General features: G+C 66.4%; 60 protein-coding genes (1 of these 60 running past the window's edge). 27 read left to right on the top strand and 33 right to left on the bottom strand.

Annotated features, from left to right (window positions below; all coding sequences use genetic code 11):
• The 7 genes from FDA38_RS35525 to FDA38_RS43730 all read right to left on the bottom strand — a co-directional run.
• Positions 1-268: the 5' portion of an LLM class flavin-dependent oxidoreductase gene (locus FDA38_RS35525; RefSeq protein ID WP_137258594.1), read on the bottom strand. It extends 707 nt beyond the left edge of the window; the window shows 268 of its 975 coding nt (coding positions 1-268); the start codon lies at positions 266-268; its stop codon lies off the left edge, out of view.
• Positions 265-1,320 (bottom strand): NADPH-dependent FMN reductase, encoded by a 1,056-nt coding sequence (gene ssuE / locus FDA38_RS43580; protein ID WP_137258593.1) that lies wholly within the window; start codon positions 1,318-1,320, stop codon positions 265-267. The genes FDA38_RS35525 and ssuE overlap by 4 nt, the downstream gene beginning before the upstream one ends.
• A gap of 9 nt (positions 1,321-1,329) precedes the next feature.
• A complete protein-coding gene (locus FDA38_RS35515; RefSeq protein WP_137258592.1) occupies positions 1,330-2,364 on the bottom strand; it encodes an ABC transporter substrate-binding protein in 1,035 nt (344 codons plus the stop codon).
• Positions 2,365-2,373: 9 nt separating this feature from the next.
• Positions 2,374-3,327: an ABC transporter substrate-binding protein gene (locus FDA38_RS35510; protein WP_137258591.1), complete on the bottom strand. Its 954-nt coding sequence runs from the start codon at positions 3,325-3,327 to the stop codon at positions 2,374-2,376.
• Positions 3,327-4,079 (bottom strand): amino acid ABC transporter ATP-binding protein, encoded by a 753-nt coding sequence (locus FDA38_RS35505; RefSeq protein ID WP_137258590.1) that lies wholly within the window; start codon positions 4,077-4,079, stop codon positions 3,327-3,329. Before FDA38_RS35505 ends, FDA38_RS35510 begins: the two co-directional genes overlap by 1 nt.
• Positions 4,076-4,969 (bottom strand): amino acid ABC transporter permease, encoded by an 894-nt coding sequence (locus tag FDA38_RS35500; RefSeq protein WP_137258589.1) that lies wholly within the window; start codon positions 4,967-4,969, stop codon positions 4,076-4,078. The genes FDA38_RS35505 and FDA38_RS35500 overlap by 4 nt, the downstream gene beginning before the upstream one ends.
• A gap of 78 nt (positions 4,970-5,047) precedes the next feature.
• Positions 5,048-5,122 (bottom strand): putative leader peptide, encoded by a 75-nt coding sequence (locus tag FDA38_RS43730; protein ID WP_355483003.1) that lies wholly within the window; start codon positions 5,120-5,122, stop codon positions 5,048-5,050.
• Positions 5,123-5,463: 341 nt separating this feature from the next.
• Here FDA38_RS43730 and FDA38_RS35495 point away from each other — a divergent pair, with 341 nt between their 5' ends.
• Complete coding sequence (locus tag FDA38_RS35495) at positions 5,464-6,381, top strand: M23 family metallopeptidase (RefSeq protein WP_233715121.1); 918 nt, start codon at positions 5,464-5,466, stop codon at positions 6,379-6,381.
• 46 nt (positions 6,382-6,427) lie between these two features.
• Complete coding sequence (locus FDA38_RS35490; protein ID WP_137258588.1) at positions 6,428-6,703, top strand: hypothetical protein; 276 nt, start codon at positions 6,428-6,430, stop codon at positions 6,701-6,703.
• 169 nt (positions 6,704-6,872) lie between these two features.
• Here FDA38_RS35490 and FDA38_RS35485 read toward each other — a convergent pair whose 3' ends face one another.
• From FDA38_RS35485 to FDA38_RS35475, 3 genes are read right to left on the bottom strand one after another with little or no spacing between them, the layout of a single operon-like run.
• Entirely contained in the window at positions 6,873-7,382 is a 510-nt protein-coding gene (locus FDA38_RS35485; protein WP_137258587.1) for a GNAT family N-acetyltransferase, read from the bottom strand.
• Between the two features lie 42 nt (positions 7,383-7,424).
• Complete coding sequence (locus FDA38_RS35480) at positions 7,425-8,501, bottom strand: sensor histidine kinase (protein ID WP_202878002.1); 1,077 nt, start codon at positions 8,499-8,501, stop codon at positions 7,425-7,427.
• Complete coding sequence (locus tag FDA38_RS35475) at positions 8,498-9,160, bottom strand: response regulator transcription factor (RefSeq protein ID WP_137258586.1); 663 nt, start codon at positions 9,158-9,160, stop codon at positions 8,498-8,500. The genes FDA38_RS35480 and FDA38_RS35475 overlap by 4 nt, the downstream gene beginning before the upstream one ends.
• Positions 9,161-9,245: 85 nt before the next feature.
• Here FDA38_RS35475 and FDA38_RS35470 point away from each other — a divergent pair, with 85 nt between their 5' ends.
• Positions 9,246-9,794, top strand: a complete 549-nt coding sequence (locus FDA38_RS35470; RefSeq protein ID WP_137258585.1) for a M15 family metallopeptidase — start codon at positions 9,246-9,248, stop codon at positions 9,792-9,794.
• Positions 9,795-9,805: 11 nt separating this feature from the next.
• On the opposite strand, the gene FDA38_RS35465 is transcribed toward FDA38_RS35470, so the two are convergent.
• Complete coding sequence (locus FDA38_RS35465) at positions 9,806-10,327, bottom strand: GNAT family N-acetyltransferase (RefSeq protein WP_137258584.1); 522 nt, start codon at positions 10,325-10,327, stop codon at positions 9,806-9,808.
• Positions 10,328-10,365: 38 nt separating this feature from the next.
• On the opposite strand from FDA38_RS35465, the gene FDA38_RS35460 reads away from it, so the two are divergent.
• The gene (locus tag FDA38_RS35460; protein ID WP_137258583.1) at positions 10,366-10,929 is read left to right on the top strand and encodes a helix-turn-helix domain-containing protein; all 564 of its coding nucleotides are present in this window, start codon (positions 10,366-10,368) and stop codon (positions 10,927-10,929) included.
• Here the strand turns inward: FDA38_RS35460 and FDA38_RS35455 are convergent.
• Together FDA38_RS35455 and FDA38_RS35450 are read right to left on the bottom strand one after the other, a co-directional pair.
• Positions 10,896-12,452 (bottom strand): FAD-dependent monooxygenase, encoded by a 1,557-nt coding sequence (locus FDA38_RS35455; RefSeq protein ID WP_137258582.1) that lies wholly within the window; start codon positions 12,450-12,452, stop codon positions 10,896-10,898. The genes FDA38_RS35460 and FDA38_RS35455 overlap by 34 nt on opposite strands.
• Before the next feature lie 65 nt (positions 12,453-12,517).
• Positions 12,518-13,126: an acyl-CoA-like ligand-binding transcription factor gene (locus FDA38_RS35450; protein WP_137258581.1), complete on the bottom strand. Its 609-nt coding sequence runs from the start codon at positions 13,124-13,126 to the stop codon at positions 12,518-12,520.
• A 101-nt stretch (positions 13,127-13,227) separates the two neighbouring features.
• On the opposite strand from FDA38_RS35450, the gene FDA38_RS35445 reads away from it, so the two are divergent.
• Positions 13,228-14,436, top strand: a complete 1,209-nt coding sequence (locus FDA38_RS35445; RefSeq protein ID WP_137258580.1) for a TerC family protein — start codon at positions 13,228-13,230, stop codon at positions 14,434-14,436.
• Here FDA38_RS35445 and FDA38_RS35440 read toward each other — a convergent pair.
• From FDA38_RS35440 to FDA38_RS35425, 4 genes are all read right to left on the bottom strand, one after another.
• Complete coding sequence (locus FDA38_RS35440) at positions 14,426-15,256, bottom strand: carbohydrate ABC transporter permease (RefSeq protein WP_137258579.1); 831 nt, start codon at positions 15,254-15,256, stop codon at positions 14,426-14,428. The genes FDA38_RS35445 and FDA38_RS35440 overlap by 11 nt on opposite strands.
• Positions 15,256-16,137: a carbohydrate ABC transporter permease gene (locus FDA38_RS35435; RefSeq protein ID WP_137258578.1), complete on the bottom strand. Its 882-nt coding sequence runs from the start codon at positions 16,135-16,137 to the stop codon at positions 15,256-15,258. Before FDA38_RS35435 ends, FDA38_RS35440 begins: the two co-directional genes overlap by 1 nt.
• 76 nt (positions 16,138-16,213) lie before the next feature.
• Positions 16,214-17,524, bottom strand: a complete 1,311-nt coding sequence (locus tag FDA38_RS35430) for an extracellular solute-binding protein (protein ID WP_202878001.1) — start codon at positions 17,522-17,524, stop codon at positions 16,214-16,216.
• Positions 17,525-17,526: 2 nt separating this feature from the next.
• Positions 17,527-19,353: a glycoside hydrolase family 127 protein gene (locus FDA38_RS35425; RefSeq protein WP_137258577.1), complete on the bottom strand. Its 1,827-nt coding sequence runs from the start codon at positions 19,351-19,353 to the stop codon at positions 17,527-17,529.
• Between the two features lie 124 nt (positions 19,354-19,477).
• Between FDA38_RS35425 and FDA38_RS35420 the strand changes: the two genes are divergently transcribed.
• The 3 genes from FDA38_RS35420 (at position 19,478) to FDA38_RS35410 (ending at position 22,537) form a co-directional block, all read left to right on the top strand.
• Positions 19,478-20,476, top strand: a complete 999-nt coding sequence (locus FDA38_RS35420; RefSeq protein ID WP_137258576.1) for a LacI family DNA-binding transcriptional regulator — start codon at positions 19,478-19,480, stop codon at positions 20,474-20,476.
• A gap of 66 nt (positions 20,477-20,542) precedes the next feature.
• On the top strand, positions 20,543-21,721 hold the full coding sequence (locus FDA38_RS35415; RefSeq protein ID WP_137258575.1) for a hypothetical protein: 1,179 nt from the start codon (positions 20,543-20,545) through the stop codon (positions 21,719-21,721).
• A 9-nt stretch (positions 21,722-21,730) separates the two neighbouring features.
• Positions 21,731-22,537, top strand: a complete 807-nt coding sequence (locus tag FDA38_RS35410; protein WP_137258574.1) for a TrmH family RNA methyltransferase — start codon at positions 21,731-21,733, stop codon at positions 22,535-22,537.
• On the opposite strand, the gene FDA38_RS35405 is transcribed toward FDA38_RS35410, so the two are convergent.
• Positions 22,520-23,314 (bottom strand): class I SAM-dependent methyltransferase, encoded by a 795-nt coding sequence (locus FDA38_RS35405; protein ID WP_137258573.1) that lies wholly within the window; start codon positions 23,312-23,314, stop codon positions 22,520-22,522. The genes FDA38_RS35410 and FDA38_RS35405 overlap by 18 nt on opposite strands.
• Positions 23,315-23,473: 159 nt before the next feature.
• Between FDA38_RS35405 and FDA38_RS35400 the strand changes: the two genes are divergently transcribed.
• Together FDA38_RS35400 and FDA38_RS35395 are read left to right on the top strand one after the other, a co-directional pair.
• Positions 23,474-23,776, top strand: coding sequence for a putative quinol monooxygenase (locus tag FDA38_RS35400; RefSeq protein WP_170989984.1), 303 nt, complete (start codon positions 23,474-23,476; stop codon positions 23,774-23,776).
• The gene (locus FDA38_RS35395; RefSeq protein WP_137258571.1) at positions 23,773-24,522 is read left to right on the top strand and encodes an isocitrate lyase/PEP mutase family protein; all 750 of its coding nucleotides are present in this window, start codon (positions 23,773-23,775) and stop codon (positions 24,520-24,522) included. Before FDA38_RS35400 ends, FDA38_RS35395 begins: the two co-directional genes overlap by 4 nt.
• Here the strand turns inward: FDA38_RS35395 and FDA38_RS35390 are convergent.
• Positions 24,501-25,757: an AlkA N-terminal domain-containing protein gene (locus tag FDA38_RS35390; protein ID WP_137258570.1), complete on the bottom strand. Its 1,257-nt coding sequence runs from the start codon at positions 25,755-25,757 to the stop codon at positions 24,501-24,503. The genes FDA38_RS35395 and FDA38_RS35390 overlap by 22 nt on opposite strands.
• A gap of 111 nt (positions 25,758-25,868) precedes the next feature.
• Here FDA38_RS35390 and FDA38_RS35385 point away from each other — a divergent pair, with 111 nt between their 5' ends.
• From FDA38_RS35385 to FDA38_RS35375, 3 genes are read left to right on the top strand one after another with little or no spacing between them, the layout of a single operon-like run.
• Positions 25,869-26,378, top strand: coding sequence for an AAA family ATPase (locus FDA38_RS35385; RefSeq protein ID WP_233715120.1), 510 nt, complete (start codon positions 25,869-25,871; stop codon positions 26,376-26,378).
• Positions 26,379-26,411: 33 nt separating this feature from the next.
• Positions 26,412-27,095 (top strand): RraA family protein, encoded by a 684-nt coding sequence (locus FDA38_RS35380; protein WP_137258569.1) that lies wholly within the window; start codon positions 26,412-26,414, stop codon positions 27,093-27,095.
• Positions 27,092-27,964, top strand: coding sequence for an aldo/keto reductase (locus FDA38_RS35375; protein WP_137258568.1), 873 nt, complete (start codon positions 27,092-27,094; stop codon positions 27,962-27,964). Before FDA38_RS35380 ends, FDA38_RS35375 begins: the two co-directional genes overlap by 4 nt.
• Here FDA38_RS35375 and FDA38_RS35370 read toward each other — a convergent pair whose 3' ends face one another.
• A complete protein-coding gene (locus FDA38_RS35370; RefSeq protein WP_137258567.1) occupies positions 27,965-28,852 on the bottom strand; it encodes an LLM class flavin-dependent oxidoreductase in 888 nt (295 codons plus the stop codon). It lies immediately after the preceding gene.
• Positions 28,853-28,945: 93 nt separating this feature from the next.
• Between FDA38_RS35370 and FDA38_RS35365 the strand changes: the two genes are divergently transcribed.
• Together FDA38_RS35365 and FDA38_RS35360 are read left to right on the top strand one after the other, a co-directional pair.
• Positions 28,946-29,368, top strand: a complete 423-nt coding sequence (locus FDA38_RS35365; protein WP_137258566.1) for a MarR family winged helix-turn-helix transcriptional regulator — start codon at positions 28,946-28,948, stop codon at positions 29,366-29,368.
• The gene (locus tag FDA38_RS35360) at positions 29,365-30,060 is read left to right on the top strand and encodes an alpha/beta fold hydrolase (protein WP_137258565.1); all 696 of its coding nucleotides are present in this window, start codon (positions 29,365-29,367) and stop codon (positions 30,058-30,060) included. Before FDA38_RS35365 ends, FDA38_RS35360 begins: the two co-directional genes overlap by 4 nt.
• Here FDA38_RS35360 and FDA38_RS35355 read toward each other — a convergent pair.
• From FDA38_RS35355 to FDA38_RS35340, 4 genes are all read right to left on the bottom strand, one after another.
• Positions 30,032-31,624 carry a purple acid phosphatase family protein gene (locus FDA38_RS35355; protein WP_137258564.1) on the bottom strand — a complete coding sequence of 531 codons (1,593 nt, stop codon included), beginning with the start codon at positions 31,622-31,624 and terminating at the stop codon, positions 30,032-30,034. The genes FDA38_RS35360 and FDA38_RS35355 overlap by 29 nt on opposite strands.
• A 42-nt stretch (positions 31,625-31,666) precedes the next feature.
• Positions 31,667-32,185: a YciI family protein gene (locus FDA38_RS35350; protein ID WP_137258563.1), complete on the bottom strand. Its 519-nt coding sequence runs from the start codon at positions 32,183-32,185 to the stop codon at positions 31,667-31,669.
• Positions 32,182-33,270, bottom strand: a complete 1,089-nt coding sequence (locus tag FDA38_RS35345; RefSeq protein ID WP_137258562.1) for a hypothetical protein — start codon at positions 33,268-33,270, stop codon at positions 32,182-32,184. The genes FDA38_RS35350 and FDA38_RS35345 overlap by 4 nt, the downstream gene beginning before the upstream one ends.
• Before the next feature lie 133 nt (positions 33,271-33,403).
• On the bottom strand, positions 33,404-36,814 hold the full coding sequence (locus FDA38_RS35340) for a phosphodiester glycosidase family protein (protein WP_170989983.1): 3,411 nt from the start codon (positions 36,812-36,814) through the stop codon (positions 33,404-33,406).
• A gap of 206 nt (positions 36,815-37,020) precedes the next feature.
• Between FDA38_RS35340 and FDA38_RS35335 the strand changes: the two genes are divergently transcribed.
• Positions 37,021-37,509: an SRPBCC family protein gene (locus FDA38_RS35335; protein ID WP_202878000.1), complete on the top strand. Its 489-nt coding sequence runs from the start codon at positions 37,021-37,023 to the stop codon at positions 37,507-37,509.
• 6 nt (positions 37,510-37,515) lie between these two features.
• Here the strand turns inward: FDA38_RS35335 and FDA38_RS35330 are convergent, their stop codons facing one another.
• The 3 genes from FDA38_RS35330 to FDA38_RS35320 all read right to left on the bottom strand — a co-directional run bounded on the left by FDA38_RS35330 (position 37,516) and on the right by FDA38_RS35320 (position 39,292).
• Positions 37,516-37,857 carry a YciI family protein gene (locus tag FDA38_RS35330; protein ID WP_137258559.1) on the bottom strand — a complete coding sequence of 114 codons (342 nt, stop codon included), beginning with the start codon at positions 37,855-37,857 and terminating at the stop codon, positions 37,516-37,518.
• A gap of 104 nt (positions 37,858-37,961) precedes the next feature.
• Positions 37,962-38,237 carry a YggT family protein gene (locus FDA38_RS35325; protein ID WP_137258558.1) on the bottom strand — a complete coding sequence of 92 codons (276 nt, stop codon included), beginning with the start codon at positions 38,235-38,237 and terminating at the stop codon, positions 37,962-37,964.
• 113 nt (positions 38,238-38,350) lie between these two features.
• Positions 38,351-39,292 (bottom strand): aminoglycoside phosphotransferase family protein, encoded by a 942-nt coding sequence (locus FDA38_RS35320; RefSeq protein WP_137258557.1) that lies wholly within the window; start codon positions 39,290-39,292, stop codon positions 38,351-38,353.
• Between the two features lie 628 nt (positions 39,293-39,920).
• On the opposite strand from FDA38_RS35320, the gene FDA38_RS35315 reads away from it, so the two are divergent.
• Entirely contained in the window at positions 39,921-40,772 is an 852-nt protein-coding gene (locus tag FDA38_RS35315) for a hypothetical protein (RefSeq protein ID WP_137258556.1), read from the top strand.
• Positions 40,772-43,282 carry a hypothetical protein gene (locus tag FDA38_RS35310; RefSeq protein ID WP_137258555.1) on the top strand — a complete coding sequence of 837 codons (2,511 nt, stop codon included), beginning with the start codon at positions 40,772-40,774 and terminating at the stop codon, positions 43,280-43,282. The genes FDA38_RS35315 and FDA38_RS35310 overlap by 1 nt, the downstream gene beginning before the upstream one ends.
• Here FDA38_RS35310 and FDA38_RS35305 read toward each other — a convergent pair whose 3' ends face one another.
• Complete coding sequence (locus tag FDA38_RS35305) at positions 43,283-43,891, bottom strand: flavoprotein (protein WP_137258554.1); 609 nt, start codon at positions 43,889-43,891, stop codon at positions 43,283-43,285.
• A 124-nt stretch (positions 43,892-44,015) separates the two neighbouring features.
• On the opposite strand from FDA38_RS35305, the gene FDA38_RS35300 reads away from it, so the two are divergent.
• Positions 44,016-44,927, top strand: a complete 912-nt coding sequence (locus tag FDA38_RS35300; protein ID WP_137258553.1) for a tyrosine-type recombinase/integrase — start codon at positions 44,016-44,018, stop codon at positions 44,925-44,927.
• Positions 44,928-45,185: 258 nt separating this feature from the next.
• On the opposite strand, the gene FDA38_RS35295 is transcribed toward FDA38_RS35300, so the two are convergent.
• The 5 genes from FDA38_RS35295 to FDA38_RS35275 form a co-directional block, all read right to left on the bottom strand.
• Positions 45,186-45,713 (bottom strand): RipA family octameric membrane protein, encoded by a 528-nt coding sequence (locus FDA38_RS35295; RefSeq protein WP_202877999.1) that lies wholly within the window; start codon positions 45,711-45,713, stop codon positions 45,186-45,188.
• Positions 45,688-46,005, bottom strand: a complete 318-nt coding sequence (locus FDA38_RS35290; protein ID WP_137258551.1) for a DUF7701 domain-containing protein — start codon at positions 46,003-46,005, stop codon at positions 45,688-45,690. The genes FDA38_RS35295 and FDA38_RS35290 overlap by 26 nt, the downstream gene beginning before the upstream one ends.
• Positions 46,006-46,010: 5 nt before the next feature.
• A complete protein-coding gene (locus FDA38_RS35285; protein WP_137258550.1) occupies positions 46,011-46,394 on the bottom strand; it encodes a TIR domain-containing protein in 384 nt (127 codons plus the stop codon).
• Positions 46,395-46,710: 316 nt separating this feature from the next.
• Positions 46,711-47,286, bottom strand: coding sequence for an HD domain-containing protein (locus FDA38_RS35280; RefSeq protein WP_137258549.1), 576 nt, complete (start codon positions 47,284-47,286; stop codon positions 46,711-46,713).
• A gap of 15 nt (positions 47,287-47,301) precedes the next feature.
• On the bottom strand, positions 47,302-48,417 hold the full coding sequence (locus tag FDA38_RS35275) for a helix-turn-helix domain-containing protein (RefSeq protein WP_137258548.1): 1,116 nt from the start codon (positions 48,415-48,417) through the stop codon (positions 47,302-47,304).
• A gap of 259 nt (positions 48,418-48,676) precedes the next feature.
• Between FDA38_RS35275 and FDA38_RS35270 the strand changes: the two genes are divergently transcribed.
• The 8 genes from FDA38_RS35270 to FDA38_RS35235 form a co-directional block, all read left to right on the top strand.
• The gene (locus FDA38_RS35270) at positions 48,677-48,928 is read left to right on the top strand and encodes a DUF6284 family protein (RefSeq protein ID WP_137258547.1); all 252 of its coding nucleotides are present in this window, start codon (positions 48,677-48,679) and stop codon (positions 48,926-48,928) included.
• Positions 48,925-49,149, top strand: coding sequence for a hypothetical protein (locus FDA38_RS35265; RefSeq protein WP_137258546.1), 225 nt, complete (start codon positions 48,925-48,927; stop codon positions 49,147-49,149). The genes FDA38_RS35270 and FDA38_RS35265 overlap by 4 nt, the downstream gene beginning before the upstream one ends.
• Positions 49,146-50,153 (top strand): hypothetical protein, encoded by a 1,008-nt coding sequence (locus FDA38_RS35260; protein WP_137258545.1) that lies wholly within the window; start codon positions 49,146-49,148, stop codon positions 50,151-50,153. Before FDA38_RS35265 ends, FDA38_RS35260 begins: the two co-directional genes overlap by 4 nt.
• A gap of 21 nt (positions 50,154-50,174) precedes the next feature.
• Positions 50,175-52,436 carry an FtsK/SpoIIIE domain-containing protein gene (locus FDA38_RS35255; protein WP_137258544.1) on the top strand — a complete coding sequence of 754 codons (2,262 nt, stop codon included), beginning with the start codon at positions 50,175-50,177 and terminating at the stop codon, positions 52,434-52,436.
• 259 nt (positions 52,437-52,695) lie between these two features.
• A complete protein-coding gene (locus tag FDA38_RS35250) occupies positions 52,696-53,010 on the top strand; it encodes a hypothetical protein (protein ID WP_202877997.1) in 315 nt (104 codons plus the stop codon).
• Positions 53,011-53,028: 18 nt separating this feature from the next.
• Complete coding sequence (locus FDA38_RS35245; protein WP_233715119.1) at positions 53,029-53,454, top strand: RRQRL motif-containing zinc-binding protein; 426 nt, start codon at positions 53,029-53,031, stop codon at positions 53,452-53,454.
• 23 nt (positions 53,455-53,477) lie between these two features.
• Positions 53,478-54,350 (top strand): bifunctional DNA primase/polymerase, encoded by an 873-nt coding sequence (locus FDA38_RS35240; RefSeq protein WP_137258543.1) that lies wholly within the window; start codon positions 53,478-53,480, stop codon positions 54,348-54,350.
• 263 nt (positions 54,351-54,613) lie between these two features.
• Positions 54,614-55,802 (top strand): YfjI family protein (locus FDA38_RS35235; protein ID WP_170989982.1); only part of this gene is annotated, 1,189 nt, incomplete at its 3' end.

The following is a 55,802-nucleotide window of genomic DNA, read 5'->3' as shown; positions in this document are numbered from 1 at the left end:
TCGTCGGCAACAGCCCGATCCGCTCGGTCAACGGCGCGATCCGCGCGGCCAGCCCCAGCGCGTCCAGCCGCACACTCACCCGATCGGGTACGTCGTCCGGCGCCTCCAACGCGTCGACGAACGTGACGAAGTCGACCCCGGCCGCCTCCGCCCGCTGCACCGCCCGCAACGCCAACTCACCGGTGAGAATCGCCCGCGGATCAACCTCAGCTCCACGCCACGCAGCCGGATCCGTACCCGCACCATCGATCTCGAGACCAACGATCATGACGCCACCTTCAATGCCACCGGAATCTCCTTCGTGAAGGGCAGCGGACCGATCGACTCGGGATCGACCGACGTGTCGAACTGCGGCTCGAAACCGGCCGCGAGATACAACGCAGCCGCTTCCGGCTGACGCGGTCCCGTTGTCAGGTACAGCCGCCGATACCCGAGATCCGCAGCGGCCGCCTCCAACTCGGCCAGCACGCGACGGCCGAGCCCTTGCCGCCGATGCAGATGCGAGGTCCACATCCGCTTCACCTCGGCGGTCTCGTCGTCGTACCGACGGATCGCGCCGCCGGCCACCGTCTGACCGCCGTACCGCAGCAGCACGAACGCCCCGCCGCTCTCGACGTGGAAGTCGGACGCCGGTACTTCGGTCAGCTGCGTGTTCGCGTTGGTCCGCCCGTACCGGCTGCTGTATTCGACCACGAGATCCGCCAGCAGCGGCGCCGCCGCTGGATCCTCGGGCCGCACCCGGACCGCCTCGACCGCAGCGAGCTGCACCGGCCCGCTCTCGACGACCTGCTCGCCCTCGACGGTCGCGAGAAACGCCTCGGTCACCTGGTACAGCGGCACGGACGCCGCCTGATCGAGCAGGACCCCGCCCCCGTCGTACAAGTGGATGTGCGACGACAACACGAACCAGCCCTGGCCGATCGCCCCGGCGCCGAGACTTGTCAGCACCGGGCGCAGCGCGTAGTCGATCACCAGCACGTGCGCCGGCGTACCGCCCGTTGCCAGCGGCAACACTGTCTTGCCCTTCAGCGCGTACTGCGGGAGCAGGTCGAGGAACACCTTCAACAGACCGGAGTACGCCGCCTTGTAGACCGGCGTCGTGACGACGACCGCGTCCGCAGCCTCGAGGATCGCGGCCGCCGCGGCGATCGCCGGATGATCGGCCTGACCTCGCACCAACGGCTCGGCCGGCAGGTCGCGCAACACGATCGGCGTGACGGTATGGCCGTGGCTGATCAGGCGCTTGGTGACATATTCGAGAACGGCATCCGTGCGGGACGGTACCGACGGACTGCTCGAGAGGGTTGCAATGGTCGCCATCGAGTTCTCCTATTTCTTCGGCAGACCGGGCGGGTTGATCAACGACTTCGGGACGGCCTCGGCCTGCAGGCCCCACTTGGCCAGGACCTTGGCGTAGCTGCCGTCGGCGATCGCCGCGTTCAGCGCGTCGGCGAGCGGCTTGACCAGGCCGTCGTCCTTCTTGGTGGTGATCCCGACGAGACCCTGCACGGGGTAGCTGGACGAGACCGTGCCGACGATCTCGGTCTGGTGCTGCGTCGCGACGTGGTACGACGCGTTCGGGTTCGGGCCGAGGTACAGGTCGATTCGGCCGGACTGCAGGGCGAGGTAGGTGTCCGCGGCCTGCTGGTAGTACTTGAGGTTGGCGGGTTTGCGGCCGGCTGCGACGTTCTGCTTGTTCCAGTCGACGAGGATCGCCTCCTGAAGCGTGCCGGAGCTGACCGCGACGGTCTTGCCGGAGATGTCGGCCGGACCGGTGATCTTCAGCCCCGAGCCCTTCTTTGCTTCGAAGGCATGCAGGCCGAGCCGGTACGTCGCGAAGTCGTACTTCTCCTTGCGCAGCTCGGACACGCCGATGTTCGAGATCCCGACCTGGTACTTGCCGGAGTCGAGCCCGAGGAACAGGTTCTCCCAGCTGGTCGTGTCGATCTCGGGCTGCAGCCCGAGCACACTCGCGACCAGGTACGCGATGTCGATCTCGACCCCGATCGGCGTCTTGTTGTCATCCGCCGTAAACCCGAGCGGCGGCAAACCTCCACCCGCGGACCCATTCCCCACCACCAGCTTCCCGCTGTCCCGCACCGCAGCCGGCAACTCAGCCACAATCGCTTCCACCTTCGACGAGGTGATGTGCGTCTGCTTCGCAGACGTGTCGAACGCAACCTGCGACGCGTCGCCATCCTTCGGCGCCGGGCTGGTCTGCGGGTCGGCACAGCCGGCCAGCACCAGCAGCACCGCCACGAGCCCCGCACTTACCCGCGCCGCCACCCCGCGGCCTCCGGCCGCGCGCCTCTCCCCCGCCCGGCGCCCCGAAGGGGCGGCGGGGGTCTTCTGTCGTTCAGTCATCGTCATTCCTCAGCTCGTCAGTGGGAGGCCGGGTGGGTTGATTTCGGAGGTGGCGACGGCTTCGCTGGAGACGTTCCAGCGGGCGAGGACCTTGGCGTAGCTGCCGTCTGCGATGACCGCGTTGAGCGCCGCTTGATAGGCCTTGACCAAGCCGTCGTCCTTCTTCGTCGTCGCGGCGATCAGGCCCTGCAGCGTCGGACCGGCGCCGGAGAACTTGCCGATGGTCTCGGTCTCGCCGGAGGTCTTCACGTGGTACGCGATCGACGGGTTCGGGCCGAGGTACGCATCGATCCGCCCGGAGCTCAACGCCAAGTACGTGTCGGTGTTCTTCTGGAAGTACTTGATCGTTGCCGCCGGCAACCCAGCCTTGACGTTCGCCTCGTTCCAGTCGACCAGGATCTTCTCCTGGTTCGTCCCGGACCCGACCGCGATCGTCTTCCCGGCGATGTCCTTCCCGCCGCTGACCCGCCAGGTCCCGCCCTTCTTCGCCTCGAACGCGATGTCGTCCTTCCGGTACGTCGCGAAGTCGTACTTCTGCTTCCGCTTCTCCGTCACCGTGATGTTCGAGAACCCGACGTCGTACTTCCCGGAGTCGAGCCCGACGAACAGGTTCTCCCAGCTCGTCACCTCGATCTCCGGCTTCAGCCCGAGCGCCTGGGCGACGAGGTACGCGATGTCGACCTCGAGCCCGATCGGGGTCTTGTTGTCATCGGCGTAGAACCCGAGCGGCACACTGCCCGACCCAAACCCACCGCCGACGATCAAGGTGCCGCGATCACGGACCTTCGCCGGGACCAACGCGGCGGCGGCATCGTTCTTGCTGGTGGTGATGCGGTTCTGATCGGCCGAGGTATTCACACCGGTGTCGGAGGCGGCGACGGCCTGGGGATCGCCGGCGCATCCGGCCAGCGCCAGCGCGAGTGCTGCGGCTCCGGCGAGAACGGCGTACAGAGAACGTTTCATCAGAGGACCTTCGAGATGAAGGCGCGAGTGCGCTCGTGGACAGGGTTGTCGAGGACCTCGCGCGGCGGACCCGATTCGACGATCCGGCCGCCGTCGATGAAGACCACCGTGTCGGCGATCTCCCGGGCGAAGCCGATCTCGTGGGTGACGACGACCATCGTGGCGCCGTCGCGGGCGAGCTCCTTGATCACGTCGAGGACCTCACCGACCAGCTCGGGATCGAGCGCGCTGGTCGGCTCGTCGAACAGCAGGACCTTCGGTTTCAGAGCCAGCGCACGAGCGATCGCGACCCGCTGCTGCTGACCGCCGGACAACTGCCGCGGATACACATCAGCCTTGTCACCGACACCGACCCGCTCGAGCAGCTCCCGCGCATACGGCTCGACCTCGCTGCGCTTGCGGCGCTGCGCCGACACCGGCGCCTCGACCACGTTCTGCAGCACGGTCAGATGCCCGAACAGGTTGAAGGTCTGGAACACGAACCCGACCTGCGACCGCTGCCGCAGGATCTCCCGCTCGCGCAGCTCGTGCAGTTTGTTGCCGCGCCGCTTGTACCCGATCAACTCGCCGTCGATCTTGATCAGCCCGCGATCCACCTTCTCCAGATGGTTGATCGACCGCAGCAACGTCGACTTGCCCGATCCCGACGGCCCGAGGATCACGGTGACCGCACCCGCCGGTACGTCGAGATCGATGCCCTTCAGTACTTCGAGTTCGCCGAAGCTCTTGTGCACACCCTTGACGTCGATCATCGTGACGTCCCGCGGGCGAAGCGGCGCTCGACGTAGTACTGCACGATCGACAGCAGCGTGGTCAGCACGATGTACCAGACCGTCGCGACCATCAGCAGCGGCACGACGCGACTGTTGCGGCCGTAGATCACCTGCACCTGGTAGAAGAGCTCGGGGATCGCCATCACCGAGACGATCGACGTGCCCTTGAACAGGCTGATCACCTCGTTCGCGCCGTTCGGCAGGATCGACCGCATCGCCTGCGGCAGCACGATGCGGAAGAACTGCCGGATCCGTGGGATCCCCAACGCGGCCGCGGCTTCCAGCTGGCCGGCGTCGACCGAGATGATCCCGCCGCGGATGATCTCGGCGGCGTACGCGGCCTGGTGCAACGCGAGCCCGAGTACGGCGGCACCGAGCGGACCGAACAGGTTGTTCGTGCTGAAATGCACGAACTCCGGGCCGAACGGGACGCCGATGCTCAACTCCTTGTACAGATAAGCGATGTTGAACCAGAACAGCAGCTGCACGATCAACGGGATCGACCGGAACGCCCAGATGTAGCCCCAGGCAACTACTTGCAGGAAAGGGCTGCTGGACAAGCGCATCGAGGCGAGTACGGCGCCGAGCACGAACCCGAGCACCGTGCCGTACACGGTCAGCTGCACGGTCACCCAGAGCGCGGAGAAGATCGTCCTGGTGGCGAAGAACTGGAAGAACGTCGGCCAGTCCCAGCCCGGGTTCGTGGCCAGACCGTGCACGAACATCGCCAGCAGGACAAGGACAACGGCGACCCCGACCCAGCGCCACGGGTGCCGGCGGGCGACAACGGGCAGGTCGGCGTCAAGCGGTACTGCGGACGTCGGCGGGCCGGACGCGCCGGACACAGACGTGACTGAAGTAGTGGACACGATGAGACTCCCTGGCGGTGGGCAGGCTTCGCGGACGTCCGGAACGGGACGTCTCAGCGGTACGAGAAGGGGTTCAGCTCAGCGCAGACAGAGCGCGCTGGAGACCCGGAGAAGGTCGATGTGGAGGCGGTAGTACGGCGGCTTGCGCGTCATCTCCGTCTCCTCTCGTCGCTCGTGTCATTTCAGTATGGAACGCCGGTGAAAGTTTAGTAAGTGGGTCGACAAAGCTCTCAATATATGGACGGCTTATACCGGTCCGGAGGGCCTGCGCGGCGCCAATCGGCCGGTGATCCGCGTCACGCCGATAGTTGAGTCTTCACTCGGCAGGTTCACGCCTGAGCGCGTACAAGGCGGCAGGACGGCCTCACTGAGCGTGTTCGATTTCGTTGATCTGATCGCAACCTGTGTTTGAGGCGCTTGAGACGCCCTCGTTATGGTCGTTGAGGTCGCCGTACCCCCTCGACGGCGAACGTCCCTCCCTGGAAGGTTTTCTCGTGCCTACTCACCAAGACGTGCCGGAAACAGATCGGCCGACGTCAAGTCGTCCGGCTGCGCCGCGCCGGGTGGCCAAGCACCGCTCCATCAGTCGACTCGCAACCCGCCGTACCCAGCTGATCGGTCTGACCGCCGCTCTGGCTGCCGCCGCCGGGACCACCGCCGTCGGGCTCAGCTCGTCCGCGGCCGGTCCGGCCGCCCCGAACGCGGGCACCGGCCTGAACCCCTCACAGGCCGGCGCTCTCACCTCCGCCCGGATCGACCGCCGCGACCTCGGGTCCCGGGACGCGTCCCGGATCGACCTGTCGCTGGCCACGGCCCAGAAGGCGGCGGCCGACAAGGCCGCCAAGCAGCGCGCCGCGAAGCTGGCCGCGAACGCGACGCTGACGCAGCGCCGGGCACTCGCCCTGGCCGCGGCGAAGGCGGCGTCGGCGAAGAAGGCGGCCGACTCGGCCAAGGCGCTGGCCGCGGCGAAGAAGGCGGCGATCGCGAAGGCGGCCGCCATCGCGAAGGCCGCGCCGGAGATCGTCCTGCCGACGACCGGGTACCACCTGACCGCCCGCTTCAACCAGGCCGGCGGCCGCTGGGCCCACAACCACACCGGTCTCGACTTCGCGGCACCGATGGGTACGCCGGTCCGTTCGGTGATGGCCGGCGAGGTCATCCAGGCCGACTTCGAAGGCGCGTACGGCCGCCAGGTCAAGGTCCGTCACTCCGACGGCACGGTCACGTCGTACAGCCACATGGAAGAGTTCGACGTCTCCGTCGGCGATTCGGTACAGGCCGGCACCATGGTCGGCCGCATCGGCATGACCGGCAACACCACCGGCCCCCACGTCCACTTCGAGGTCCTCCCCCACGGCGGCGCCCCCATCGACCCCGAACCCTGGCTCCGCGACCACGGCCTCAACCCGTAGATCAGCCCAAGCTGCTCCGCAACGGGCCACGGCGACCTGCTCGCTCGTGGTTCCGTCGCGGCTGAGCATCGGTGCGGCGAACAACAACTTCGTGGCCAAGCTGGGGACGAACTGCCCCGGCAGTGTCTACACCGCGGTCTGGAAGAGCACTCCGGTGGCAACCATGTACCCGGAGGGACGACTTCAGTTCCTGTACGGCGCTCGCGACGTCAGCTTCACGATCCTCGGTGAGGTCCCGCCGATCGGCACTGTCACCTTCAAGCCGGCCGGCGGTGCGACCGCCTTCGACGCTACATCCGGTGGGCCAACAAGCAGGTCCTGATCCAGTACCAGGACATCGGCACGTCGACGTGGAAGGGCCTCGCGTACGTCACCACCAACAGCGTGGGCCAGGTGACCTACAACTACTACCCGAACCGGACCCGCCGTTACCGCGTCTACGTGCCGGGGACGAGCAGCATCTGGAACATCTTCTCGCCGACCATCAGCCGCTAAAGCATCTTCGCCATGTCGAGGGCGGCTATCAGGTCGCCCTCGATGAGGAATTCGTTCGGGTGGGTGCCTTCTACTACGTAGCCGTGGCGTTCGTAGAGGCGGCGGGCGGGGGCGTTGGTGCTGTGGACGTGGAGGCTGATCTTGCGGGCGCCGCGGAGTACGCCCTCGGCCGCGGCTGCGTCCAGGAGTGCCGACGCGACCCCCAGCCGGCGTGCGGTCGGCGCGGTCGCGAGGCCGTTGATCGTCAGTACGCCGGCGCCCTCCGGGAACGGGTACTTGTCCTGCAACCGCAGGTACCCGACGACCTCCCCGTCGTACTCCGCCACCAGATGCGCATCCGGACCAGTCCGCGCGAAGAACGTGTCGGTCAGGGTGTCCTGGTACGACGGGAACCCCGACGACGCGTCCCACGAGACCTGCTCGATCGCGAGCAGCGCGGCATCGTCCTCCTCGACAGCACGTCGTACGGTCACCTGGCGGTCGGCTGAAGGTCGTTCGTCACTCACCGCACCATCCTCCCCCGCAGACCGGGCCAATCACTTGCCGGGTCAGGCATCCACCTCGGGCAGTACGACGGTCGCGGTCAGCCCACCGTCGACGTTCGCGACCAGCTCCAGCCGCCCGTGATGGACCTCGACGATCCGATCCACCAGTGCGAGCCCCAACCCGTGCCCGGCGCCGTACCTGCTCTTCGCGAACGGTTCCACGAACGTCCGCACCACGGCCGGCTCGAGCACCGCCCCGTCGTTCCGTACGACGAGCCTCCCGCGCCCGACCGTGACCTCGGCGGCGCCGCCGCCGTGACGGATCGCGTTCTGCACCAGGTTCGTCACCAGCTGATGCAGCAGCACATCGTTGCCCTCCACAACGGACTCTTGGATGTCGGACGACAGCGTCACCCCGGACTCGGCCGCCTCCGCCGAGAGCGCCGGCCACGCGGACCGCAGTACCGCGGCAAGATCGACCGGGTCCAGCTCCACCTCGCGGTTGCTCAGCGCCGTCAGACTGAGCAGCGTCTCGACGATGTTGATCCCGCGCTGATTCGTCTCCGCCAGCCGCTTCACCAGCTGCGGCACGTCCTGATGCTCCGGATCCGCCTGCGCCACGTCGAGCATCGTCTTCATCACCGCGTGCGGGGTCCGCAACTCGTGCGAGGCGTTGGCCGCGAACCGCCGGTACTGCTCGAACGACTGCTGCAACCGCTCCAGCATCTCGTCGAACGTGTCCGACAGATCGGTGAACTCGTCCCGGATGCCGGTCAGCCCGATCCGATGATCGAGCGACCCGCTCGCCGCCTTCCGCGCCGCGGCGGTGATGTCCTGCAGCGGCTTGAGCATCCGGCCCGCGAGGAACCATCCGCCGACGAGCCCGATGATCGCCAGGAACCCCAGCGCCCATCCGGACAGCGTCACCACCAGGTGGAGGATCTCGCCGCGGGTCGGCGCGGGCTCTTGGTCGCGTGGGTTGGCGGCGGTGAGCGGGTAGTTCGGCACGATCCGGAAGACGAGCCAGATGATGCACGCGACCACGGCGCCGGCGACGACGAGCAGCCCCGCGTAGCTCAGCGTCAGCCGCAGCCGGACCGTCAGCCGCGGCCGCCACGTCATCAGCCGTTCGTCGCTCACGACTCACCGATCCGGTAGCCGACGCCGGGCACGGTGTGGATCACCCACGGATCCCCCAGCCGCTTCCGCAACGCCGAGATCGTGAGTCGTACTGCGTTGCTGAACGGGTCCGCGTTCTCGTCCCAGGCCTTCTCCAGCAGCGTTTCCGCGCTGATGACTCCACCTCGAGCCGCCATCAGCACCTCGAGTACGGCGAACTGCTTGCGCGCGAGCTTCACGTATCGGCCGGAGCGGTACACCTCGCGCCGGTACGGGTCGAGGCGCACTCCGGCGTACTCGATGATCGTCGGTGTGGCGGCGGCGGGTCGGCGTACCAGAGCTCTGAGGCGTACGACGAGCTCGCGCAGCTCGAACGGTTTGGTCAGGTAGTCGTCGGCGCCGAGCTCGAACCCGACGACCTTGTCGTCGAGATCGCCGGCCGCGGTCAGCATCAGCACACGGCATCCGATGCCTTGCGCAACAATCCGCCGGCAGACCTCGTCGCCGCTGATGCCGGGGAGATCGCGGTCGAGGACGACCACGTCGTACGCGTTGACCGTCACGGATTCCAGCGCGGCGTTGCCGTCGAACGCCAGATCGGCCGCGATCGCCTCCAGACGCAGCCCCGCCTGGATCGCCTCGGCGAGATAGACCTCGTCCTCGACGACCAGCACCCTCATAGCAACCATTGAACCAGGCCGCGTATCGAAAACGTATCCGGATTTGCAGACGCTCTCGCAACATCGCCTTGGATGAACTGTCAGCATGCTGACCGATCACCGCACCACCGTCGTAGCGATTGTTGCCACAGTCACCTGTCTGGGGCTGACCTCGTGCACAGCGGCCTCCGCCCAGGACGACGCAACCCCGAGTGGGCCGCCCCGCGCGGCGGACGGCGTCCTCCCCGACCACACCTCGGCCTACGACACCGACCTCCCCGGCATCGCCAAGCTCGACCCCGCCCTCCGCAAAGCAGTCCAGCAAGCCGAAACCGCCATGAACCACGACGGCATCAAGATGCAGGTCACGACGGGCTGGCGCAGCAAGAAGTACCAGCAAGAGCTCCTGGACAAAGCAATCCGCAAATACGGCACTAAGAAAAAGGCCCTCGAATACGTAGCCGAACCAGACGAATCCCACCACGTAACCGGCCACGCCGTAGACATAGGCCCCACCAACGCCGACGACTGGCTAACCCGCCACGGCAACCGCTACGGCCTATGCCAAACCCTCACCAACGAAATCTGGCACTTCGAACTAGCCACCAAACCAGGCGACGACTGCCCACCAATGACAGACCCCACCAAGAACTAACAGACACCCGGCTAGCTGGGTTCGGCGGGTGGGTCGGGGAGGATTGCTAGGGGGCGTTGGACCCAGGTGACGTCGTGCCAGTTGTTGAGTTTCCAGCCGATGTTTCGGTAGGTGCCGATGGGTTCGAAGCCCAGCGACTTGTGGAGGCCTTCGCTGGCTGGGTTGGGGAGGGTCATGCCGGCTACGGCGGTGCGGTAGCCGCGGGTGGTGAGGCGGGTGAAGAGGGCTTCGTAGAGGGCGCGGCCGGTGCCGGTGCGGCGGCGGCCTGGTTCCAGGTAGACGCTGACTTCGCAGGACCAGCGGTACGCAGCGCGTGGTTTCATCGGGCCGCCGTACGCGTAGCCGATGACGCGGTCCTCGTCCTCGGCGACCAGCCAGGCGTGGGTCGATTGGGCCTGAGCGATCCGGTCGGCCATCTCCGCGGGGCTGGGCGGGTCGATCTCGAAGGTGATGGCGGAGTCGGTGACGTAGGGGGCGTAGATCGCCGCGCAGGCCTCGGCGTCGGCGGCCGAGGCGTCTCTAACCTGAACCATGGCACGATAGTAGCCACAATTGCCGCTATAGTGGCAACGTGATTGACGATCTGTCTCGATCTCTGGCCTCGACCGTGCAGCAGGCGCGTACGGCGCTGGACCTGTCTGTCAACGCGCTCGCCGAGCGGTCGGGGGTGTCGCGGGCGATGATCGGGAAGATCGAGCGGGGCGAGGCGCAGCCCACCGCCGTACTGCTGGGGAAGTTGTCGGGTGCGCTCGGTATGACGTTGTCCGAGCTGGTCGCCCGCGCGGAGAACACCGGGGAGCTGCTGCGACGGGCGGAGGATCAGCCGGTCTGGACAGACCCGATCACCGGATACCACCGGCGCGCGGTGTCCCCGGTGACCGAATCATCGTTGGAGCTGGTCGAAGTCGAGCTCCCGGCGGGAGCGTCGGTCTCGTATCCGGCCGACGCATACATCTTCAAATACCAGCAGCTGTGGATCCTCGACGGACATCTCCGCTTCCATGAAGGGCGGCAGGTCCACGAACTACACACCGGCGACTGCCTGCAGCTCGGGCCACCCTCGGCAACAACCTTCCACAACCCAGGTACGACGCCGTGCCGCTACCTCGTCGCACTCGTCAAAGGCCGCGCCTGAATCCACACAGCAAGCGCATCGCGCAGCCCGTCTCGCTCAGCATCTCCATCAGCCTCCGCAGCCCAAGCGACGTAACCGTCGGGCCGGATGAGCAAGGCAATCTGACGATCGCTGCTACCGGTGATCACGTCGATCTGGTCAGGCACGGCTGTTGCCGCGAAGGTGCCGGCCGGGGTCAGGTCCAGGAGGAGCGGGCGGCCCGCGCGCATCAACTCGGCCAAGCGCACGGGGGACGACTCAGGCGCGAGCGAAGAGGAGGCCGCCTGCTCGATCACCAGGTCGGGTGCCCACCTTCCCACCAGCGGGTGGGCGCCCGCGTGGTAGCGGATGTCGGCGCCGGTGATTAGGTCGGCGATTCGTTGGACGTTTCGTGGTTCGGTGAAGAGTTCGGCGAAGAGTTGCCGCAAGGCGGTGACCTCGTTGCCGGGGGCAATTAGTGCGGTTTGGGCCTGGGTTTGCATCACGACTCGCTCGCCTACCGGGCGTCGCTCCGACTCGTAGGTGTCCAGCAAGCCCGCGGGGGCTGTGCCCTTCACCTCGGCGGCCAGTTTCCAGCCGAGGTTGATCGCGTCTTGTAGGCCAAGGTTCAACCCAGGCCCGCCCATCGCCGAGTGAACGTGGGCCGCATCGCCGACCAACAGCACCCGCCCTTCGCGGTACCGGTCCGCCAGCCGGCTGTTACCTCCGACGAGCCGCCGCAACAACCGCGGCCCGTCACCCTCCGGCGGCGTCAACGGAACATGCACACCGAGCACGCGATCCGCGCTCGCCTGCAGCTCCTCGAAAGTCATCTCACCGGCATCACCCGGATCGTCCCACTCCCCCGTGCTCACAGCTTGACGACCAGGGAACGGCGCGAACACGAACATCCCCCGCTCCGTCCGATGATGCATGAACGGCGGGATCACGCCGTACCCCGGAATCGTCAGCGCACCGGTCTCCGGATCGATGAGCTCCGGCGGCACCAGGGCACTCGCCGTACGGGAGACCATGCGGTCGTTGGTCACGCCGGGGAAATCGATACCGGCGAGCTTGCGGGTGAGGCTGTGGCCGCCGTCGGCGCCGACGAGATAGCGGGTCCGCAGCTCGTACACACCGTCCGGACCGGTGACCTCGACGGTGACCGAGTCCGCATCCTGCGACAGACCGGACAACTCGTGGCCCGGACGAATCTCGGCGCCGAGCTCCAGCGCCCGCTCGCGGAGTACAGCCTCGACCCGGACCTGAGGCACCGGCAGCAGATACACGGGGTTGTCCTCGAGCTCCGCGAGCGGCAGCTCCATCGCCCCGAAGATGTACGCCGCTTGCGGTTGCGGCGGACCTGGCGTACCGGCGAGACGCTCGTACAGCCCGCGTCGGTCGAGCATCCGCACAACCTGGCCGACGAGACCGTTGGCTCGCGGGATGGAGTTCGGTTCGGGCAGTCGCTCCAGCACCAGGGGCTGAACCCCGGCCAGGCGCAGTTCGATGGCGAGCATGAGGCCGTTCGGTCCGGCCCCGGCAATGATGACTTCAGCATCCATGACGTTCCTCCATTTGGGCATGACTGACCACCCCGGCGACTGACCGGGGGAATCAAGAAGTTGGTTTATTCAGGCACTGGCAGGCCGGCCTCGATCTGGTCGAGCGCCTCGGTCAGCAGGTCGGCGATCGAGCGGGGCGGATCGGCCCGCATCCACTCGGCCATCACGACCCCTCGGGCCGCGCCGATCACATCGGCGACGAGCCGCGGATACATTCCCGTGATCCCGGTCCGCTCGGCGATGGCGGCCGCCATCTCCTCGCCGACCCGTGCGTAGGCGAGCACGATCGCACCCTGCAGTGCGGGCTCGGTCATCATCAACCGGATGCCCTTGAGCCACTGCTCGTCCGGCGGCCGCCGGCTGCCGTGGCCCTCCTCGCCGAGCGCGAAATGGGCCTCGATCGCGGCCCGGATCGCCACCCACAGCGGTTCGTCGGCGGGCCGCGCCCGGAGCTCCTCGGCGATCTTCAGGCTGCGATCCACCTCGCGCGCGGCGATCGCATCCGCCTTGCTGTCGAAGTAGTTGCGGAACGTCCGCAGCGAGACCCCGGCCTCGGCGGCGATGTCCTCGATCCGGACCGCGCCGTACCCGCGCTCGACGGCGAGCCGGACCGCCGCCCAGCTCAACGCGATCCGCGTCTCCTGCTTCTTCCGCTCCCGCAACCCTTCGGCCATGACACGACCGTAGCAGAAGTTGCCGAAAGAGCAAAGATGCCTTTTAGGCAATTTCATCCCAACCCGGGAATCCCACCAGCCGGCCATGGTTGGGTTACGACATGACGGTGTCCCCGCTGGTCTGGGTGCTGACCTTGGTCGCGATCGTCGGCCTGCTGCTGTTCGACTACTTCTTCCACGTCCGGTCGGCGCACGTCCCGACGTTGCGCGAAGCCGCGGTCTGGTCCGCGCTGTACGTCGGGATCGCGGTGCTGTTCGGTCTCGGCACGCTCGTCATCGGCGGCACCGAGATGGGTTCGGAGTACTTCGCCGGGTACGTCACGGAGAAGGCGCTCTCGGTCGACAACCTGTTCGTGTTCCTGATCATCATGACCGGCTTCCGGGTGCCGCGGGAGAACCAGCAGAAGGTGCTGCTGGTCGGGATCGTGGTCAGCCTGATCGCCCGGGCCGCGTTCATCTTCGCCGGCTCCGCGCTGCTGAACACGTTCTCCTGGGTGTTCTACCTGTTCGGGGTCGCGCTGCTGCTGACCGCCGGCAACATGCTCAAGCCGGAGACCGAGGAGTCGCACCAGGCGCAGAACATCGTCGTACGGCTGGCCCGCCGGCTGTTCCGGACCAGCGAGGAGTACGACGGGGACCGGCTGACCACGGTGGTCGACGGCCGCCGGATGCTGACGCCGATGCTGCTGGTGATGGTCGCGATCGGCGCCACCGACCTGCTGTTCGCGCTCGACTCGATCCCGGCGATCTTCGGCCTGACCCAGAACGTGTACGTCGTGTTCACCGCGACCGCGTTCAGCCTGCTCGGCCTGCGGCAACTGTTCTTCCTGCTCGACGGCCTACTGGACCGGCTGATCTACCTGTCGTTCGGGCTGGCCGCGATCCTGATGTTCATCGGCGCGAAGCTGATCCTGCACGCACTGCACGAGAACAACCTGCCGTTCGTGAACGGCGGCGAGCCAGTCGAGGTGGTCGAGATCAGCACCGGCCTCTCGCTGGCGGTGATCCTGGTCGTCCTGCTGATCACGATCTTCGCCTCACTGTTCAGTACCCGCGGCCGGACGCAGACCGCGATGGCCCACATCCGCCGCGACGCGAACGCGTACCTCGACCCCGAGTACACCGACGACCCGGACGAGCGCGAACGCGTCTTCCAACGCCTCCTCCGCGCCCGCGACCACATCACCGAACTGGGTCCGAAGGCCAAGCAGCACGTCCTGAACGAAGCCGACCTGATGGCCCTCTGCCGCGAGGTCGGCGAGGCCCACGCCGCCGCCCACGCCGACCACGAGATCCGCCCTAGCCTTTGACAGCGCCGGAGGCGAGTCCACTCACATAGAACCGCTGCAGCCCGACGTACAGCACCACGCACGGAATCATCGCGATCACGGCCCCCGCGACGAGCGAGCCGAAGTTGATCTCGCCGTAGGCGCCTGCCTGGACGTTCACCAACGCGACCGGCAACGTGTACAGCTCGTCCTTGGTCAGGAAAGTGAGCGCGCCCAGGAACTCGGTCCAGGCGGCCAGGAAAGCGTAGAGGGCGACGGTGGCGGCGCCGGGCATGATGAGTGGCCGGAGGACCGAGCCGAGCATCCGGAATGTTCCGCAGCCGTCGACGTGGGCGGAGTCCTCGAGCTCGACCGGGACCGAGGCGAAGGAGTTGCGCATCACGAAGACGCCGAACGGCAGGTTGACCGTGGTGTAGAACAGCACGAGGCCGAAGAGGCTGTCGGTGAGCCGGAGGGTGTTCATCTCCAGGTAGAGCGGGGTCAGGATCGCCTGGAACGGGATCATCATCGAGACGACCACGAGCGCGAACAGCACCGGCGCACTGCGGAAGCGGAACCGCGCGAAGCCGTAGCCGGCGAACGTCGCCAGCAGCGCCGTCAAGATCGCGGTGCTCAGAGCAACGATCAAGCTGTTGCCGACGGCCCGGATCAAGTTGCCCGGTCCCTCGATCAACGTCCGGAAGTTGCCCCAGGTCAGATGGAAGAACGTCGATGCGTTCGGAGCCGCGACGATCACATCGTTCGGTTGCACCGAGCGGAAGAGTGCCCACAGCAACGGTACGGCGAAGACCAGGAACGCGCCGCTACCGCCGATGACGTAGAAGGTGTTCTTGAGTCTCATCAGTCCTTCTCCCGAAGCAGCCGGAACTGGGCGGCGGTGACGAGGCCGACCACGATGACGAGCACGATCGACAGCGCGGTCGCGGCACCGAGCTGCAGCTGAACGAAGGCCCGGTTGTAGATGTACTGGACCACCGTCGTGGTGTCGGTACCCGGGCCGCCGCGGGTCAGGATGTAGAACTGCGAGAACGCGAGCAGCGAGCCGATCACCGAGATGATCACGGCCATCGCGATCGTCCGTCGCAGGATCGGGATCGTGATCTCCCGCTCGGTCTTCCACCAGCCGGCGCCGTCCAGCTCGGCCGACTCGTAGTACTCCCGCGGGATCGCCTGCATGCCGGCCATCAGCAGCATCATCGTCAGTCCGCTGACCGCCCAGATCACCAGCACGCAGATCAGCCCGGTGGCGAGCGGTCCGTCCACCAGCCAGGCCGTCGTACCGTCGGTGATGCCGAGCTTCTTCAGCACGATGTTGATCACGCCGCTCTCCGGCTGCGCCTCGAGGACCGTGACGAAGCTGAGCGTCGACAGCCCGACGACGAACGGGAGGAAGAAGACCGTACGCAACAGCGTGGAGCCGCGGCGCTTACGGCGTACCAGGACTGCTAGCGCGTAGCCGAGCACCAGGATCGGCCCGGTCACGATGACCGTGTACAGCAAGGTGTAGAGAACGGACTTGGCGAACGCGGCGTCGGAGACGATCGCGGTGTAGTTCTTCAGTCCGCTGAACTTCACCGAGCCGATCAACGGCCAGTTGGTCAGCGAGATCACCAACGCGAACCCGAGCGGCACCAGTACGAAGACGCCGACGAAGAGAACCGCGGGGGTGACCAACAACAGCCCGGTTCGTCCCGGGTGCGTCAACGATCGCGGCAAACTCATCGTCGTCCTCGCTTCGCTCCGGGCGCCGATGAGGCACGAGGTACGCAGTGTTGAATGATGAACTCGCTACGCTCGTTCATGCCTGCCCCTGCTTCAGAATTCGGTCGTAGTTCTGCTGGGCTTCCTTCATCGCGGCCTCCAGTTCGCCGTCGAACACCGCGCGGCGGAACATCTGCAGCCACGGCCCGTCCGGCTGGTTGTAGAGGAGGTTGTAGGACAGCGTGGTCGGCGCGTACCCCTCCTGGATGCGCTCCAGCGGCAGCGTCGCCAACGGGTACTTCTTCGCGAACTCCGGGGTCCGCGCATCGGACCGTACCGGCGTGTACCCACCGGCCGGCAGATCGATCTGTTGCGGCAGATCCAGCGCGAACCGCACGAACTCCCACGCCCCCGATGCATTGCGAGCGCCGCGTGGGATACACATGTTGTCGCCGCCGTCGAAGAACGCCGCACCGCCGTCCGGCCCGGACAACAGCCGCGGCGTGACCTTCTTGTGGAACGCGTCGTCGGACGCCGACACGACCACGCTGTAGTTCGACGGGAAGATGCCGACCTTGCCGGCCCGGAAGTCGCTGCCCCACCGGGACGCGTCGTCGGAGAAGTTTGCCCTCGGCACCAATCCGTCGACCCACAACTGCCGGTGCAGCTCGAGCATCCGCTGCACCACGTCGTTCCCGACGATGTGCCCGGACTGGCTGCCGATCGTGCCCTGGATCAGGTCGGTGTCGGCGGCCCAGATCATCGGCTGTACGACGAAACCGAGCGCGCCCGGGCTGTTCGCCGGGAAGCTCCACGCGTAGATGTCGTCGCCGAGCTTGCGGAGCTTCCGGGCCGCGTCGAGCAGGTTGTCGAACGACTTCACCGCCTCGTCCGGATCGACGTCGGCGCGGTCGCACAGCTCGGTGTTGAACCAGAACATCGAGTTGTCGGCGAGGTACGGAACGCCGTACACACGCTCGTCCTTCGTCGCCAGCCGCAGGTGGCCCGGGCTGAGTTTGTCCCGGAAGTCCAGCGCGGCCAGCGGTTCGGTCAGGTCGGTGAACGCGTCGCGGTAGATGAACAGCATCGAGTTGATGTCGTCGATGTCGACCAGGTCCGGCACACTCCGGCCGCGGATCGCGGTCGCCAGCTTGGTCACGTACTGCGCGTCCAGGACCGGCGTCAGCTCGACCGTGAGCCGGTCCTGGGACGCGTTGAACTTCTTCACCAGGTCCGTCAGACCGGTCTGGGTCGCCGCCCGGCACCACACCTGCACGGTGCCGGTGGCCTCCTGCCCGAAACCCGCCGCCTGGACGTCGGGTTCGGGCAGGACCGAGCTGCAGCCCGGAAGCAGACCGGCCGTGGTCGCTCCGGCCGCGAGGCCGAGGAACTGCCGACGCGTGACCACGATCAGCCCCTGGGCAGCCAGACACGCATGGCACCGATCTCCCGGTTCGCCCACGCGTAATACGGCACCGCCACGACCTCGACCTCGTCACCGGTGGCGTCCTCGACCCCGGGCCGGAAGGACCAGCCGGGTTGATGTCCAACCCCAACACGTCCCTGGGCTCTCAGCACAGTCACCCCGTCCAGAAGCTCCGAAGTCTCAGCAGTAGGTGCCTCGGGCAACAGATGTACGTCGTCCACGTTCGCGGAGTTGTCCGCCTGCTCGACGGCGTACACGAGCGGACCACGCTCGAGAGCAACACAGCCGCGAACCGCGTCGATCCGGGGATCTGCGCCGACCACCCTGGGCTGCAGCGGTAGCTGGAGGTTGATATCGGTGCCGGTGACGCGGGCGTACGTGCCGGGTTCGGCGGGCTCGCCGTTGACGGTGGCACCTTCTGCCCACGCAGGAATGCGGAGTTCGACAACGGTCGGTTTCGGAGCCGTGATGCGGACCGTGCCGTCCCACGGGTAGGCGGTCTCCACCTGCAGATCGCCGATCACACCGGTTGCGTACTGGTGGATCTGGATGGCGTCGTCGGTGGTGGTCGCCAGGTAGCCGTCGAGGCTCGACAGCGTGCGCATGATGTTCGGCGGGCAGCAGGCGCAGTCGAACCAGCCGCGCCGACCGTGCGCCGGGCTCCGTCCGTTGTCCGGGTGCGCCGCCCCGCGCAGCTGCAGCGGGTTCACATAGAAGTACTCCGTACCCGACAGCGACACACCTGCGAGAAACCCGTTGTAGAGCATCCGCTCGATCGCGTCCGCGTACGACGCCTCGCCCGTCGCCAGCAGCATCCGCCACGCCCACTGGATCCCGCCGATCGCCGCACACGTCTCGGCGTACGCGCGGTCCGTCGGCAGCTCGTACTCGTCGCCGAACGCCTCGCCCTCCCAACGCGCACCGAGACCACCGGTGACGTACGTCTTGGTCGACCACATGTGGTCGAACTGCCGCTTCAGCGCCTCGAGCAGCTCGGCGTCGTCGGTCTCCAGCGCGACGTCGGTCGCGCCCGCGGCAAGGTAGACCGCGCGGACCGAGTGCCCCTCGACCGTGGTCGCCTCGCGGACCGGGACGCGGTCGGAGAAGTACGTCGGCGAGTGGCCGTGGTTCTCGATGATCCCGTGACCGCGCGCCTCGACGAACCACTTGGCCAGGTCGAGGTACGCCGCCGTACCCGTTTCTCGATAAAGCTCGACCAGGGCCATCTCGATGACCGGGTGACCGTCGACGTCAACGGTCTTGCCGTCGCCGAACGTCGCGACCAGATGATCCGCGAGCTTGGTTGCGACGTCGAGCAGAGCGGTATCGCCGGTGCAGCGGACCTGCGCGACCGCGGCCTGGATCAGGTGGCCGGCGCAGTAGTGCTCGTGGCTCCAGACGAGCTGCTGGTACCGGCCCTCGTCGCCGTACCGGAGCTGGACGACCGAGTCGAGGTACCCGTCCTCGCGCTGCGCGGCCGCGACCACCGCGGTCAGGTCGCGGATGCGCTTGAGCAGGTCCTCGTCAGGGTTGCGCCCGTACTCCCAGGCCGCGGCCTCGAGCCACTTGTAGACGTCGGAGTCGGCGAAGATCGGGCCGATCGCCTCGCCCTCGCCGATCCCCGCGGCGAGGCGGAGGTTCTGCAGGTTGCCGGCCTTCTCGAGCTGGTCCTGGCCGCTGGGGATCGCGTCCAGACCGTTGCGGGTCTGCCGTGGCGCCCAGAAGCCACCGGTGATCGTGGCCTGGCCGAGTCCGAGCGGGCGGCGGCGCCCCTTGGTGCTGGCGGCCGGGCTGCGGGGGGCTGCGCTCATATCGCGTGTCTCCTGAAGTTTAGGAAAATCGGGAACACGTTTTCCTGCACGAAGGTAGAGCCGCTGCAGCACAACGTCAACCCTTGGGGCTAGACTTCCGGAAACCCCGGAAAGGAGTTGCCGGATGGCGTCATCACTGCGCTCGCAGCCTCGGATCACCGATGTGGCCGCGTTGGCGGGTGTCTCCACGAGCACGGCGTCGAAGGCGCTCAACGACACCGGCCAGCTCCGCGAGGAGACCCGCGAGCGCGTACGCCGGGCCGCCGAGCAGCTCGGATTCACGCCGGACAGCCGCGGCCGGGCGTTGTCGTCCGGGCGGAGCTTCACGGTCGGGCTGATCACCACCGACAGCTCCGGCCGCTTCAGCATCCCGATCATGCTCGGCGCCGAGGACGCACTGAGCGCCGGCGAGATGGCGCTCGTCCTGTGCGACACCCGCGACGACCCGCTCCGCGAGCAGCACTACCTGAAGTCGTTGGTGTCCCGCCGGGTCGACGGCATCATCGTCACGGGTCGGCGGACCGAGCCGCGGGCGCCGATCGACGTACCGATCCCGGTGATCTACGCGTTCAGCCCGTCGACCGATCCGGACGACACGTCGGTGATCGTCGACGACCACGGCGGCGCCGGCTCGGCCGTGCGCCACCTGTTGTCACTCGGCCGCTCGAAGATCGCGTACGTCACCGGGCCGGACTCCCACCACAGCGCGCGGGTCCGCGCCGCCGCCACCATCGAGGCCGCGGGCGACGCGTTCGCCGGCGAGCCGCTGCACGGCGAGTGGAGCGAACGCTGGGGCCGGCACGCGGTCGACGTACTGCTGCGCGCGCAACCCGCCGTCGACGCGATCGCCTGCGGAAGCGACCAGATCGCTCGCGGGGTCTGCGACCGTCTGCGCGAGCTGAGCCGCTCGGTCCCGGACGACATCGCGGTCACCGGCTACGACAACTGGTCGGTGATGGCGCTCGCCAGCCGGCCGCCGCTGACCACCGTCGACATGGAGCTCGAGGAGCTCGGCCGCCGTACGGCGAACCTCCTCCTCGACGCGATCGCCGGCTCGGCCCATCCCGGCCCGATGGAACTCCCCACCCGCCTGATCACCCGCGAATCGACGCTGGGCACCTGACCTGGGCACCTGAACGTCACCTCGGCGACTCCCAGTAGTCGCCGAACGCCCCCTAGATTGGTGCGGGTGCTGCGCAAGCTCGTGATCGGCGTAGCGGTGATCGCCACTCTGGTGGCGGGGGTGGGCACCGCACGCCTGGTTCTTGATCCCACCGGTGGCGTAGTGAAACAGCTGGCGTTCCTGCGCGCCGAGATCTCGGGCGGAGCCGATCGGGCCGCGCAGAAACAGTTTCCGGAAGGCTATTTCTTTCTGAACGCGCTCTACGGTCTCAGCTGGGTCCAGGTCGGCCTCGACGATCCAGTACGGTCCGCCGATGCGACCGCCGAGGTCCGCTGGTCCCTCGACCGACTCGCCTCCGCCGACGGTACGGCGCCGTTCGACGCGTCGCTGCAACCGCAGTACGGCGTCTTCTACGCGGGCTGGACGAACTGGCTGCGTGGCGGTCTGATCGCGCTCGGCCATTCCGACGCGGCCGACCTCGACACGTTCACCAGCGAGTCGGTCGAGCTCGCCACCGCGTTCCGGACCGCGAAGACGCCGTTCCTCGCGGCGTACCCGGGTCAGGCCTGGCCGGTCGACTCGGCTGTCGCGATCGCTTCCCTCCGCCAGTACGACGCGTTGATCGCGCCGCGGTTCGGGCAGATCGCCCGGAACTGGGTGACGATGGCGAAGACCAAGCTCGATCCAGCGACCGGGCTGCTGCCACACCAGGTGGCGCCCCAGCTGTCGGGTGCGCGCGGTTCGTCGCAGGCGATGATCCAGCGCTTCCTGGTCGACATCGACCCGACGTTCGCGCGCACGCAGTACGAGATCTTCAAGGACAAGTTCGTCACCGGGGCCGGCGTCCGCGAGTACCCGAAGGGCACCGGCGGTAAGGGCGATGTCGACTCCGGGCCGCTGGTGCTCGGGATGAGTCTGTCGGCGACAGTGGTCGCGATGGGTGCGGCGCGGGTGCACAACGATCCGCTCGGCGACCGGCTCTCGCGTGAAGGTGAGCTGATCGGGCTGCCGTTCAGCGGGCTGAAGACCAAGCGGTACGTGTTCGGGGCGGTGCCGATCGGGGATGCGTTCCTGGCCTGGTCGACCTCCGCCCGGCCGTTGGTCGCACCCGAGCAGCCGAGGCTCGACGGCGGCTCGGGCTGGTGGCGGCTTCCGTGGTTGGTCGTGCTCTGGTTGCCGGCGTTGATCCTGTGGGGCGCGCTCCGGCTCAGGCACCGCGGCCGACGACGGAGGCGTGCCCACTAAGGTGGTTCTGTGCAACGGATCTCGTCGCGGAACGCCAGGTTCCAGGTGTGGCAGGCGTCGCTGACCAATCGGACCAAGCGGCAGCGCGCCGGCGAGTTCCTGGTCCAGGGCGTCCGGCCGATTTCTGTTGCCGTAGACAACGGTTGGCCGGTGCGGACGGTGATCACCGACGCCTCCCGGCCGCTGTCGAAATGGGCGTCCGAGTTGCTGCAGCGCCTGCCTGATGTCGAGCGGGTCGCGATGGCGCCCGAGCTGCTGGCGGAGCTCGGCGAGAAGGACGATCCCGAGCTGATCGCCGTACTCGAGCTGCCCGCCGACGATCTCGATCGGATCCCGGTCGGGCCGGAGTTCCTCGGCGTCGTGTTCGACCGGCCGACCGGGCCGGGGAACATCGGGTCGATCATCCGGTCCGCGGACGCGTTCGGCGCCGACGGCCTGATCGTCACCGGACATGCGGCCGATGTGTACGACCCGAAGGCGGTCCGCGCGACGACGGGCTCGCTGTTCGCGGTTCCCGCCGTACGCGCACCTTCCCATCGCGAGGTGCTCGACTGGGTACGACGTTCATCCGTGCCGATCGTTGTCGTCGGCACCGATGAGCACGGGCCGACCGACGTCTACGACTTCGACTTCACGCAGCCCGTCCTGCTGCTGATCGGCAACGAGACGGCCGGTCTGAGCACGGCGTGGAGAGAAGCAGCCGACCACCTGGTCCGCATCCCCATCACCGGCTCAGCCAGCTCGCTCAACGCGGCCAACGCCGCAACCGCAGTGCTGTACGAGATCTCGCGCCAGCGTTCACGCGCGGCACAGTAGCTCGGCGTGCAGGATCGAAATCGTCGCGTCCGGCGTGGCCGTCCAGGTCCGCCAGGCTTGCGAGATCGCCTCTAGCTGCTGCTCCGGTACGCCGGCTGCCCGGGCTTGATCCGCGAGCGCGGACTTGAGAATGCGGTCCGCCCACATGCCGCCCCAGAACGCACGATCCTCGGGGTTGGTGAACGCCCAGGTCGACGTGGTCGCATCGACGTGCTCGAAACCGGCAGCGAGAGCCCAGGACAGTAGACGCCGACCGGCATCCGGTTCGCCGCCGTTGGCACGGGCCATCCGCTGGTAGAGCGCCATCCACTCGTCCAGCTCGGGCAGCTCCGGATACCAGACGAAACCGTGGTAATCCGAGTCGCGTACGGCGACGATCCCGCCCGGCTTGCAGACCCGGCGCATCTCGCGCAACGCCTGCACGGGATCTGCGACATGCTGCAAGACCTGGTGCGCATGTACGACGTCGTACGTGTCGTCCGGCAGGTCCAGCGCGTGCACGTCGCCGACGACGAAGTCCACCTCGAGGTCCAGGTCGGCGAACGTCGCCTTGGTGATGTCGAGAGCGGCGTCGTTGGCTTCCAGCGCCGTGGTCCGGCCGGGCTCGACCAGGCGGGCGAGGTCGGCGGTGATCGTGCCGGGACCGGCGCCGACGTCGAGCAACGACATCCCCGGCCGCAGGTGCGCCAGCAGATAGCCGGCCGAATTCTCGGCGGTGCGCCAGGTGTGCGATCGCAGTACCGACTCGTGATGTCCGTGTGTGTACACGTTGTTCATCCCAGGCTCCTTTGCCCTCTCTCAACAGTCTCCACGCTAATCCACAATCTTGATTTATGAGACATATCGTCTTGAGATACGAGACGACGTACATGACCGAATATGGCCAGACCAGCGGCCCGCCGGCGGGCGAATCTTGAGGAACAAAACCTCAGGAGGATGCAGATGCTGGCAAAGGTGTTTCCGATCAAGCTGAAGGACGGCAACCAGGCCGCGGCCGAGGCGATCGTGCAGGAGTTCGGGCCGAAGGGGCCGGGCACGGAGGAGGGCACGCTGTCGTTCCGCGTGTACCGCGACCCGGCGAAGCCCGACTACCTGTTGTTCGTCGAGCACTTCGCGGACCAGGCGGCGTACGACGCGCACACCGGGTCGTCGGCGTACAAGGAACTGATCGCCGGGCGGTTCGCGGACCTGATCGTCGAGTTCGTCGAGATCGACCACGAGCTGCTGGTCAGCCTGTGAGCACGCAGAACGAGTTGGCACGGCAGTTGCGTTCGCTGCACGAGCAGCCGCCGCTGGTGCTGCCGAACGCGTGGGACGCGGGTTCGGCACGGGCGATCGAGGCCGCGGGCGCGAAGGCGATCGCGACGACGAGCGCGGGTGTCGCCTGGGCGCATGGTGTCGATGACGCGGGCGGGCTCGATCAATCGTCCGCGGTCGTGGCGCTGCGGTTGATCTGTGCGGCGGTCTCGGTGCCGGTGACGGCGGATATCGAGGCCGGGTACGGCGATGTCGCGGGCACAGTGGCCGGCGTACTCGAGGCCGGCGTCGTCGGCGTGAATCTCGAGGACAGTACTGGGCGGGTGGTTGATGATGCGCTGGTGCACGTCGAGCGGATCAAGGCGGCGCGCGCGGCGGCTGTTGCCGCAGGCATCGAACTGGTGATCAACGCGCGGACGGACACCTATCTGTTCGGCGACAAGACCGGGACACTCGAACGCGCGAAGATGTACGCCGATGCGGGCGCCGACGTCCTGTTCGTACCCGGTGTGGTGGACGCGGCGACGATCGCGGAACTGGTCGAGGGGTCACCGCTGCCGCTCAACGTGATGGTCGGCCCGGGCGCTCCGTCGGTCGGTGAACTCGCGAAACTCGGCGTCGCCCGGATCAGCGTCGGCCCGGCGATCACGGGTGCGGCCTACGCGCTGGCCACGGCTGCGGCGAAGGAACTCCTGAACGCCGGCACCTACAACTCGTTGACCAGTTGATAGACGGCGGCGAGCGAGCGCCACGGGCGGAGGCGCTCGCTCGCGCCCGGCAGCGGCCAGGCGTCGCGGGCACCGAGGCGGAGCGCGACCTCTTCCGCCGCACGCTTGCGCATCACTCGCGCCAACGTCTTCACCTCACCATCGAGAACAATGTTGCCATCAGCAACCTCTCGCGCGAGCGGCCCGACCAGCTCCGCGTCTGCCAGGGCTGCCGGTCCGGGGAACGCGTGAGTCAGCCCATGAGCGAGCCCCGGCACAGGTACGCCGTACACCTCGACGAGCTTGTGAAGCGCATCGGTCGCGTCTTCCGGCGGCAACTGATCCCGCACTACCGCCGAAACAGCAACCTCGAACGGCCCCCACGCACCGGGCACCCGAACCCCCGGCCGAGCCGCAACCAACGGCCCGAACTCCGGATCCGCCGCCAGGTGCTCACGAGCACGCACCGGCTCACAGTCCAGACCGACCAAACACGCGGCCCGGTCCACGACATGCATGACGCCTTCCCAGTACGGAAGGTGCGCTCGCAGGATCAGATGATCATCGCCACCCTGACCCACCTCCAGCACCCCGGGCTCACCGTCGAGTGAGATCGTCCGCCGATAGACACCGCCCTCGACCGATTCCACTCCTGGGATCGCGCGCGATCGCAGGAACGCGCACATCGCCTCCCAGTCGTACGGCGGCGTGAACGGCAACCGCAGCACCAATCCCCCGTCGGCGGCCAAGCGATCGCCGCGACGCCGCCGGTCGCGGAGCTCGCGCGGTGACGCCCGGAAGATCTCGCGCATCGCCCGGTTGAACTGCCGCAGGCTGCCGAAGCCCGACGCGAACGCAATGTCCGCGATGCTGAGGTCGGTGTCGTCCAGCAACCGCCGCGCGAAATGCGCCCGCCGCGACCGCGCGAACTGGTCCGGCGTGACACCGAGGTGCTCGTTGAACATTCGCCGCAGATGCCGCGCGGACACCCCGAGCCGCTCCCCTAGCGCCTCCTCCCCGGACTCGTCCAGCAGACCGGTGATGATCAACTGCACCGCACGACAGACCAACTCGGGCGCCTCGTCGGCAACCGTCCCCGCCACCCGGTACGGACGGCAGCGCAGGCAGGCGCGATATCCGGCCGCCTCCGCGGCGGCGGGCAGCTCGAAGGTGCTCACGTTCTCCGCGAGCGGCTTGGCCCCACAACCGGGCCGGCAGTAGATGCCGGTCGTCCGAACAGCGGAGTACGTCGTCACGCATCCAACGCTAATCACGCCCACCGACAGTTCCTGACCTCGGTTTTACACCGCGCGCCGACCGTCACCGATAAGGTACGGCGAGTGCATTCCAAACCTATGCTTGTCGTGGTGAGCGGTCCGCCCGGAACCGGGAAGACCACTCTGGCGCACCGGATCGCGACCGCGATCGGCTGCCCGGCGATCTGCCGCGACGAGATCAAGGAAGGCATGGCGCACGCGACACCGGGATTCGTCCCTGGTCCCGGTGACCCGCTCACGATGCGGACACTGTCGACGTTCTTCGACGTGATCGGTCTGCTGGTCGGCCGCGGTACGACGGTGGTCGCGGAGGCGGCGTTCCAGGACCGGCTGTGGAACCCCGGGCTGACGCCGCTGCTCGGCCGCGCTGACATCCGGATCGTGCACTGCGAGGTGCCGGCCGAGGTCGCACTGGCGCGGATCAACGCCCGTACCACCTCGGATCCGCGCCGCTCGGCGCACGAGGACGCGCAGATCAGCCCGGACGCCCGGCTGCGGACGCACAACTCCTTCCAGCCGGTCGATCTGCCGGTCCCGTCCATCACCGTCGACACCACCCGTGAGCCGTCTCTCGACGAGATCCTTGCCTTCCTGTCCTAAGGTCGATCCCGGATCGATCGAGAGGGGCTGGGGATGCTGGAGCGGTTTGCGGCGTTGACGACGGCGCATGTTGCCGATGCGTGTGTGCGGGCTGGTGTGCCGGTGCGGACGGTGTCGTTGACGGCGGTTGTCGGTGAGCGGGTCGCGGGGCGGGTGTTGCCGGCTCAGCATGTGGGCAGCGTGGACGTGTTCCTGGAGGCGTTCGAGTCCGCGGCGGCGGGCGACGTACTCGTCGTGGACAACGGCGGCCGGCGGGACGAGGCCTGTGTCGGCGATCTGGTCGCGCTGGAGGCTGCAGCTGCCGGGATCGCGGGGATCGTGATCTGGGGACTGCACCGGGACACGGTCGACATCACCGCGATCGGGATGCCGGTGTTCAGCCTGGGTGCGTTGCCGACCGGCCCGTTGCGGCTCGACCCGCAGCCCGACGATGCGTTGTCCAAGGCAACGATCGGCGAGTGGACGGTGACGCGGGACGACGTCGTACTCGCGGATGAGGACGGCGCGATCTTCGTACCGGCGGATCGGGTGGAGGACCTGTTCGGGCTGGCGGAATCGATCCGCGACACCGAGCATCGGCAGGCGGACGAGATCCGGGCCGGGCGGTCGTTGCGGGAGCAGGTGCGGTTCGCGGAGTTCCTGACCGCGCGAGCGGCTGATCCGTCGCTGACGTTCCGGCAACATCTTCGTGCGGTGAGAGGAGCGATCGAGGAATGAGCGCAGGGACCTGGCAGTTGGGCGACGTGACCGTGAACCGGGTGGGCTTCGGCGCCATGCGGATCACGGCGAACCCGGACCGGTCGGTCGCGATCGCGGTACTGCGTCGCGCGGTCGAGCTCGGCGTGAACCACATCGACACGGCCGCGTTCTACGCGTCGCCGGGTGGGACCCTGCGAGTGGGTGAGGGCGAGAAGCGGCACGCGAACGAGCTGATCCGCGAAGCGTTGGCGCCGTACCCGGACGGGCTTGTCATCACGACCAAGGTCGGACCGGGTGAGGATGCCGAGCGCGGGTTCTACAACGCGACGACGGCCGCCGAACTGCGGGAGCAGGTGGAGATGAACCTGCGGCAGCTCGGCGTCGACACCCTCGACGTGGTCAACCTGCGGATCATGAAGAAGCCCGGCGACGACTCGATCACCGAACGCTTCGGCTGGCTCGCCGCCCTCCGCGACGAAGGCCTGATCCGGCAGCTCGGCGTGTCGAACGTCCGGCTCGACCATGTCGAGGAAGCGCTCGCGATCGCGCCGGTGGTCTGCGTACAGAACAGCTACTCCGTCGATCTACGCGGCGACGAGGACGAACTGATCGGCTTCTGCGCGGACCGGGGTATCGCCTACGTCCCGTTCTTCGCCATCGCCGGCTCGTCGCGCGAGGGTGGCGCGACCGCCGACCACTCCGCAGCCATCGAGAAGATCGCCATCACCCACAACGTCACCCCGCAACAGGTCCGCCTCGCCTGGACCCTCCACCACTCCCCGAACATCCTCGCCATCCCCGGCACCGGCAACCCCGCCCACCTGGAGCAGAACATCGCGGCGGGCGGTCTGGAGTTGAGCGCCGAGGAGCTCGCGAGCCTGGGCTGATCAGACCGAGGCTGCGGCGCGGACGGCGGGGACGATCTCCTGGGACCAGCGGGTCAGCTGGACGTCGTACGGGTCGGTGCCTCGGGGGAAGAGGGTGAAGCCGGCGGCATTGTGGTTGAGGATGGCGTCGGTGAGCTCTTCGATCCACTGCGCCGGTGAGCCGCCGATCCAGCGACCCTCTTCGTCTCGGGTTCGAGGGAGTGGGGTAGCGGTGATCGCGCCGGGGAAGTTGTAGACGGTCGCGATGTCGGACGGTTTGCGGCCGACCGCGAGCGCGGCCTCGTCGATGACCGGGCGGGCCTGGAGGTAGCCGTCGCTCAGCCAGTCCGCAGCGTGGCCGGGGATCCACCCGTCGGCGTGCCGACCGGTCGCCGCGAGCGACTTGCGGCCTTTGGAGCCGGTCCAGATCAAGGGCGCTGGTACGGCGGCCGGCCGGAGCGCGCCGATCGGGTAGTGCTTGGTCGGCTCCGGGTGCCCGCCGTCGGACATCGAATGCACCAACTGCATGGCTTCCTCGAACGCTTCGACCGCCTCGGCGGGACGCAGCTCCGGCACGCCCATCGTGGTGATCCGGTCCCACGCGCCACCGGCGCCGAGACCCAGCACGAATCGCCCGCCGGACAAGGCCGACAGCGACGTCGCCGTACGGGCAAGAACCGGCGCGGGCCGCAGCGGCAGGTTGGTCACGTTGACGAACGCGGACAGGCGCTCGGTCCGGCCGAGGATGAACGCGATCGCGGCGTACCCCTCGAGCAGGTCGGGGACGTACGGGTGGTCCGACAGGCTGACGTGGTCGAGGCCGTCGCGATCCGCCTGCGCGGCCAGCCGCAGAATCGCATCCACATCGCGCAGGTGGTCGGGTGAGCCGTAACCGAAACGCACAGTCATGTCGTCGCCTCTCAGATAGTTCGAACACCTAAACAGTAGCACCACGAACTATCGTGCCTACGAACTATCCGGCCACCGGACTACCATGGGGTCATGGTGACGACGACGGCTCGGGATTCGGACCTCGCGAGTGCGCTGGTCCAGACGATGCACCGGCTGCAGGACCTGCACGCCGAGACCAGCCGGCCGCTCGGCCTGACCCCGCAGCAGGCTCATCTGCTCTGCGTCCTGATCACCGGCCCGCTCGGCATGACCGAGCTCAGCCGCATCCTGAGCATCGAGCGCTCCAGCCTGACGAGCATGGTCGACCGCCTCGAACGCCGCGACCTCGTCGCCCGCGTCGCCAACCCCGCCGACCGCCGCGCCTGCCGCATCGAGCTCACCCCCGCCGGCAAGGACCTGGCGCACCAATGTCACGACGCGGTCGTCGACCGCATCGCGACCTTGACCGGAGACCTCCCGGCCGCCACCCGCACAACCCTCACCACGGCCCTGAAGTCGATCCTCACCCAGTGACCTACCAGTTCGCCGACCACGCCGGCGCCCGCATCGCCTACCGAGCAAGCGGTTCCGGCCCGGCCGTCGTACTGATCAAGAACAACCGCCGACCGTCCGACTTCCCGATCGCCGATTGGCTCGCCCAACGATTCCGGGTCCTGCAGATCCACCCGGTCGGCTTCGGCGCCAGCGACCGCCCGAACGCCTACGACTTCGGCAACATCGGCGACCAGGTCCTCAAGGTGCTGGACCGCGAGGGCATCGACCAGTTCGCCGTCTGGGGTTTCTCACAGCCGGCCTGCATGTCCGCGATCGCCGCCCGGTCGACGGATCGCGCGACTGCGCTCGTCATGGGCGGTGTCCCGCCGATCGGCTTTCCGGCCGACGGAGAAATGCGCCGGATGGAACGCGAGCCACGGCTCCCCCGACCCGCGCTGGAGTTCTGGCGGAGCTATCGCTCGTACGACTGGCACCACGAGCTCCGGCTCTACCCGGGCGCGAAGATCGCGTACCTCGGCACCGAGGACCCAGCGATCCGTCGCTTTCGCAGGCTCAAGCCCGTCCTGGAAGGCATTGGCTTCACGTACCTCGAGTTCGCGGGCCTGACCCATTCCACCTGCGGGTTGGGCGACGCGTCGGCCGATGGTCGGCGCGTCGCCCAGGCCGTCGTGGACTGCCTGATCAGCCGCGGCGCGGTCGCTTCAGAGTGAACGACTCGAACTCCGACAGCTCACCGCCAGGCCCGAGTACGTCGTAGTACGTGACCGCCATCGTGGTCTGACCGCCGGGGTGACCGGGGTCGACCGTGAACGCAGCAAAGCCGTACGGGTGGGCGGCGTTGCGCGAGGCGGACCAGGGGGCCGGCTCGGTGACGTAGACCGGCGGACGCTTGCCGGTGGTCGGATCCGGTGCGCCGACCGAGGTGATGACGCGGCAGGCCGGCGGGTTGAAGAGCACGCCGTTCGAGCCCACCGACGTACCGCCGCCACCGATGACCATGTGGACGGTGCCCTTCGACGTGTCGACGACATCGGTCCGCGTTGCGGCCGGGATCGGGGTCAGTGTCTGGTTGGGCTGCTGGCCGCGGATCGGGTGCGAGCGCTCGTAGTGGTGCTCGTGCCCGCAGACCACGAGATCGACGCCGTACTTGTCGAACAGCGGCACCCATTCCTGCCGGATGCCGAGGTCGGCGCCGTTGGCCTGGTCCGCGCTGCTGACCACGACCTGGTGCATGCAGACCACGATCCAGTCGATGTCGCGATTCGCATTCGTTGCCTTGAGCTCCTTTTCCAGCCAGGCCTTCTGCGCGCCGCCGGAGTACCCGCGGACGTAGCTGTTGCCGCCGTCCTGGTAGCAGACGTCGTCGTTCGCCAGGCTGATCACGCGCACCGAGCCGACCGTGAACGCGTACCAGAGTCCGCGCGTCACGTCCGTCTGACCGGTCTGGCGCGGCAGCGAGAAGTACGTCTGGTACGCCTCGTAGCCGATCGGGCCGTTGCCGAGCTCGTTCTCGTGGTTGCCGGCCGACGGCATCCACGGGCGGTTGCGTGCGCTGCGGGTGTTGTTCTCCCAGAAGTCGTTCCAGGTCCGCACGCGATCGTCGGCCAGGTTCGCGTAGCAGAGATCGCCGTTGAACAGGTGGAACAGCGGACGGACCCGCTCGACCCCGGCAGTGACGTCGCCCGCGGCCGGCGAGCCGAGGTTGTCGTTCACGAACGGCGGGTTCGGGATCGTCACACCGGGCGGCGGTACGTACCGCTTGCCCAGGGTCGGCGTGCCCTGGTCACCGAAACTGGTGAAGGTGAACTTGGCCCGGCCCTTCGGCGCGGTGTGGAACGTCCCGAACTCGGCCTCGGCCCCTTCGTGTACGGCGGCGTACACGTACTCGTTGTTCGCCCGCAGCCGGCTGATCCGGGCGTGGTGGACGTACACGTTCTGCCCGGACTTGGCGTCGGTGTAGCTGGTGCTGACCGCGGTCACGGTCCGCTCGAAGTCCCCGTCCGGACCACCGAGCAGGACGCGCGGCCGTCGTACCGGCTGGCGACTGTGCCAGGAGACGACGACCTCCGACGCCGCGTCGGCGCCGAACTGCAGATGCAGGCCGCCGACCCGGGGTGTGGTGACCGGGTCGGCGGCAGGCGCGGACTGCAGGACCGGAGCGGCCTGGGCGGGCGCTGCGGTTGTCAGCAGGGCCCCGCCGGTGACGACCGCGGCAGACGCGAGAATTCCACGCCGTGAGAAGTGCGACTCGAACAGCTCTTCGTCATCGATCACACTGTCACGCTGAGCGCCCCAGATGAATCCGGGGCCAATTCACTACCGCCTGCCGCCGAACTCCCAGGGATGTACCTCGGCGTCCGCGGCCTGCAGCAACTCGGCCGCAGCTGCCGCGTCGGGCGCTTCGACCAGACCCGCTCGCCCTACGTGTACGTCGCCGTCGAGCAGGTCGCCGTACACGATCAGGTGGTCCGACGTCAGCGGTCGCGGGCCGTCCTTGGTGAGGACGAGGTAGCGGCCCAGGCCCTCGACGGCGGTCGTGAACTCCCACATCGTGCGGCCGGTGTGGTTGTGGAAGCGGTACAGCTCGACCGTGTCGAACGCGCCGCCGAGGTAGTACGGCTCGTCGTACGCGAAGGTCTTCAGGGCCTCGTCGTCCGGGAGGTCGACGATGTGCAGGCTGCCGGTCGACTCCTCCCGGTCCTCGGTGAGGGTCGGGCCGCGGGCGATCAGCTCCTCGGCGTACCGGTCCATGAAGGCCCAGTGCTCCTCCGTCAGCCGCCCCTTCAGGTCGCCGGTGCCGGCCCGATCGCGGCCGTGGACGAAGTACTGCGTCACTGGCCGGCCAGGTGCAGACGCAGGATCGTGTCGTAGTCGACGATCTCCACCCCGACCGCGGGCACCACCGTCTCCTGGCTCGGGACGATCAGCAGCTGCCGCGGGTCGGTCACCTCGACGTCGTACTTCGACTTCACCTGCGAGCGGTTGTCCGCGGTGCCGAAGTACTCCGCGTACTGCTCGAGCTCGGCGGCGCTCTCGAGGATCGGCGTACGGAACGAGCGACGACGCTTCTTGCCGTTGACCACATCGACGACCGGGAGCTCGAGGCGACCGACGATGTGACGGCCGTCGGCGCGCTCGAGGATGAAGTCGGGCTGCAGGTCGTCGTCGAGCGACGGCTGGCGGAGCAACCGGGTCGCGCCGAACGTCGACAGCAGGATGCTCTCGTGCTTCTCGAGGAACTCGTCGACGGTCGCGTCCTGCAGACCGTGCGCGAGGTACGTGCTGTCGAACGCGTCCGCCTTCAGCTCGGCCGGGTCGACCGGCAGGCTGATCGTGCCGATCGGGTCGAGGTGCGGCTGCGAGTTGGAGTAGTTGCGCAGGAAGTCCAGGTACTTGTCGACCGGCTCCGAGCGGTGGATCGCCAGCGCGAAGAACACCCAGTGCGCGCGCAGCGAGTCGCCGGTGCCGTGCACGAGCAGCGTCCGGTCGAAGGTCGAGTAGTTGCCCGGCGCGAACCGCAGCAGCTCGTCCGCGGGGCCGACCACCTCGGTGCCGAGCATGTTCGCCGCCGTCGGGAACCGCTTGTCCAGCGACTGCCGGCCCTGCTCGGTCGCGATCGTCGCGTCCTTGAACCAGTTCTGCCCTTCGAGGTTCGCGACCACGGTGCCTTCGCCGACTCCGAAGTACTCCTCGACGCTCGCCCGCTTCTGCCGCCGTACTTCGGGGCTGCGGTACTCACGGCTCAGTCCGACCAGTTCGAGGATGTTCCAGTCCGGCGTCTCGGTCAGCACCATCATCCGCGGGAACAGCATCGGCCCGGCCAGCTCACCCCGGTGGCTCACCGGCAGGTGCCCGGCCGCCTCCTTCAGGTGCTCCCCCCAGAACTGTGCGTTCACCTTGACGAACTCAGTGGGTTTCATTGCTCTCCTCGCTCGGACACTCCGTCATAACCGACAACTCCCGCCCAAGCAGACCCTATTCCCCACCGGCGTGGCGCACAGGCCGAGGCCCGGCCGGGGGCGTTCCCGGCCGGGCCTCGACGAACCGCGTGGATCAGCCGCGACCGACCGTGATCGTCGCCGAGGTCGTGACCGGCGCCAGCGATGCGTCGTCGGTGTACGGGCGCATCGAGTCGTTCGTGACCGACACCGTGACGGTGCCCGGACGCAGAGCGGTCAGAGTGCGGGTCGCCGGATCCAGTACGGCGACCTTCCCGGCATACCGCGCCTTCTTGATCGCCTCGGAACCGGACCCGATGGCGAGGCCCGACGAGCCGCTCCAGTGCACCGACATCGGGTAGCGCAGCGGTACGACGCGGGTACCGGCGCCGACGCCCTCCGGCTGGACGATGCTGCCGCTGAGCTGGGTGGACGTTCCGGCCTTCAGCGAGGTCGGCGCGGTGAGCGTGATCGACTGCGCGAACGCCCTTACGTCGGCCTCGAGCCACTGCTGGTCGGCCGGCTTGTGTGCGTCGATCGACCAGTCGACCCATCCGGTGAAGCCGCCGCGGTCCGGCGTACCGTACGGGTCCTTGCCGGAGGACGGGAGCACCGTGTACGGCACGCCCTCGACGCGGTGCACGTTGGCGACCTGCGCGTGCGAGCCGACCATCGCGGCGCCCTTGTCGGTCTTGCCGCGGAAGTCGGTCAGCATCTTCTCGATCAGCGCGACCTCGTCGCGGTCACCGAGCTGGCTGGACTTGGTCTCCTCCGGGTCGTCGACCGGGTGGTGCGCGAAGACCATGACGTTGTGGATCGACCGGTCGTGCGCGGCGCTGTCGAGCGCCGTCTTCAGCATCGGGAGCTGGTCCCAGTCCGACGCACGAAGGCTGCCGAGCGAGCTGGCGAGCAGGATGAAGCGGGTGCCCTTGTGGTCGAACGTCCGGTACGGCTGGCCGAACTCCTTGGTGAAGTTGGTCAGGTCCTGCTGGACGTTGTTGAGCCCGTACGACTCGTGGTTACCCGGCACGTAGTAGCACGGGACGGTTGAGCCCTTGGGGTTCGGCGTGCTGTTCGGCGGCGGCTCGTGGCCGACCGGGATCAGGTCGCAGCCCGCATCGGTGAGCACCTTGCGCGCGAGCGTCAGGTCCTCCGGCAGACCGCGGTCGGTGATGTCGCCGTTCAGGACCACGAGGTCCGGGTGGGTCTTGCGGATCCGGGCGAGGGCCGCCGTCGCGACCTGCGACAGGGCCGGGTTGTCGGCGGTGAACTGGACGTCCGACAGCGTCGCGAACTTCCAGGTGTCATGACCGCCGGCCAGACTGCCGTCGGTCGAGACGAGCGGATCGGCGACGAGGTCGGGCTGGGCCGGGAGGTCGACCGACGTCGGTACGTCGGCCTCGAACCGGTCGAGCACGAACGTGCCGGCCTTCTGCTGGGCGACCGCGGTGTTGATCCCCTGGAACGACGAGATCGAGATCGGGTACACCGTGTTGGCCGGCAGCGTCCAGGTGACGTTCTGGTAGTCCGGGCCTGCCTTGAGTCCGGTGCCGTACACGCCGAGGGACTTGCCGTTCCCGTCGATGAGACCGACGTAGTCGAGGCCGCTCGGTACGTCGATGCTCGACTTGATCCGCAGCCGGAGCCGCAACGGCTGGCCGGGGACCTGGATCCGGTTGGCGGCGCCGTTGGCCGAGATGCCGACGTTCCGCATCGCGGGGAAGTCGATGCGCAATCCGTCCGGGTCGACCGAGCGGGTCGTGGCCGCCGTACTGTTGTTGTTCCATCGCGCGAGGACGTCGTCGTCGAACTCGTACAGGACCTTGGTCTGCACGCCGACCGTGATGGGCAGCTTCACCGACTGGCCCGCGGCCGAGATCGTGAGGATCGTGCCGGCGTTGGTGAGCGGGGTGATCTTCAGCTTGCCGTCGACGGACTGCACGTCGACGACGCTGTGGTCGTAGTCCAGCTTCAGGTCCCGCGGGTCGACCGGCGCCGTGTAGCCCTGGTCGTCGCGGCCGGTGACGGCGACGCTCACGGCGTCGGCCGCGGTCGCGTCCGCGATCGACAACTTGGCGGTCGACGGCTTCAGGCTCTTCAGCGGCCCGAGTACGTCGACCTGCTGTGCCGCGTGGGTCTTGCCGTACGTCGTACTGACCGTGATCGGACCGTGTGATCCGGCGGTGAGCGAGCCGTCCTTGATGCTGCCGCCCTTCGCCTTCCACACCAGCTTCTTCGGGTCCGGCGTGACCGGGGTCAGGTGGTTGTCGACCGCCTTCACGGCGAGCCGGCGGTGCATTCCCGGGAAGACCTTGATGCCGCCGTCGGCCGCGGCCTGACCTGCGCCGGGCTTCAGCAGGAGCTGGTCGACCTTGCCGTCACCCCGGCTGACGAAGACGCCGACGCCGTTGGGGTCGTTGCGCTCCTGGCCGTCCGACGGGTTGTTACGGACCGAGACGCCGTCCTCGCCGAGAGCGCGGGCGACCATCGTGGTCGAGCCGCCGCCGTCGAGGTTGACGGCGGTCTCCACGCCGCGGGCCGCGAGTTCCTGGGCCTCACGGTCGATGCCGATACCGCCCTTGCCGGTGCCGCCCGGGCCGTCCCAGGTGGCGAGCACGAGGGTCCGGCCGCCGTTCTTGAAGCCGAGCGCCGTACGCGGGGCGATGGAGGTGTCGAGGCCGGGGACGACCTGGCCTTTATTCACGATCGTGCCGCCCTGGCCGAGGGCGAACTTCATCGTCTTGGCAACGTCGTTGGCGAGTGCGTAGTGCAGCGTCAGCGCATCGCCCGGCTGCAGCGCCCGGAGCGCGGTCGCCGATGCGTCGCGGCCGACGAGGTAGAAGCCGTCCGCCGGGATCGGGCCGGAGCCGGCCGTCGGGCTGACGCTCACGACCTTGCCGTTCTGGACAAGCACTTCGGCGAGGTCGGTGACGCCGGCGAATCCGCGGGCGCGGCTGTATTCGCCCCAGGCCGGGGTGTAGGCGACCAGACCGTTCGCCGGTACGCCGCCACCGTTGGCAGCGTTGAGGGTCAGGACCTTGTGGTCGGTGCCGGCGAACGTCGCGGTCGCGTCCACGGCCAGGTCGACCAACTGCGCGATGCCGTCCTTGCTCACCCCGACGTGCTGGCGGCCGCCGGCGTCGGCGGACTTGATCAGCTGACCGTTCTGGACCTCGCCACCGAGCGCAGCGTTGCTGTTGCCGATGTCGAAGAACTCGCCGTTGACGCCCGCGACCGCTCCGGCCTTGTTGGCGGAAACGCTCAGCGGGCCGCCCGAAGCGACCGGGCCAGAGGTGAGCAGGTCGGTGCTGACGGCTTTGTCAGCGAGATCGATGCTGAGGTACTGCGCGTCGACCCAACCACGCTGGTCGACGCTCTTCACGTGATTGAGCGCGATGCCGGGCCCGACGAGTTCGGTCGTGTTGACCAGGGCGAGACCCCCGGCCGGCGCGTCGGCGGCGTACCCGAGAGCCGGGAGGGACCACAGGGATGCGGCGGCCGCGGCGGCCACCATCCCTGTCGCCAAGCGATGACGAGATTTCACCGTTGACCTGTGCTTTCTGAAGGCGCGATGGCAGGAGCTGCCACTCTTCACCTGCTCGACAACGGTTCGGTTAACCGTTGACGACGCCATCAGGTCAACATGTAGGCCAGTTACCGCTCGACCACGCGCTGGTACTTCCGCCGCCGCCGCGAAGTCGGCAGTCTGTACCGGTGGCCAATACTGAGGTTTTGGGAAGTCTGCGTTCAGCGGACGGTCAGGGAATCGTGCACATCGAGAACCGGTTCCGCGCCGGCATCGACGATCTGTGGTCGGCCTTCACCGATCCCAGCCGGCTGGCCCAGTGGCTGGGCGACTTCGAGGGTGACCTCGAGCTTGGCGGCAGCTACCAGGCGCACTTCTTCTCCAGCGGTGCGAACGTCACCGGCCGGGTCGAGGCCTGCGAGCCACCGCGCCACTTCACGGTGGCGAACAAGGGCGCGCAGGCCTCGAACGAGCAGGTCGTCGATGCTGTCCTGACCGCCGACGGGGACGACACCATCCTCGTGCTCGAGCAACGCGGCCTCCGCCTGGACTGGATCGCCGCGTTCGCCGCCGGCCTCCAGATCCACCTAGAGGACCTGGCCTCCCACCTCGCCGGCGGCGGCCGGTGCGACTCCGACGCCCGCATGAGCGAACTCATCCCGGCGTACGAAGCCGTCCCGATCGACGGTCGCTAACCTCGGCTACTTGAAGCGGCGTACTTCGTGGGGCCAACCGCAGGCCTCCGCGACCTTGCCCGCCCACATCTTGGCGGTCTCGTCGTCGGGCACGTCGACCACGGCGAACCCGCCCAGGAACTCCTTGGACTCGACGTACGGCCCGTCGGTGATCAGCACCTCGCCACTGGTCGGGTCGGCCGCGTAGATCGGGCCGTCCTCCTCTTCCAGTCCCCCGGCGAACACGTACACCCCGGCCGTCTTCATGTCCTCCACAACCGCCTTGGCCAGCGGCCCGCGCCCGCGGAACCACTCCTCGGTGTGGTCACCCACCCACTGCTGGTTGAAGTACATGAGGTACTCAGGCATGCCTGCTCCTTAGCTAGGGCGGACCCCACGCCCGCCTCCACCCACGCTACGAACACCAAGACCCGATTCCGACACAACCAGCAAAAGTTTCTACAAAGCCGCTCCTACAAGCTGAACGCGATCGACCGCAAGATCAGCGCCGCGAAGAACACCGCCGTAAACGCCAGATCAAGCGCAAACCCCCCGGCCCGCACCGGCCGCAACCGCCGCCGCACCGGCGCAATCACCGGCTCGGTCCAAGCATGCGTAACCGCCCGCAACCGCCCAGCCCACTGCGGGCCGTTGGCCAACACCCCTGTCCAGTCCAACACCATCCGCACAATCAACAAGAGGATGAACGCCGACAAGACATACCCAATAAGGTCACCGATGAGGCTCATACCCAACTCCTCCAACACGACCAATCCAGCCGCACCACCAGTATCCCCACCACCCCAACCACAGGCGGTGAGCCAGCCACCCAACCCAACCACCACAGGTGAGCGAGCGACCTTTATGACCACTGGCTGAGAGCGGTGCGAAGGAAAGCGTCGCGCCTTTCGGTGACGGCAGCGGCGCCCAGGAGGCTACCGTCGTCGGCGAATCCCGCCCAACCGTCCATCACCGTCGGCGTGTTCAGCGCGGCCACGGCATCCCAATAGGGCACGCCGACTGCCTCCCGGCCCGCCTGCCGCTCCCAGCCCTCCAACACATGGGACGGCGCGTCCTGGCCGTACTGAAGGGTCATCTGCATCCGCAGGCTGCCGAGATCGACGCCCGGATTACCAGCCCCGGCTGTATTCCAGTCGATCAGCGCAACGCAACGGTCACCCTCCCACAGCATGTTGCCGCCCCAGGCGTCACCATGCACGAACACCGACGCGACTGCCGGCATCCCGTGCGACCTGACCCGCTCGTCGGCCTGCTGCAGCAAAGGTGTGGTCGGCATCAGGCCCCGCCGGCGTTCATCGGCGCGGTCGTCGACGGCGCACGGCCGGGGCCGGTATGGCAGGTGGTCCTGCGGATCCAGCCTGAAGGCGTGGACCCTGGCAAGGGCCGCTCCCGCTTCGCGGAGGCGGGCGACCGAAACCGTCGGCGAGAGACCGGCACTGCCGGGCAGGAAGGTCTCCAGGGTGGCGACGGTTCCGCTCGCCTTCCCGTCGAGATCCGAAGCGATCAGCCGCGGCGCGGCCAGGCGATGAGTCTCGGCCAGCTGAAGCGCGCGTGCGTTCGTGATCACCCACGCGGCGGCGATCCATCCCCGGACAGGGACCTTCAAGATCACGTCCCTGGTCCGGGCCGCCGGTCCTTCGATCCCCAGCCGGAACGTGCCCGAAGGGCGGTGCTCGCCGCGGGTCAGGCCCTCGGCCGAAACGACGCTCGTCCCACCAACCGCCTCGGCCGCCCAGCGCAGAACCTGGTCATTCGGCATCTTGCCTGTGTCTGCTCCTGCCATTTCATTACGCTATGACGCAGCAGTGGCTTCCCAACATACAGTTAGAGGTGTACGCGGGCTGCATCGATGGCCAGGACGAGGGCGGACACAGCCGGACACTGACACCCATACATGACGATGGCCCCTGGTCTGCGTTTCCGCAGGTCAAGGGCCATTGTCACGCTTGCTGGAAGCTGGCGGCGGGTGCAGGGTTCGAACCTGCATAGGCATACGCCGACAGATTTACAGCCCAGTCCACAAACGCCTTCTTACCAGCAGAAATGCCCCTTCCTGCCACCCTCAGGGCATGGCTAGGGCGCGCCTACTCCTCCTTGCAAGGTCCGATGCCCCCGTCGCCGTGATCAGTGTTGACCTGGCCAGTTCGAGGTGTGTCAGTCCTTCGGCCGAGCGTCAGGAACCGCGGACACGCACGGAGCTGCATGGTTGGCTCCAAGTGACCGGCTGGTCGCCGTCAGGCGAGCTTCCCGTCGGTCGCCCAGATCGCTCGGCCGATGCCAAGAGCCGGCCGGCCTCGCAGCCGAACCCCGATGAGGGCGGGGTCGCGAGTGATCTCGGTCACTTCAACCGATACGCTACCTACCCGACGGCACCGTGAGTGCCACCCACCACAAGAATCTGTGGAGCGTAAGTGGGCCGACGGGAAGCTCTCTGGGCGGCAGTCGTCGCCGTCGGTCTTCTTTGGGTCGGCCAGGTGGGTGGCCTCGCGCTCGATAGGGCAGCTGGCCTGGATAAGTGGCCCGGTCCGCTCGACTACGTCCGGCAGCATTCGTGGTGGTTCGTAGCTGGCACGACGATCGCTCTGACGGCACTCATCCTCCTGGGACGCCGCTGGGTCGATCGAGGCCAAGTAACCAGCGGCCCCGGACCCACGATTAACCTGCAGGGTTCGACCTTCAACGGGCCGGTCGCGCTCTCGCAAGGCGCAGGCGCGCCGGCGATGAGCAGCGCGGCGCAACCCGCTGAGGAGCTAGCGCAACCGCAACTCGAGAGGAAGCCACGGTCGCAGCCAGTGGTCCTGTTCTACGCGTCCCCATTTCTCGACGGCTCGTGGCGTCAGAGACTTCTGACCACAGCAAGGGCCGTCAACCCAGACGCACTATGCGTTCGGCTTGAAGAGCAGAACATGAAGCTTTCGAACGTCACTGCGATCGTGATTGCGTTCTCCGCGGCTCAACAGGCGCTGGTCAAGAAGCGGACGCTCGCCAAGATGAGAAGTGCCAGGGAGAGCTATCCCGAAACTCCTCTGATCTTGGCTGCCGTGGACTTCGCAGACGAGCCGATAACGACCGAGGACGGCCACCGCCTCCTTCAGGCGGCGGGCTATGATCTAGACGACGCCCAGTTCATCATCTGCGCCACCGAAGACGAATTTCAATCAAGCCTCTCCTCGAATTTGCTATTTACAGTTGAAGTCGAAAATATGCAGGCCCTCTTAGACCAGGCCCGGAATACCCGCATCTCTGACCGGGAGATTGAGTGATGACGAGCAGTAGCGGCGACCTTCACATCGAGTGGCTCGTAGCTTGCCTGTCACCCGGAGACGTTGCTCCACATCCGAACTTCAAAAGCGACAGCGCGAAAGGCGCAGAGTTACTTGCTCTCGTGGTTCAGTTCAAGTGGCGAGAATATGCGACCTATCGCGACCTCTCAGAGGACGGGCAAGAGAACCAGCCTGGAACCCCCATCGAGCGATATGCGATTCCAGACGCCGCACGGCAGGCTCTTGAATCCGTAAGCATCCTGGATGGTCTTAACCGCTTGGTCGCCGAGGCGGAAGATGACGAGCTGGCATTGGGGCAACGGGCGGCTGCTGCTCTTCTCGCGGCGATTTCGAGCAGCGAACTCGACAAGCCGGACGCTTACGTCAGCTTGCTCGCAGAACTCGCTTCAGCTATCCAGGATAGTACCCTCGGCGGCTCCTCTTCCCGTAATCTGGCGACCGGAATTCTACTTCAACAATGCGCTTTTCAATCCCTGCAGTCCGGTCGTAAGTCAGAAGCACGCGCGTTTGCGAGCAAGGTAGTTGAGACTCTCGCCGATCTAGACGACGACTGGGACGATTTCGCAGTATCTAGAGGTATCAGTTGGAATGCGGCTGTTTCTCAGCGTCGACTGACTGAACTAACGACCAGTAATGCGCGGTCCCTTCTCGTAAATACTGGAGATCACCTCGACCGATCGTGGACCGAAGTCGTGAGGGCTCCGTTTCCGAATGCAGCTGCACGCCCAGTACAAGATGCATTGTCAGCGATGACCACAGTCGTCGATGAGATATTCAAACAGAAGTATTCACCCAGGGGAAGACAGGGCATTATCCTGGGAGGTGGCGACACCGCGCTTCAGCTCCTGTACTCATCGCTGCTAAATGCTGAATTAACGGGAAATATGGCTCGCACGGCACGGCTGCGCCAGACAGTGGGAAACGTGTTTGCCGTCAGACTGTCAAGCGAGCCGAATTACCTAGAGTGGTACGAAGAGGCGATCCGGCTATTCAGGCAGGGAGATTCTGAGGATCACCTCCGCCCGTTCCTTGACAACCTAAGAGCTCAGGGCTCGTTCGCCACCATCAAGCTCGCGGCTGAGAAACTAATCGATACGCGAAACAGCCAGGAATTTGTTACTAGTGCGGATCTAGCTCTGATCGACTTCGCGGCCGATCTGATTTCGACGCTGCACTGTGACCGCGGCCTAGGGTTAGCAATCAGGTATGCCAGCCAGAACGCGAGCGGTCGGGTCAAAGGGTCACGCGCGGCGGACTGGTCGCTCGTTGAAAAGGCACTCAAGACCGCCAATGCGATCGTTTCTGGAAATCGAAAAGTTGACATGGAGTACATCGCTTCCTCGACCCTAAAATTGGTCGACTTCCCGAGATCAGCAGCGGATCAATTGATATTTTCGGCCATGGCCAGGTTGGCATCGAAAATCAATTGGCCGGCTGTCTCAGTGGATGTTCGCGCGGAATGGGCCAAAACCGTTGAGGTGGCAAGTCAGTCGCCAGACGTTCTTGCTATTGATTGCATTCGAGTGTACGCAGCGCTTGACGCCCCGAAGCCCAAAGAGGTGCTTTCTAGACTTGATGGGCTTGAGCACACCGCAGCATTGATAGAAGGCCTGCTTGGCGAACCGCCATCGAGTGCAGATCTGGACAAGGCCGTCGAAACGGTCGGAAGCACATTAGATTCCATGCGACAAGACGCTGTAAATGGCGTTTATACGGGATATACCTGGTCGCCATTCGCGATGGCGGCCTATCTCATTGCATCCCAGGGCAGAACAGATCTTTGGCCTCGCCTAACGGCCGCGTTGAGTGATCCTGCGTTACCAAACGACGGGAAGCTCGATGCACTAGATGCCCTGATGTCTCATGCTTGGCCACTTAAACTGCCTCCTGAAGTTAAGTCCGAGTTGACCTCGAAGAGTATCCCGTGGGCAGGCCATGACTTAGACCATACGTTTTTCGCACTGCCAGAGGGGCAATTCGACGCCGCGTGTCGGAGCTTCTATCTAGCGTTCGATATCGCAACACCCGAAGAAATGCAGATGGCAACACTGCGCGACGTTGGTTCGAGAGAAAGTAGAGTACGCAGCGAGGCTGCACGGGCCTGCTTTTTCGCGGCGGTCAGCGCACCGGCGCTGGAATGGCCAGAAATCATCCTGATACAGCTGTCTCACGATCAGGATCCTCGCGTCATGCGCAACGTTTCTAAATGGCTGGCATACCTCAGTGTGCTGCCAGACTTGGCCCTAGGAAACGCGGTAGCCGACCGCGTCATTTCGCTACTTGCCAGGCCGGGTCTTGCTGTGGCGCTTGGAGCTTTGGAGGGTTTGGCAGCAGCAAGACGTGATCAGGCGCTCACTCCCGAGACCCTATGGTGCGAGCAGGAGGTGCGTGCTCTATTCGACTTGCATGGTTCGCGAATTGTCAGGGATTCGGCTGAGACCGTACTCAATCTTTATGGCCGCCGACCAACTGTGGAGCACCGAGAGTGATTAGCATTTGGGAAATGTAAATTTAAGAACTTCTTGATCGCCTGGATACTGGGTTAGAGGTTCGAGTTCGCGGAGAACCCAGTCCCATCGAAAGTTGTCGGCGACTCGATCCCCTGTGCCGTATACAACAGGCTTGAGCGATGCGGCCGAGCCGTCATGGGGATCGATCACTCGCACTCCCGCATAGCGGAGCACAGCCAGCGACGCTAGCCAGGCCGGGTGGCCGGCTAGGTCGTCTTTGGCGAACGGGACTGCTGCGATGGGGGTACGAGAGCCGAGTGCCGCGCACAGGATCGTGAGCGGATACGTGTTGGCGCTGCCGTTCGCCCAGGCGTTGAGCGTATTGAAGGTGGTCGGCACCACAGCCACCGCGTCTGCTTTCGGCGTGCGCTTAGGCTCGCCGGGACCGCGGTTGCCGCTGACGACTGAAACCTCGGCTAGATCCTGCCCTTCAAGCCATGGAAGCGCAGCGTCCGTTGGGATGACATAGGGCTGCCAGCCTCGCTCGCGCGCTGCGCGCACACCGTCTTCAATCCGGGACGCCAGGGGTGCGCCGCATGCAACGATGTTACTCGGTCGCGGCAATGGTCGGCCTACGGACGCAGACATCCGGAAGGCGTTGCACAACTGGGCTTTCAGCAAGGTCGCGCGGGATGGAGTGCCGATCGTGCAGGCTGTCCCGCCAACGGAGTACGAGTCGGCTATCGAATGGCTGAAAGGAAACACACTGGACGTGGCGGACCTTGAACAGAACGAGGTCCTGTCCGGTGTGCTCGACAAGCTAGCTACCCGCAGCGACGGGAAGCCGGCCGCAGCAAAGACGATCACCAGGCGGCGAGCGACGTTGCACGCGGCGATTCAGTACGCCGTACCGCTCGGTCTGCTGCCTGCCAATCCGCTCGACACGATCCAGTGGGAATCACCGCGGAGCAGCGTCCGAATCGACCCGCGTCAGCTGCCCAACCGAAGTACCGTCAAGCGGCTACTGGCTGAGATCCGTGATTTCTGCCCATGGCTGGAGGCGTACTTCGCCTGCCTCTACTACGCGATGATGCGGCCCGCAGAAGCCAGGCACCTGAGCCTGGACAATCTCATCGACCTTCCGGATGAAGGTTGGGGCGAGCTGTTGCTCGACGGCTCTACACAGCAGACGGGCGCTCGCTGGAGCGATGACGGCTCCGTACGACAGGAGCGTTCGCTCAAGCACCGACCCGACAACACCACCCGGCGAGTTCCGGCGGATCCAGAACTCGTCCAGGTGCTCAGGCGGCACGTCGAACTCTTCGGTGCTGGGCCGGACGGCCACCTGTTCGTCACCCGCACGGGACGCTTCGGCCGCCCGGTCCCCGTGGCCTACTGCAAGCCGGTGCACCCCAACACCGTGAGCCGAGTGGGGGCCAAGGCTCGCCACAAGGTCCTGACCGACGATCAGGTCGCCAAGAAGCTCGCGGCCCGGCCGTACGACCTTCGGCACGCCGGCATCACCTTCCAACTCAACGGCGGCGTGACTGCAACGCAGGTCTCGGAGTGGGCGGGCAACTCCGCCAAAGGTCGTCTTGGAGGTCTACGCGGGCTGCATCGAGGGCCAGGCCCAGACTGCCCTCCGGGTCCTCATGGCAGCGACGGCGTTGGAGGAGGCCTCTAGCTAGGGCAGGAATAGGGCAAGGACAGCCGTAGATCACCGGACGCGGCCGGACACCACCGGACACAACACGAGAGCCCCTGGTCTGCGTTTCCGCAGGTCAGGGGCTCTTTTCTCGCGTGTGGCGGGTGCAGGGTTCGAACCTGCGTAGGCATACGCCGACAGATTTACAGAGGGGTGATGCCCTCGCTCTGACCTGCGCAGAAACCTCTCGGTGCCGGGGGCTCCGCACTGGTTCCGCACTGCGAGCCTCGACTGCTCTCACTTGGGCTTCCAGAGGCCGACCGCGATCAGCACCGCCAACAGGGCAGTCAACGCATAGACGAAGAGAAAGACCTTCGGAACCCAAACCTCGCGCGAGGTGAATGTCCGGTAGATGCTCGGCTTCCTCCCCTCACCGAGTGCCTTCCATTCCGCAAGGAAGATCGCAGCCGGAAGATCTTCTTCAATACGATTTATGACTGCGAACTTCCCCTTATTCAATTGCCCAAAAGATAAAATGAGACTGGTCCATGCTAGCGAAAGGATGCAACCCGTGATTGCGAGAACAACAATGCCTGCAGCTTGTAATCGAGGATCCTTTCCATTGCTCAACAGCAATCCGATAGCCGTCAGCAGCGCGCCGTTAATTGTCAAGAAGAAAGTATTTACTCCTTGACGACGGCCCACTAAAGCCTCAGAGCTGGCCACCATAATCTTGTAGAGCTCGAAGAGTCGTTGCCGCTCCGCTTCCTCTACGGGCACACCCTTGGGAAACAGGTCGTCATCGAAGCTCGACGGCGTCGCCATCGTCTTTCCCCTGTTCGCGAGCCGTCGCCTTAATCGCCTCAACATAAGGCTCATCCTGAGCGGCAACACTCGGCGCAAGATCCTCGTAGGGAACGAGGGATTCATGCGAGTCATCCGTCTCCAACATCCACGCAACCCACGCGTTATGTACGTCTGAGGCGGTCACACTGACCCCCTTGGCAAGGAGGAGAACTGCGTACATTCGGAACAAATCCGAAGCATCCTCATCCGGAAGCCTTTTCGAAGGGATCTTGGAACGGATACCTTCTGCCAGTCGATCAATATAGTTCATTGCGCTCACACCCAGGTATTGAGCCACTTTACGATCTGCGCGAAGTCCCAACGGATCACATTCTCGGGACCCAAGCCCGCGGGAATAGTGTGAGTTTTGTCTTTATTGATTTGGATCCCGAAAGCATAATTGCCCTGCCGCGCAGTCTCCGCAATCTCCCACAGCACAGCTTCCGACTGATACGTTGTTGGCCCGATCAGAACAATCGTGCCCTTAGTCTGTCCGATTCGGATTTTGCAATTTGTCTTCCATGAGTTGTCCCATGGATTCTTAACCGAATAGTCCACAAACTCTATGGCATTATTCTTGTCCTTGGCGTGCTGAGAGAGAAAATCCCGCGCCCATTTGTCTTCCATCTCGAAACTAACGAATGCCCGAGGAGGAGCCATTACCAGCTATTCCTTTCAGAGAAGCGCTTGATGCCGGAACTGAGGGCTGCATTATGCCCCCATCCGATGATTATTGAAAGTCCCATCAAACGAGTCGTTCAGCCCGCAGGCCGCGACTTGCGCGGCCTGGACGCATGCCAGGTCTGGATCGTCTTGGGCTTCCATCCCGGCGACCGGCCGAACATTCGATCCGGAGCTGGGATCTGCTGACGAGCAACGTAGGACCGCACGGTTGAATCGGAGACGCCGAGGAAGGTTGCCACGTCGTCTGTCATCCACCAGTCAGTCGGCAAGTTCGTCCCTTCGTCGGTCATGGTCACTTCTCGCGCCAACTGAGTGGGGAAATCGCCAGCGCCTCATCTGCCACCCGCCGAGCCGTGTCCGTCTTGAGGGAGGCGTAAGACGTGTCGATCCAGCTTTGAACGCGCTGAACTCCGAGGTCGCGATACTCGACCGCCTGAATGAGGCATTCGAGCTTGTCAGCATCCCGAGCGCAGATCGCCTCTAGAGACGCTTTGTCCTCGTATTCTTCGACTGCTTTGATAACAGAGTCCGCGATCGGCTCAGCCATCCCGGCGACCTGATCTTTGGTGATATCAACGTTCGGCTTTGCGTCCACGTACGGTCGAGCACTATGCGGGATATCCCCGATCCGCGTCTCCTGCGAATCGTGCCAAAGGCCCATGTAGGCGGCCTTCGCAGGGTCACCACCTTCCGCCGCCGCAATCAGGCCAGCCAATTGCGCGACGCGCAGGCTGTGCTCTGCGATCGATTCGGGATCACGGACACCGGCATGCCACCATCCGGACCGCCGTTGACGCTTGAGAACGCCCATTTCGAAGGCGAAAGCTGCGACGGCAGCCGCTTCCTTTTTGTTCTGCTCATCACTCATCGCATGCTCCCTCATTTAGCGCCCTGCGAGCTGCGTCGCGAAGCGTAGGTTAGCCAACTCAGTACGCGCATGACGCCCAAGCTCGGCGGTATCCGCACTCTCGATCGCCAGCATGGTTCGCTGACGCAAATCCGAATCGGACTCAAGCAGTTCCTTCCTGGCCATCACTAGACACAGCAGGCTGTGAATGTTCATTTCTGCATTTCGCGGATCATGCAGATGGGTAATCAGGTGTTCGATCAAGCGGCGGCCGGACCAGGTGTTCGCACCAAACTGAACCATTTCTCCATCGTCGGCGTAGGTGTCCGGTATCTCACCTAGCCAGTATGCCCAATAGGTCAGGCTCGCAAGCGTCTGATCATTGTCTGAAAGCGTGCCCTGAATGAAATGGCGGACTGGATCAAGATCTCCTTGCCGAGCAATTGCAAGTGAGGCTGTCCGACTAAGGATTCCGGACGGCAGGTCTCGCTCATCAATAGAACGTGCTGCGGTTCGCCGATGTTCCCGCGTGAGCCATTGCGCGGACTCTTTGCGCTCATCAAACGCCAGCATATATGTCGCCTGCCGCCTCAGGAGGGTTTCGCGATTTCCGGCAACCTCAGCCGATGTGAGCATCTGATCGAAGAACTGTCGCTGCATTGTTTTGGAGAGCTGGGGCCGGTCAGCAACGGGGCCGCGCCCCCTGGGCACGGGCAGATGCCTAACAGTCGAGGGCACCACCCCGGTAAATGGCCACGTGACGAGCGATACGAAGCTTCGCCGGTGAACGCTGCTGGCCAACGGGTTTTCCCACAGGGGGATCTCTGCGCTACCAGCTCGAATCGCCGTCGTCAGGAACCCATCCGCCTCGATTGCCGAGGGCAGCATGGCCGTGGCGACAGCCGGTGCCCCGAGCATCATCATCCGCTGACCGAGGCGGGAGACGTCGACGGCCCGCAGAGCCGATAGCGGCCTCCTGCCGCTCTCCCAGCCCTGAATCGTGTTGTCGTCCACACCGAGGCGCTCGGCGAGGTCCACCTGAGTGCATCCAATGGCACCCCGCATGAGCTTGAACAGGTACCCGGACACGACCCCAAGTTCGGGCACGTCGGCGGAACCCTTCGCGCCAGTCAGGGTTTGCCCTCGACTCATCGCTCCGCACCTCCGCTCGGACTCCGGCAGGCCCTCGGTAACCCGTACCGCTGGTCAGTTCATCACGAGTCGGCCTCGCAGCACAGTTGAGACATGCCGACCAACCCAGTCTTGCAATACAGCGCAACTGCTGTAAAGCTATACAGCAGTGGGCGCTGTATTCGACTCCCTGAGTACGACCTCATAGCGACGCCCCGGCGGGTGCAACCGCCGAGGCGTCTGGGCCGCACAAAACCATTCGCTAGAAGGAGCACAACCCGTGAACATCATCTACCTTTCGCCCCTCAGTGGCGAGGAGCCGACCCCGGCCGAGCTGGCCAAGATCGAGCGTGACGAGTGGCCGCTGATCGCGGCTGACCTGGAGCTCCTGGACGCGGAGATCGCCTACATCAACGCGGGCCCGGCCGCCTCGGACCTGGACCGGCGCCGGGTCCGCCGCGCGGAGCACCAGGTCTTGAAGGTCGCCCGCGACCTGGCCGACCGCGACCCGGAAGCGGTGGACGTCGCATGACCGCGCAGATTGCCGAGCTGCCCGTGTCCGATCTCGTGAAGATCGATCTGGGCTGGTGGAAGCTCGCGGGCTACGACCTCGTCCAGGTCGTCTCGCCCCGTACGGCGCTGGGAACGGCGTGGATCGTCTGGCACGGCGACCACCTCATGCACACCACGGACACCCTGCCCCACGCGGGCGGCTGGGTCGCCAACCACCTCAATGGAGGCGAGGCGCGATGAGCACACCCGAGCAGACCGGTGGGGTTATGCCGGCAAAAATCCAGGGGTCTGGTGTGGAGCGGTTGCGGGCGTCGGCGGCGGAGGCGTCGCAGGTGCGAGCGCTGTCGACGCACCCGGACGTGGTGGCGCTGCGGGTGGAGTCGATCCGCACTCAGGTTGACGTCTCGATGTGGGTCGGGATCGTGCTCGGTCTGGCCTTCACGATGGTCAACGTTCAGGCATTCGCCGCACAGGGCGCGTCGTTCGGGTCGCTCCCGTGGATCGCTGCGTGGCTGCTCGACCCGATGGTGTCGCTGGTCCTGATCGCCGTGTTGCGCGCCGAGCAGATCACCGCCCGCTATCAGGTCACCGACCACACCAAGTGGATCGGCCGGACCAAGCGGTTCGCGTTCGTGGCGACCTATGCGATGAACACGTGGCAGTCGTTCCTGCACGCAGACGTAGCCGGGGTCGTGCTGCACTCGGTTCCGCCTCTGCTGGTGTTCTGCGCTGCCGAAACCGCACCAGTTCTGCGAGACCGGCTGACCGAAGCAGTCCTTCGAGCTGAGCAGCAGGCCGCCCAAGCGGCCGGGACAACCGCGGCTGTCCAGATCGAGGAGGCGGGGGCATCTCCCTCCCCGGTCAACGCGGCACCGGCGGCTGAGCTGCCAGCAGCCCCGAGCGGCCCGGAAACGGCTACAGGAGACGAGATGCCCCCCGCCGCTGACAAAGCACCGTCGAAGCCGAAGCGTCCCCGCACAACGGCTTCCAAGGCCGCCAAGAGCAGCAAGACCACGACGACGACCGGCCGCAAGTTCCTGGCTGACTACGTGGCTGACGCCCTGGCCGCGATCGACACCGGCGGCATGCCGGACGAGATCACCCCGGCGTGGGCACGTCACACCACCGGCTGTTCGGCAGGGCTGTCCGCAAAGGTCGCGGCCACCGTCCGCGCCGAGCTGCCCACCACGCCCTCTCAGACCATCCACGTCACTGTGCCGGACGCTGTCCGGTCGGCGGCGTAACCCAGAGCCGGAGGCAGGTTCATGGACAACGTGCACAAGCTCTACCCCGACAACAACGACGACGGCAGCGAGCTGGACGGCGGGATCGTGTTCACACCAGCCGAACGCGTCGACCTGCCCGCCGACGAGATCACTGACGCGGACGTGATCGAGGCTGAGGTCGCCGAAGGCGAAATCCTCACCGAAGAGGAGTCCGCCGAGCTGGACCGACGTAGCGCCAACCGTGGCGTGGTCGCCGTACGCAAGGCCGTGGCCGGGACGCAGGTCGCGACCCGCGTCGTGGTCCGGGTCGGCACCCACGACCGCACCAAGACCGCCGGAAAAGCCGTGCTGCGCGAGGGATTCACCGTCGTGCAAGGTGTCGAGTCCTGGCTGAAGCGGGCCTGGGACGCCTCGACGCAGGGCACGTACCGGCGGATGATCAAGGCCGCCGAGCTGGCGGGCGACCGCGACGAGCTGAAGGAGTGGACCGACCGCAAGGAGGCCGCGACGGAACGCCGTCACCGTCGCCTGATGGACCTGCCGAAGCTGGCGTGGGGCGTCTTGAAGGTCACCGTCGCGATGACGATCGGTGTCCCGTTCCTGGTGCTGCTGCTCGCGATCCTGACCAAGGCGACCGGGCACGGCTCGTTCACCGGCGTGTGGCTGGGGTTCTTCGCGCTGATCGGGTTCCTGATCGCCGCCGGTGCGGTGGTCTGGACAGGCCTGTCGATCGCTGGGCCGTTCCTGCTGGTGCTGGGCGCATGGCGTGAAGGCAAGCGCCGTGCGATGCCGCCTGCGTGGCTGGTCACGACCGCCGACGCCGAATGGGACGTGGCGATCGATGAAACCACCATCGCGAAAGCCCTTGAGGCGCTGCGAATTCCGTCCATCACGCAGTACCTGAAAGCCGGTCTCAAGCTCCAGTTCATCACCCCTGCCCGCGTCGACGGGCGCGGCACTCACGCCGTGGTCCGGCTTCCTGCTGGCGTGACGGCGGACAAGATCGCGCGCCGCCGTGGCGACCTCGCGACCGGTCTTCACCGGGCGTCTAAGGAGGTCTGGCCCAAGACCGGCAGTGAAGCCGGAATCCTGGACCTGTGGATCGCTGACAAGGGCGCGCTGGCCGAGGGTGCCGGGGACTACCCGTTGTTGTCGGGTGGCCTGGTGGACGTGTTCAAGGGCGTCCCGGCGGGCCGAACGCTGCGCGGTGACGAGATGCTCGCGCCGATCATGGAACGCAACACGATGACCGGCGGTATTCCCGGTCAGGGCAAGTCGACTGCTGCCCGCGACCTCATGGCCGGATGCGCGCTCGACCCGACTGCCGAGCTGCGGATCTGGGTGCCGGACACGAACTTCGACTTCGAGGTGTTCAAGCCCCGGTGCGCGTCGTACGTGATGGGCGCGGATGACGATTCACTGAAAGCCATCCGTGACCAGCTCGTGAACGTTCACGAAGAGGTCCAGCGGCGCGGTCAGTTGCTGGTGAACTTCGAGACTCCCGCCGTGACTCGTGAACTCGCGTCTGCCGGTGTCGGTCTGCACCCGCTGGTCTGCCTGCTCGAAGAAGCGCACGTGGCGATCACGCACGAGACGTACGGCAAGGAGATCTCCAAGCTGCTGATCGAGATCGTGAAGCTAGGCCGCAAGCGCGGCATTCACATGGTCATCTCGACGCAGGCACCGACCAAGGATTCGATGCCACGCGACATCACCCGCAACTGTTCCAACGGGATCGCGTTCGCGGTCGGCGACCACGTCGCCAACGACGCACTCTTGGGTCAGGGCGCGTACGCGGCCGGTCACCGGGCAACCGAGCTGATCCCCGGCACCGACCGTGGAACCGCTGTGGTGAAGGGATTCTCCGGCGAGCGCTCGGAGATCTTGCAGTGGTACTACCTCGACGTTGCCAAGGGCAATGACCAAGTGACCCCGCTGATCAAGCGGTCGCTGGACGCGATCGCCAAGCTCGGTAAGACCGTCCAGACCACGCAGCTCGCAGCACCCGAGAGCCGCGACCTGCTGGCCGACCTGGACGCCGTCCTCGGTGACGAGCCGGTCAACAGCGCTGATCTGCCTGCGCTGCTCAAGCGGCACGCGCCGACCTGGCTCCCGTACCAGGGGCTGACCGGCAAGGCGCTGCGCGAGCTGCTGGCCGACGAGTACGGCATCAAGGTCCCGTCGACCGGGAACCGCTACCCCATCGATCCGACTACCGTGCGTGAGGCAATCGTCCAGCGCGAGCAGGCAGCCAGCGACGCCGAGGCGACCGCAGACGATGGGGACGAGGCTGCGAGTTAGGTCCTCGCCACGGGTCCGGATACCCACGATTCAGCCGCTCTGGGCGGGTATCCGGACCGCCACCTAACCCGGCTAACTCGCTAACTTCCCGCAGGTCAGAGCCGGATTACCTGAGATCCCGCCCGGAGTTACAGACCTAACCCGAAACCGCCGACCTAACCACCTCCCTAACTCCAACCGAACAATCATCGGCCGGACGCCAGCACAGCGCCCGCCCTGGCCCGTCACACCCTCATTCGACTACAGAAAGTGATATGTCGTGATCGCCGTCCCGGCACCTTCCCCACACCCGTCGCCGACCCTCCCGCCGCTGCCACACCTTCCCGAGCTGCCGACCGGCCCGATGCGGTCCGTGGCGCTGGTGACCTCCGCGGTCGCTGCGCTCGTGCTGCTGACCGCCGCCTACCTAGCCACCTGCCGGATCTGGCCCTACGCCAACTGCGGGCGCTGCAACGGCTCGGGCAAGTCCAGATCGCCTAGCCGTAAGGCGTTTCGCAACTGCAAGCGCTGCAAGGGGACCGGCCGCCGCGAACGCACCGGGACCAAGTTCCTCAACCGCCACAAGACCCACTGACCGCAGGAGGGAACCACGATGACCGCACAACCGATCGACCGAGCCGTTCTGCACCCCGCCGCGTCGCGCTGGATCGAGCTGTGGAACGGCCAACAGGCTCTCGGCTGGGATCTTCACGGGACGCCGGTGTTCAAGTTCCGGTGGGCACCCGGCGGTCTGGCCACCCGCCGTCAGCTCCGCGCGATGCGCATGTGTCCCGGCGGTCACGAACCGTACGCGCTGCTGGTGTGGCGCAACGGACAGCGCTGGGCCTGGCTCTACCGGCTCGACCTCGCCAAGTCGTCGCGGACGCCGTCCCCGGCCGTGCTGAACGCGCTGGACAAGGCCATGACAGCACGTCGCACCTGCGGGCAGTGCGGCCGGGAGCAGACCTACTGCATTCCCACCTCTGAGGGGCGATGCGTGGACTGCATCGATGCCACCAACTACGCGTACGCCGCCTAGCCGACTCGAGAACGGAGACACCGATGAACGGCCTGCTGCCCGCCGCTCTGGACGCCGCCGAACGTGGATGGCCGGTGTTCGTGCTCGGGCGCTCCAAGCGCCCCGTAGCCAACTGCGAAACCTGTCGACTCGCTACCGACCACGACCCGGCCACCTGCGGTCATCTGACCTGCCATGGCTTCTACGCCGCGACCACCAACGCTGACCGGCTCGCCGCCATCATCGCGGCCGTCCCCGGCGGGCAGCTCGCTATCCGCACTGGCACGGTGTCCGGCCTCGTCGGCGTGGACGTTGACCCCGCCCACGGTGGAGGTCACAGCCTGTCTGCGCTGATGGCTGACCAGCTCGTGCCGCGCACGCTGCACGTCCACACCGGGTCCGGCGGGCTGCACCTGTACTACCGCCACCCCGGCCAGCACATCGCATCACGCCCCATGCCGAACCGGCCCGGCATCGACATCAAGGCAGACGGCGGATACCTCGTCTTCCCGCCCTCGATCCATCACCGCACCCACCGCCCATACGTGTGGGGTCAGCCCGCCGACCTGGTGGAGATGCCCCCCGCCCTGATCGACGCCTGCCAGCCGCCACCGGCCGCCCTGACGAGTTATGCCGGCCAAAATCCCATGCCCCTCGCGGCCGGGGGCATCTCCCACCCGGACGCCTTGCTCAGCTCGATTCTCGACACCGTCCGGCACGCACCCAAGGGCAAACGGCGAACCACGCTCTACGGCGCATCCAGAGGCGTCGCGCGGATGGTCGCGGCCGGTGCCATCGACCAAGCCGCTGCCGTCGCAGCCCTCACCGAGGTAGGACACCAAGCCGCACAGACCGAGCGCGAGATCCGAGCCGCCATTACCGGCGGATTCCGCGACGAAGGGATCGCCGCAGCATGAGCGCCCACCAACCCGCGCCGGACTGGCTGCCACCACTGACCGAGCCACCCGACGATCTGCCCGACTACCCCGACACCGATCCGTGGGCACCCACTCCAATCCGGCCCGGGGTTGTCGTACCGCGTACATCGCAGGGACCAGTTTGGGATAACTCGCCGGTGCCGCTTACGACTGACCGGATCAAGCGCGCGTTCCCGGTCGCTGCGTTCCCGGTATGGGTGCGCGACGCCGTGGAGGCGGTGGCAGAAGCTACCCAGACGCCTGTGGATCTTGCGGCGTCGGTGGGTCTTGCGTGCCTGTCGACGGCGGCCGGGGGCAAGGTGCTCGTGCGCGTAAACCGGTCGTGGGTTGAGCAGGTCAACGTGTACACGGTCACGGCGTTGCCGCCGGGGTCACGCAAGTCACCAGTGTTCCGCGCGATGACCGAGCCGCTGACCGACGCCGAGACAGCGCTAGCGGAGCTGCTGGCTGATCGACGGACCGAAGCCGAGTTGGCATCTCGGATTGCTCATGCCCGCGCTGAGGATCTGGCCCGCAAGGCGGAAAAGCCGGGAGCGAATCCGCACGACGCGCTGGCCGACGCGACCCAGGCCGCGAAGGAAGCCGCCGCGATCGTGGTCCCCGAGCTGCCCCGGCTGATGACCGATGACGTGACCCCGGAATCGTGTGTCTCGCTGCTAGCCAAGCAGGGCGGCCGGATCGCTGTCCTGTCGGCCGAGGGCGACGTGTTCGCCACCCTCACCGGCACCCGCTACTCAGCCGCTGCCAATCTCGGTGTGTTCCTCAAAGGCCACGCGGGCGACAAGATTCAGGTCGACCGCAAAGGCCGCGAGTCCGAGTCGATCGACCGGCCCGCGCTGACGCTTGGAGTCACGACACAGCCGGGATCGCTTGCAGGCTTGGCGAATCAGCCCGGTTTCCGTGACCGGGGCGTGCTGGCGCGAATCCTGTACAGCCTGCCTCAGAACACGGTCGGCGAGCGGAACCAGGAACCCGATCCGGTACCCGAGGAGATCGAGGCCGCCTATTCGGCCCACCTCAAAGGGCTCGTGCTGACGCTGGCCGAACGCGACGAGCCGTACCGGCTCGACCTGGACCCCGACGCGTACGCAATCCTCCTGGACTTCATGCGGTGGCTGGAACCGCGCCTGCATCCGGTCACTGGTCAGCTCGCTGCGATCACCGATTGGGCTTCCAAGCTCGCCGGGGCAATCGTGCGGGTCGCTGCCCTGCTGCACGTCGCCGGGACCTACGAGACGGGCTACGGACAGCCCATCAGCGCCGACACGATGGCCGCCGCCGAACAGGTCGGCCGCTACTACCTCGACCACGCCCTAGCCGTCTACGACCTCATGGGAGGCAGCAACCACACCGAACGCGACAACGCCCGCGCCGTCCTTGCCTGGATCACCACCAACAGCGGCGACACCGTCACCCGCCGCGATCTACTCC

The organism is Kribbella jiaozuonensis (genome assembly GCF_005233875.1).
Lineage (GTDB): Bacteria > Actinomycetota > Actinomycetes > Propionibacteriales > Kribbellaceae > Kribbella > Kribbella jiaozuonensis.
Note: the sequence above shows the minus strand (reverse complement) of the source record. Positions and strands in the feature narration are given on the sequence as shown.

Coding starts and splice junctions, on each gene's coding strand:
- FDA38_RS35475 (WP_137258586.1), bottom strand. CDS start 9,160: ATGAGGGTGCTGGTCGTCGAGGACGAGGTCTATCTCGCCGAGGCGATC.
- FDA38_RS35510 (WP_137258591.1), bottom strand. CDS start 3,327: ATGAAACGTTCTCTGTACGCCGTTCTCGCCGGAGCCGCAGCACTCGCG.
- FDA38_RS35505 (WP_137258590.1), bottom strand. CDS start 4,079: ATGATCGACGTCAAGGGTGTGCACAAGAGCTTCGGCGAACTCGAAGTA.
- FDA38_RS35305 (WP_137258554.1), bottom strand. CDS start 43,891: ATGTCTGCGTCCGTAGGCCGACCATTGCCGCGACCGAGTAACATCGTT.
- FDA38_RS35380 (WP_137258569.1), top strand. CDS start 26,412: ATGCTGGAGCGGTTTGCGGCGTTGACGACGGCGCATGTTGCCGATGCG.
- FDA38_RS35310 (WP_137258555.1), top strand. CDS start 40,772: ATGACGAGCAGTAGCGGCGACCTTCACATCGAGTGGCTCGTAGCTTGC.
- FDA38_RS35260 (WP_137258545.1), top strand. CDS start 49,146: ATGAGCACACCCGAGCAGACCGGTGGGGTTATGCCGGCAAAAATCCAG.
- FDA38_RS35245 (WP_233715119.1), top strand. CDS start 53,029: ATGACCGCACAACCGATCGACCGAGCCGTTCTGCACCCCGCCGCGTCG.
- FDA38_RS35330 (WP_137258559.1), bottom strand. CDS start 37,857: ATGCCTGAGTACCTCATGTACTTCAACCAGCAGTGGGTGGGTGACCAC.
- FDA38_RS35425 (WP_137258577.1), bottom strand. CDS start 19,353: ATGAGCGCAGCCCCCCGCAGCCCGGCCGCCAGCACCAAGGGGCGCCGC.
- FDA38_RS35370 (WP_137258567.1), bottom strand. CDS start 28,852: ATGACTGTGCGTTTCGGTTACGGCTCACCCGACCACCTGCGCGATGTG.
- FDA38_RS35320 (WP_137258557.1), bottom strand. CDS start 39,292: ATGGCAGGAGCAGACACAGGCAAGATGCCGAATGACCAGGTTCTGCGC.
- FDA38_RS35440 (WP_137258579.1), bottom strand. CDS start 15,256: ATGAGACTCAAGAACACCTTCTACGTCATCGGCGGTAGCGGCGCGTTC.
- FDA38_RS35275 (WP_137258548.1), bottom strand. CDS start 48,417: ATGAGTCGAGGGCAAACCCTGACTGGCGCGAAGGGTTCCGCCGACGTG.
- FDA38_RS35285 (WP_137258550.1), bottom strand. CDS start 46,394: ATGGCTCCTCCTCGGGCATTCGTTAGTTTCGAGATGGAAGACAAATGG.
- FDA38_RS35515 (WP_137258592.1), bottom strand. CDS start 2,364: ATGACTGAACGACAGAAGACCCCCGCCGCCCCTTCGGGGCGCCGGGCG.
- FDA38_RS35450 (WP_137258581.1), bottom strand. CDS start 13,126: ATGGCCGAAGGGTTGCGGGAGCGGAAGAAGCAGGAGACGCGGATCGCG.
- FDA38_RS35265 (WP_137258546.1), top strand. CDS start 48,925: ATGACCGCGCAGATTGCCGAGCTGCCCGTGTCCGATCTCGTGAAGATC.
- FDA38_RS35405 (WP_137258573.1), bottom strand. CDS start 23,314: ATGAACAACGTGTACACACACGGACATCACGAGTCGGTACTGCGATCG.
- FDA38_RS35295 (WP_202877999.1), bottom strand. CDS start 45,713: ATGGCGACGCCGTCGAGCTTCGATGACGACCTGTTTCCCAAGGGTGTG.
- FDA38_RS35435 (WP_137258578.1), bottom strand. CDS start 16,137: ATGAGTTTGCCGCGATCGTTGACGCACCCGGGACGAACCGGGCTGTTG.
- FDA38_RS35375 (WP_137258568.1), top strand. CDS start 27,092: ATGAGCGCAGGGACCTGGCAGTTGGGCGACGTGACCGTGAACCGGGTG.
- FDA38_RS35290 (WP_137258551.1), bottom strand. CDS start 46,005: ATGAACTATATTGATCGACTGGCAGAAGGTATCCGTTCCAAGATCCCT.
- FDA38_RS35240 (WP_137258543.1), top strand. CDS start 53,478: ATGAACGGCCTGCTGCCCGCCGCTCTGGACGCCGCCGAACGTGGATGG.
- FDA38_RS35400 (WP_170989984.1), top strand. CDS start 23,474: ATGCAGATGCTGGCAAAGGTGTTTCCGATCAAGCTGAAGGACGGCAAC.
- FDA38_RS35280 (WP_137258549.1), bottom strand. CDS start 47,286: ATGAGTGATGAGCAGAACAAAAAGGAAGCGGCTGCCGTCGCAGCTTTC.
- ssuE (WP_137258593.1), bottom strand. CDS start 1,320: ATGGCGACCATTGCAACCCTCTCGAGCAGTCCGTCGGTACCGTCCCGC.
- FDA38_RS35420 (WP_137258576.1), top strand. CDS start 19,478: ATGGCGTCATCACTGCGCTCGCAGCCTCGGATCACCGATGTGGCCGCG.
- FDA38_RS35365 (WP_137258566.1), top strand. CDS start 28,946: ATGGTGACGACGACGGCTCGGGATTCGGACCTCGCGAGTGCGCTGGTC.
- FDA38_RS35470 (WP_137258585.1), top strand. CDS start 9,246: ATGCTGACCGATCACCGCACCACCGTCGTAGCGATTGTTGCCACAGTC.
- FDA38_RS35325 (WP_137258558.1), bottom strand. CDS start 38,237: ATGAGCCTCATCGGTGACCTTATTGGGTATGTCTTGTCGGCGTTCATC.
- FDA38_RS35345 (WP_137258562.1), bottom strand. CDS start 33,270: ATGAAACCCACTGAGTTCGTCAAGGTGAACGCACAGTTCTGGGGGGAG.
- FDA38_RS35465 (WP_137258584.1), bottom strand. CDS start 10,327: ATGGTTCAGGTTAGAGACGCCTCGGCCGCCGACGCCGAGGCCTGCGCG.
- FDA38_RS35455 (WP_137258582.1), bottom strand. CDS start 12,452: ATGGATGCTGAAGTCATCATTGCCGGGGCCGGACCGAACGGCCTCATG.
- FDA38_RS35445 (WP_137258580.1), top strand. CDS start 13,228: ATGACGGTGTCCCCGCTGGTCTGGGTGCTGACCTTGGTCGCGATCGTC.
- FDA38_RS35255 (WP_137258544.1), top strand. CDS start 50,175: ATGGACAACGTGCACAAGCTCTACCCCGACAACAACGACGACGGCAGC.